The organism is Acetobacterium sp., assembly GCF_036508315.1.
In the GTDB taxonomy this organism is placed as follows: Bacteria; Bacillota; Clostridia; order Eubacteriales; family Eubacteriaceae; genus Acetobacterium.
Genome location: NZ_DATCHP010000027.1, coordinates 1 through 45,163, shown reverse-complemented (window position 1 = coordinate 45,163; position 45,163 = coordinate 1). Strand labels below are relative to the sequence as shown.

Here is a 45,163-nt window from a genome sequence, read left to right as displayed (position 1 = left end):
GCAATTTTAATATGTTATGCCATTGCTGGAATTTTTCTATTCTGCATTATGCGTGCACTTGGAGAAATGGCAGTTGAAAATCCGGTTGCAGGATCATTTAGTGCCTATGCCAGTGAATTTATTGGACCTCTTGCTGGATATTTAACAGGATGGACTTATTGGTTTATGTGGATTGTAACTTGTATGGCAGAGGTTACTGCGGTAGGTATTTATGTTAATTTTTGGTTTCCAAGTATTCCCCAATGGATCTCCGCTCTTGCTGCGGTTGCTCTTTTGTCATTAGTAAACTTAATTGCAGTAAAGGCTTTTGGTGAATTCGAATTTTGGTTTGCACTTATAAAAGTTGTGACCATTATTGCTATGATCATTTTAGGTATGGTTATGATTACAACTGGATGGGGTAATGGAGGAATCCCTATTGGAATTTCAAACTTATGGAATAATGGAGGCTTCTTTCCCAATGGAATAAAAGGCCCAATTATGGCTATGGTAATGGTTGCCTTTGCTTTTATCGGAGTTGAGCTTATCGGTGTTACCGCTGGTGAAGCTAAAAACCCGGATAAAGTAATACCATCAGCTATTAATAAAGTTTTAATCAGAATAATGATATTCTATGTTGGTGCAATGTTTGTAATCATGTCACTTTACCCATGGGCTACAATTGGAACGACTGGTAGTCCATTTGTTGCAACCTTTGCTAAACTTGGAATTGGTGCAGCAGCAGGTATTATAAATTTTGTTGTATTAACTGCGGCACTATCATCGTGTAACAGTGGTATTTTTACGACAGGTCGTATGCTTTATAACCTTTCCCTTCAAGGTTCAGCACCAAAAATGTTTGGAAAGATTAGTAAAACTCATGTTCCCAGCACTGCAATTTTAATTTCGGCAGGGTTCATGCTTATTGGTGTTTTTCTTAATTTTGTTGTTCCAGCTAAAGTATTTGCTTATGTTACAAGTGTTGCAACCTTTGCCGGTGTTTTTGCATGGTTTATGATTTTACTCGCACAAATGAAATATAGAAAATCGCTTACCCCTGAACAAATAAAAAAAATAAAATTTCCAATGAGAGGATTTCCTTTTACTAATTATATTAGTATGGCATTTTTAGTATTCCTGGTAGTCGTAATGTGCTTAAGCCCAGATACTCGAATAGCCGTTATTGTAGGACCAATTTGGCTATTACTATTAGTTGCCTATTATTTTGGCAGTGGTATTAATAAAAGAAATATTGCTAATAAAGCTTGCGCTGATGAAAAAATCGTATCGATTTCAGATGTGAATTCTTAAAAATATTATGAAATTATAACTGAGAAAGAGACTTTTTAGGAACATCAATAAAAGCCTTTGAAAATGCAAATTTGATATAAGAAATAAGCGCAAGCGTACGAAAAAATGATATTTCGTACGCTTAGCCCTTTTTTTGAGTAAAAATAGTAAATTTCACAATTATAGCTGATTTTCTGATCGCAAACCCCATGAATTGGTAAAGATAATCCGAAATCGCAAATGTAGTGACCGAATATAGTAATTAAAATATTTTTATATTGACTCCTTTTGAAAGCTATTGTATAATGGGATTATGTTTATACGAGAATTTAAAATGAAGAAAAAAGAGATAACCTACTATAACCACAAACTGGTGGAATCCTACCGTAATGCTGAGAACAAACCAAGGCAGCGGATCATCATGAGTCTGGGAAACTTAAGTGACTTACCAAAGGCGTGCTGGAAGGAGATTGCCGTGTCACAGGCTCTTATCATAGGAAGACTCATCCACCCATCCAGCGAACTGGTCACCCATCAGTGGTTTAATGAGCATTCAGCGTTTGCTGAAATGCTGGAGTCTGATATTCAGGGTCAGGGTAAGGGTAAGGACAGCTACTATGCCATGGGGTATCCAAAGAAAAACGCCGGGACTGTCCCCTGATCTTTATGGTGGATGGGCAAGGATTCCCTGTTTACAGCCGGATTCTCAAGGGATACCAGGGAATGGCAAACCATCCGTGAGACCCTGTCAACAGTCAACCATAATCATGACCGGACAGGATGGAACCATTTACAACATCCGTGTCACCGGAAATCCTGAAAAGAACCATGATGAGATTTACAAAATCTTTGTGATTGTTAACTTAATTAAACGCAGAAAAACAACGGTTAACGAGAGAAGGTAGTGACAGAAAAAAAGAAAGGAATGCAGGCGTTTCAACGCTTGCAGGCTTTACTACTCGAAATCCGGGTGGATAAAGCAAAGGGATATAAAGTCGAATCATGCATTCCACCTTGAAAAAGTGGATGGAAGGAGCCAGATGATACGAATAGGCACAGGTTATGATGTCCATCGTTTAGTTGAAAATCGGCCGCTTATTTTAGGCGGTGTAAAAATAGAACATCCTCTGGGTCTCCTGGGACATTCAGATGCTGATGTATTGATTCACGCCATTATGGATGCACTTTTAGGTGCTTTGGCACTGGGGGATATTGGAAAACATTTCCCGGATACCGAAAAAGCCTATAAAGACTGTGACAGTCTCCTGCTATTAAAAAAAGTAGGTGAACTGGTGAATGAAAAGAACTATGTAATCAATAACATAGATTCAACCATAATTGCCCAGGAACCGAAACTTGAACCACATATGAAAGTCATGGTAGAAAACATTGAAAGAACATTAAATTTGTCAGAGAACCGCGTAAGCGTTAAAGCGACCACCGAAGAAGGCCTGGGTTTTACAGGAAGTCAACAGGGAATTGCGGCCAATGCAGTGGTAAGTCTTGTGAAGGGAGAATTAATAAAATGATTGGTGTTATTGCAGCAATGGAAAACGAGGTTACAGACATTAAGTCTGCCATGGAGGAGTCCATTAAAATTACCCATGGGGGAATGGCCTTTATCAAAGGAAAACTCAATCAAAAGGAAGTTGTGGTCGTGAAGTCCGGGGTTGGAAAAGTCAATGCCGCCATTTGCACCCAGATTCTCATTGATCTTTTTAAAGCGAAAGCCATTATCAATGTAGGTGTGGCTGGTGCAGTTCATCCCGACCTTGAGATTGGGGATATTGTCATTTCTGAAGACAGCTGTCAGTATGATATGGATGCCAGAGCCTTTGGCCATCCCTGGGGTGAAATTCCAAACATGGATATCACCTTTTTTAAAGCGGATAAAACGTTAATAAAGCTGGCAGAAAAAGCTGCCACTGAGCTTAATGCGGCTTACCGGAGCGGTCGGGTCATGACAGCGGATTTAGGGGTAGACTCCATCGAACTCAAAGAAAAACTCAGAAATAAGTTTGGTGGTCTTTGCGTGGAAATGGAAGGTGCCGCGATTGGACAGGTTTCTTTTGTTAACCAGGTACCCTATGTTATTATTCGCTCCATATCCGATAAGGCTGATGGGAATCTCACGGAAGACTATAAAAACAATTTGGAAAACTCCATTAAAAATGGTGTGGCCATGGCGTTGAATATCATCCAGGGAGTTGAGTAATATGGATGATTTAGCAATAAGGTCTACCTGGGCAGAAATAAATTTAGATGCCCTTACTCATAATTACGAAGAAATTCGCAGAATTGTAGGCCCGAAGGTAAGGATTCTTGGTGTGATTAAAGCGGATGCCTACGGCCATGGCAGTCTGGAATGTGCCAAAACCCTTAGTAATGCCGGAGTGGATATGTTGGCGGTGGCCTTTATGGATGAAGCCATTGCTCTGCGCCAGGGTGGGATTACTGATCAAATATTACTGCTTGGTCATACCCCTGAAACAAATATTCCAGCCCTTATTCGTTGGGATGTGATTCCCGGGGTTTACCAAATGGACTTTGCCAGAGTATTGTCTGATTATTGCCAGAAAGCCGGTATTGTTCACCCCATTCATGTGAAGGTCGATACTGGCATGGGGCGCATCGGATTTGATTGGAAAGATGCATCGGAATTCATTACCGCCATCAATCTACTTGAAGGTGTCGAAATTCAAGGACTCTTCAGTCATTTCTCAACCGCTGATGCTGCGGATAAAACCTTCAGCATGGTCCAGGTTGAACGTTTTAAACAGGTGATTGCCGATTTGGAAACAAACGGTATTCATATCCCTATAAAACACATAGCAAACAGCGCCGGAATCTTTGATTTGGAAGGGGTTCATTTTGACATGGTACGTCCGGGAATCATTCTTTATGGATTGTACCCATCAAATAAAGTGGATCGATCAAAAATTAATCTTAAACCGGTAATGTCGCTAAAAGCAACCATTGTTCATTTAAAAACCATGCATAAAGGAGATACCGTGAGTTACGGGAATCATTTTGTGGCGGAAAAGGATACGCTTATCGGGACTTTAGCCATTGGTTACGGCGATGGATTTACCAGAATGCTCACCGGAAAGGCCGAAGTTTGGATCAATGGCCAGTTAGCACCCGTGATTGGAAATATTTGCATGGACCAGTGCATGGTAAATCTATCGGAAATCAAAGTGGTGGACCTTTATGATGTAGTCGAAATTTTTGGGGAAAACATATCAGCCGATGTTTTGGCTGATGCGCTGGGAACCATTAATTATGAAATTGTCTGTATGGTGAACAAGCGTGTGCCACGGGTTTATTTCGAAGAAGGCAAGGTCCAAAGTGTCCGCCGGCAAATTTTAGTGAATCAGTTAAACAGTTCCAGCGATAATGAAATTAATATAAAAGGAGAATGATATGGCATTTTTAGAAGAAATCGCTCGAGGTATTCGGATGGATATTATAAAAATGATTGGCAAGGCGAGTTCAGGGCATCCCGGGGGATCATTATCAGCAACAGAGATTCTGACATTACTTTATTTTGAACAAATGAATGTGGATGAAAAGAATCCCCGCAATGAGGATCGGGATCGTTTTGTACTATCAAAAGGGCATGCAGCACCATTATTGTACGCAACCCTTGCCGCTAAGGGATTCTTTCCAAAAGAAGAATTAGCAAATTTCCGTCAGCTTGGTTCGATTTTACAGGGACACCCTGATATGAATAAGGTTCCCGGTATTGATATGTCAACCGGTTCACTGGGCCAGGGATTTTCAGCTGCCACCGGAATGGCATTAGGCGGAAAAATAGATGATAAAGCCCATAACATTTATGTTTTACTGGGTGATGGGGAATTGCAGGAGGGTCTTGTATGGGAAGCTGCCATGGCAGCCGGTCATTACAAACTCAATAATCTCATCGCGTTTGTGGATAATAATAATCTCCAAATTGATGGTGCTGTGTGTGAAGTGATGAACCCCCACCCCATTGATGACAAATTTGCGGCGTTTAATTGGAATGTGATTACAGTTGAAGATGGTCATAACTTTAACGAGCTGAGAATAGCAGTGGAAGTTGCGAAAAGATCGGCAGATCGGCCAACCGTTATTATTTGTAAAACCGTTAAGGGCAAATGTGTCTCATTTATGGAAAACAATGCCGGATGGCATGGAAAAGGGCCAAATGCTGAAGAAGTCAAACAAGCATTAGCAGAATTGGAGGCGTAATCATGGTAGATAAAAAATCAACACGACAAGCATATGGTGAGTATTTAGTGACTTTGGGTGAAAAAAACAAAAATCTTGTCGTTTTGGATGCGGATTTATCCGGAGCAACCAAAACGAATATCTTTAAAAAAGCGTGTCCCGAAAGACATTTTAATGTGGGGATTGCAGAAACAAATCTTATGGGAATGGCAGCAGGCCTTGCAACGGTTGGTAAAATTCCTTTTGCAAGCACCTTTGCGATTTTTGGTGCCGGCCGGGCCTATGAAGTCATTCGAAACAGCATATGCTATCCAAAACTTAATGTTAAAATTGCACTGACCCATTCCGGGATTTCAGTTGGAGAAGATGGCGGTTCTCATCAGTCCATTGAAGATATTGCGCTCATGCGTGTTATTCCCAACATGACTGTTTTATGTCCCGCGGATGCCATTGAAACAGAAAAGATGATGGATGCAGCCATGGAAATTAACGGACCGGTTTATATCCGTTTAGGTCGAAGTGACGTGCCATTCCTTTTTGATGAAGACTATGAATTCAAAGTTGGAAAAGCCAGTTTGCTGAAAACGGGACGAGACGTCACCATTATTGCCACAGGCCTAATGGTAGGTGTCGCATTAGAAGCCGCCGAACTTTTAAAAGACGATGGTATTTCAGCACGGGTTCTAAATATGGGATCCATTAAACCCATTGATATTGATGCCATTGAAGATGCAGCCATTAAAACCGGCGCCATTGTTACCGCAGAAGAGCACAGCATTATTGGCGGTCTTGGCGGAGCCGTTGCCGAAGTTCTCTGTGAAGTTGCCCCGGTACCAATGGAACGTGTCGGCGTCAAAGATATTTTTGGCCAATCCGGCAAGGTTGGAGCACTTATGGAAAAATATGAATTAACCCCAAAAGATATCGTCATTGCAGCAAAAAAAGCCATCAAACGAAAATAAGTAGGGGCGATTATTAATCGCCTGCGAACATTATTATTACACTCAAACAGAGTCTTTATGACTCTGTTTTTTTTAGCTGATAAATTTCACCTAAAATATGAATTTCCCCTTGACATTGACGTAACGTTAAGGTGTATAGTTATTTTATCGGGAGGTGATCGCATGGAATACACCGTTCAAAAATTAGCTGTGATGGCTGGTGTCAGCACTCGAACACTGAGATATTATGATGAGTTGGATATGCTTAAGCCCGCAAGAATTAACTCATCGGGGTATCGGATATATGGCCAGGTAGAAATTGATCAGTTGCAGCAAATTCTTTTTTACCGGGAGCTTGGTGTGAGCTTAGAATCGATTAAAGAGATTATAACATCGCCGTCTTATAATGCCGTACAGGCACTGAAAGAACACCATGAGAAGCTGCTTGAAAAACGCGAGCAATTGGACAGTTTAATTTTAAATGTTCAAAAAACCATTGCCCGTACAGAAGGGAGAATTACAATGATGGATCAAGAAAAGTTCGAAGGCTTAAAGAAAAAAACAATCGATAAAAATGAAGCAAAATATGGTAAGGAAATTCGCAAAAAATATGGGTATGAGACGGTTAATCAATCGAATCAAAAAGTTATGGGAATGTCCCAGGAACAGCATGATGAAGTGACAAGGCTTGCCACAGAGGTTATGGAAACGCTGCAGGCTGCATTTGAAACAGGTGATCCTGCAGGGGAATTAGCTCAAAAAACAGCAGATCTTCATCGTCAGTGGTTATGCTATTATTGGGATAGCTACTCAAAAAAAGCCCACGCAGGCCTGGCTCAGATGTATGTTGATGATCCAAGATTTACGGCATATTATGATGAAAAAAAGCCGGGTACAGCAGTATTTTTAAGAGATGCCATTCAGATTTATACGGCATAAATGCGCCAAAAACTAAATTAATTTAAGAGTAATGATTTTGGTAAAGATATCAAACTGAGTTACACAATCAGATTAATTAACCTCGAAAAAGTTTATTAACTTCTTTTTCTGCAGCCAAAAAACCCTGAAGCTAACGCTTTGTTTTTTTTTGGGTATAAAAATTGTGTGATAAATTTATGCCATTTTAAATTATTTGTGTCATAATTAATATTATGGATGAAATAAAAGTAAAAATTAAAATATACAAAAGTTTTAAAGATTTCAATAGTGGAAGGCGGTGGAATCGTTGAAAGATGCTAAATGGATCCATGAAAATCATGAATTTGATAATCGCATTACCAATCTCATGTGGACCATTTCCGGAGACTATGATGAAGATATGGACAAAGGAGAAAAAAGCGGTATTTCTGAAAATGTTGCATTATACCATGCAGTCACAGCCGGTGGCCGAAGGAAGTATATTGAATGGCCCAGTGTTGAAAAGTATGTCATCAGCCGCCATCAGGCTGGTTTTGATAAAAATATCCTATTAGGACTCATTACCATGGCCAGTGATCTTATTATTGAGGAGAAAGTCATTGTCGAACGTCCCGGGGTTTATGATATTCGAAAAAAAGCCTATAAAGATATTCTCGAAAGATATCATAAACTGCATACAGATAACCTCTTAGAAACGGCAAGACATGCCATGATTCTTGAGAAAACAGGGAAAAACCCTTGTATAGATGTTAACACAAGGAATCTTTTAAATGACCTCTCAGCCCTTCAAGCAAGGGAAGACACCGTTGAGCTGCTCAAGGGAATTGAAGAGCTCTATTTGAAATATTTCTCTAATTCTGTCAAGGCCGTTATCGGTGAAAAGGAAGATTCCCCGGGAAGTGGCACAAAATCAGATGATAACAGTGACATTATGCCGGAAGAGATATTCGATGAGTCTGAGACCTTCGATACTGAAATTTCCACTGAGGATGTCATAAACTCCTGGAACTTCAGCAATGGGATACTGCAGGTCCGGGAAGAAGATTTGAAAAAAAATTCTGAAAAGGTTGCTTATTATTATGGAAAATCGTTTTTGCATACCAATGACCTTAAAAAATTGCAAAACCGAGTCTGTCAGGGCACCCATAGTAACTGTCTTATTCACATGACCGACGGGGTCATTCGAAGTGATTCTAAAAATAATTGTCAAATAAAATACGTCAGGCGCCAACAGGCAAATAACAGTGAAGACTTTCAAGCTAATGAAAAGGTGTTTAAGCGAAATATCAATAAATTAAGGGACAGCATGGCAAGAACCCTGGTGGAGGAAGAAATTGCCGATCGCATTCCGTCAGACACCGGGAAAATTGTTGCCAATAAGCTTTGGCGTATTAACCGAAGCAGGAATAATAAGATTTTTGTGAAAACCATTGATAACGATAAAGGAAACTTCGTGGTGGACATTCTCATCGATTCCAGCGGATCCCTGCGAACAAATCAATCCCAGGTAGCTATCCAGGCATATATTTTAGCCAGGGCATTAACTTTGTTGGGCATACCCAACCGGGTACTGGGTTTTTCAAGCTTTCTTGATTATACGGTTATTAAGCGCTTTCGGGACTATGAATCCCCGCTTTCCGCTAACGATAACATCTTTGAATATTTTTGTTCAGGGAATAATCGAGATGGCTTAGCCATTAAAGCCACCTGTGAGGATCTCCTTAAGCGCCGGGAAGACAACAAGATTCTCATTGTATTAAGTGATGGTCGCCCTAACGATTTTAAAATCGGAAAAGGTAAGTATGAAGATCTACATGAAGCCTATCGCGGTGGGGTCGCCATTGAAGATACCGCAAGGGAAGTGCGCCTGGCAAGACAACAGGAGATTTTAGTACTAGGGGTATTTACCGGAGATGAACACGATTTAATGGCTGAAAAGCTGATTTACGGCAAAGACTTTGCCTATATTAAGAACATTAACCGTTTTTCCGAAATCGTTATAAAATATTTAAAACAGATTATCATGAATTAGAGATGCCTAGGTAAGCGCAAAAAAACCATACATTCGAATTAAGTTTAAAGATTGGAAGAAAGGGTATCATACATAGAAATACAATACTTCAAGGAGGAAAAAATGTCAAAAGATTTTAAACAGGCTATGGAGGAACGACGATCCATTTATGGAATTTGTTCTGAAAACACCGTTTCAAATGAACGGGTTCTTGAAATTGTGAAAAATTCAACCAAGTACGTGCCAACTGCTTTCAACAGCCAAAGCACAAGGATTGGAGTACTTTTTGGAGAAAAAAATAAAAAAATGTGGAAAATTGTTATGGATGCTTTAAAAGAAATCGTCCCACCGGATAGATTTGCACCCACAGAAGAAAAGATAAATGGTTTTGCTGCGGGATGCGGTACTCTCTTATTCTTTGATGAAAAAACTGTAACCCAGGGTTTAGCCGATGAATTTGAAGCCTACAAAGATAATTTCCCCATTTGGGCCGAACAGGCTAATGGCATGCTTCAGTTCGCTATTTGGACACAATTGGAAGCCGAAGGTTTAGGCGTTAACCTTCAGCACTATAATCCCATCATTGATGCAGCAGTAAAAAAAGAATTTAATATTCCACATGCCTGGCGCTTAATTGCCCAAATGCCATTTGGGAAACCCACAGCATTACCGGGTGAAAAAGAATTTGTGCCCATTGAGGAAAGAGTGGTAGTCCTTTAGTTATTTATTTTAAATAGGCTTAATTATTGAGTTATCGGTGAATTTGAATAAAATTAAAATAATAATAAGGGAAAGTAAACTGATGAAATTTAGAGAATTTACAGTTAACAGTCACTCAACCAGGGATTTTGTAGATAGCAGCTTGGAAGAGTGTGACATCAATGACATTAAAACCTATTTGAACGAATTAAATGACACGGTTGGCAAGGAAAAAGGCTTTTCATTTATGCTGATGGAAAATGGCGGTGAAGTATATAAGAATTTGGAAGGGTCCGGTGGATATCCTGGTTTGATGATCAAAAGCCTTCATTATATCGGTCTTCGTATTGCCAAAATTGATCATGAAATCGAATTTATTGGCGCATTCCATATGCAGGCCATTATCAAAAAACTCTATGAAATGGACATTGGCAGCTGCTGGATAACCCTTCTGGGTGTAACTCCTGAAAAGAAACGGGAGTTGATTAATGATCAACTGGGAACTATCCAATATCTATTGGCTTTTGGAAAGGCTCAGCAAAAACCAAAGAAAAATAAAGCGGTAATCAATAGAACTTCTAACTATGATCAGGATCCTTATGGGATAACGACCATAGAGACTGATGAAGAAAGACTTTCAGTTTCTGACATTGTCTACCTGTATGAATGGGGAAATAGTGCACCAATATCAGAAATGAAAAGCAGAAGCGTTTTAGATCTATTGTATTATGTGAGAAATTCACCTTCATATCAAAACACCCAGCCATGCAGATTGATCCTGAAGGATGGATATGCGGAACTCGCTGTAATAAATCCTGAGCATGAAGGGAATTATACCGATGCAGGCATCATGATGTACATGCTTCAAGGATTAGCCAGCGAACTGGGCTTTCCAGCCAAATGGCATTTTGTCAATGATGAGTCCGGTAATATGGAATACCGACTGGTCGCACATTTTGATCTTTAAAGTACAGAAAGAGAGAACTCAAGAGCCCAAAATTCAAATGAAATAATTGTCGTTTGAGTTTGGCAATAAACAAAAGGGGCTTTTGCAAAATAGCGAAGGAGCTATTAAGCAAAAGCTCTATTTTTATGCCCGAAAACATAAAATGAGGATTTCGAAGAATCTGAAAAAGTGGTATAATTAAGTTATGCAGGAAACTAAATTAATCTCAAAAAATTATTATAAGAAGTATATTGGACAGATTTTTGTAATATTGAATTTTCAGTGTTATTTTTAAACAATTAATGATATATTAATTCATTCTTATTAAACTTTACAATAAAAATTGGCAGGACCGAAACAGAAAGGGATTAAACATGGAATTATACCAGGAATTATTAAAACAAGGAATCAATGAAAAACTCCTCGATGATGTGAAACAGTTCAGGAGTTTCTATAAGCTCGAAGATCGTCTTCAGAATCGTGTACCAGACACAGAAACTGTATTTTACGGAAAAGATATTTGGGCCATGTGTATCACCGCTATTCTAGAAGGCGAAAATATTTTGCTATCCGGACCAAAGGCTACCGGCAAAAATGTACTGGCCGATAATATCTGCGAATTGTTTAACCGTCCGCAGTGGAATACCTCTTTTCATGTGAACACCGATAGTTCGAGTCTCATCGGAACCGATACCTTTATCGACAATGAAGTCCGTTTGCGCCGGGGTTCAGTCTATGAATGTGCCATTAACGGAGGGTTTGGGGTTTTTGACGAAATCAATATGGCGAAAAATGATGCCCTTGTGGTTCTTCACTCGGCTTTGGATTATCGGAAAGTCATTGATGTGCCAGGCTATGAAAAAATAAAACTTCATGAAGCCACACGTTTTATTGGCACCATGAATTATGAGTATGCCGGAACAAAAGAACTTAATGAAGCCCTGGTTTCAAGGTTTATGACCATTGATATTCCACAAATTGAGGAAGAAACCCTAATGATTATCCTAAAAGAATACTTTCCGGATGTTAAAGAGGATATTCTGCCCCAGTTTGCAGGCATATTTTTAGATCTCCAGATGAAATCCAAAAACTCGGAAATTTCTACAAAATCTGTGGATCTGCGGGGACTGATTGGAAGTCTAAAAACCATTCGTCGAGGGTTAAAACCCATGCTGGCTGTGGATATGGGAGTTGTCGGAAAAACCTTTGATCAGTATGAAAAGGAAATCGTCATGGATGTTATCAAAACCCGTATACGAGAAAGCTGGGAAGCCTCAGATGTTTTTAAAGATCTTTAAGTCTTGAATAGGGGAAGGTGGTGAAATCGTTGAAAGATGATAAATGGATCTATGAAGATTATGAATTTGATAATCGCATTACCAACCTCATGTGGACCATTTCCGGAGACTATGATGAAAACATGGACAGAGGGGAAAAGAGCTTTATTTCTGAAAATGTTGCATTGTACCATGCCGTTACTGCCGGTGGCCGCAGGAAGTATATTGCATGGCCCAGTGTTAAAAAATACGTCATCAGCCGCCATCGGGCCGGTTTTAATAAAGATATCCTATTAGCGCTTATTGCCATGGGAAGTGATCTTATTGTTGAAGAGAAAGTCATTGCCGAACGTCCCGGAGTTTATGATATCCGGAAAAAAGCATATGAAGATATTCTAAGCAATTATTATAATCTGCATACAGACAACCTCTTAGAAAAGACTAAACATGCCATGATTCTGGAGAAAATAGGGAAAAACCCACAGTTAGACGTGAAAACACGAAATCTTTTAAATGGCCTCTTAGCTCTTCAGACAAAGGATGACACCATTGAGTTGCTTAAGGGGATTGAAGATATTTATATGAAATATTTTCCGCTTTTCGCTGAAGCAGATGAGGCTGAAGCAGATGAGTCAGGCAATAACAAGAACGGAATCCGAGGGGATTTTAGCGATTTTATGCTGGAAGAGTTGTTTGAAGACCAAGAGGAATCAGATATTGAAGCTTCCGTTGAGGATATTTCCAATGCACTTTTAGGAGAATCCCAGGGTGAAGGGTCAAACAATTCGGATAAAGCCAACAATCGTATTCTGCGGGTCCAGGAAGAGGATTTGGAAAAAATATATGAAAAGGTTGCCTATTATTACGGAAAATCGTTTTTGCCCATTAATGATGTTAGGCAACTGCAAAACCGCGTGTGTCAGGGAGCTCATGGTAACTGTCGTATTCATATGACAGATGGGGTCATCCGAAGTGATTCAAAAAACAATTTTCAGGAGAAATACGTCAAACGTCAGCAGTCAAAAAACATTGAAGTGTTTCACGCCAATTATAAGGTTTTCAAGCGAAATATAAATAAATTGAAGGATAGTATGGCACGAACCCTGGTTCAGGAAGAAATTGCTGATCGCATTCCGTCGGATGCCGGAAAGATTGTTGCCAATAAGCTCTGGCGTGTCAACCGAAGCAGCAATAACAAGGTTTTTGTTAAAACCATTGACAATGACAAAGGGAGCTTTGTGGTGGATATCCTTATGGATTCCAGTGGATCGCAACGAAGAAATCAGTCCCGTGTGGCCATCCAGGCCTATATATTAGCTCATGCACTGACACTGGTAGGAATTCCAAATCGGGTACTGGGTTTTTCCAGCTTTCTCGATTATACAGTTATTAAACGCTTTCGGGATTATGAATCGCCTCTTTCCGCCAATGACAATATTTTTGAGTACTTCTGTGCAGGGAATAATCGTGACGGCCTGGCCATTAAAGCGACCTGCCAGGATCTCCTGAAGCGCCGGGAAGACAATAAGATTTTGATTGTTTTAAGTGATGGCCGCCCCAATGACATCAAAGTCGGAAAAGGCCAGGTTGAAGATCTTCATGCAGCCTATCGTGGGCGGGTCGCCATTGACGACACCGCCAGAGAGGTTCGTCTGGCCAGACACCAGGGTATCTTAGTACTTGGGGTATTTACTGGAAAAGAGCAGGATTTAATGGCCGAAAAACTGATTTACGGCAAGGACTTTGCCTATATTAAAGACATTAACCGCTTTTCCGAAATGGTTATAATATATTTAAAACAGATTATCACGAATTAAAGATTCACATCACTTCTCGTATGTTTATTTATTTAAAATAAAGGTATGTATTCAGTGTGATAAAAATAAAGGAGATTTTCATTATGAGAAAAGCATTTATTAAACCGCCAAAGAAAATACCTTTTTTACTTAGAATAGGCTTGTATATTGCAAAAAAAGAAACCGGCAAAGATTTATTGCCCGCCCGTCTTTTATCATGGTATCCCAGAGCTGCCATTGGGTCAGGGGTTTTAGAAATGATGACTGCAAAGGGGAAAGATGCTCAAGAGAAGAGGCTGCTTAATCTTGTCAGACTACAGGCATCATTGATCTGTTCGTGCGCATTTTGCACTGATATGAATGCTGCTGGCATCGATAAGAATGGTGTTACAGAAGAAGAGCTTCTGGTATTACAAGGTAAACGTGAGGTTCAGTCTGTTAAAACCTTGACCATCCGTGAACTGGTGGCGCTTCAGTATGCTGTCATTCTGTCAAGTACCCCTCCAGACCTTACGGAAAAATTCATAAAAAATTTAACCAGGGAATTTTCTGAAAAAGAAATCGTCATGCTGGCAAGCACCATCGCAAGTGTTAATTATTGGGCAAGACTCAATCAAGGCCTGGGCATACCGCCTGCAGGATTCAGTGAACAGTGTTTAGTATTTAATAAAGATACATTATAAACTCGATTTCAGATGCAATGGGTAAGATGAAACATCCAAAATCAAAACAAGAGCAGCCTAATGCAGGCTGCTCTTGTTTTGATTTTTATGCTTCTCGTTTTTGACCTTTGCCCAATTCAAGATGTCTTAGAACCCGATATGTCGTCAGAAGTTAAGTTGAATTTTTCAACGAGTTGTTGCATAGGGTACGCCATTGTTTTCTTAAATGAGAAAATTCTCAGATTCAATTTCTCTGTTTCTCAGATTATATTGATAAAATTGATTCAGAGAGACCAAAGCGTGGTAGTGAAGTAAAGTAAAGTAAAGTAAAGTGTTAACAGCAATAAAGGCAGGAACTTTTATAATGATTAATTAATTTAAAACAATACTGGAATGTGTATAATGGAAACGAATAAAATGCATTTTACCATTAGAAATTCTTTGCAAAGGAGTTGAACTATTTGAATAAAAAAGACATTCTTATCATTGAAGATGAGAGAGCAATCGTAAGAATATTAGAATTAGAAATGACCTATGAAGGATATACTTTTGACAGTGCCTATGATGGAAAAGAAGGCCTGGAAAAATTTCATGGTTCTCAGTATGGATTGATTTTGCTTGATTTAATGCTTCCTGAGGTAAGTGGAATGGAAGTGTGCAGAAAAATTCGTAAAATTTCCATGGTACCAATCATCATGCTTACAGCAAGAAGGGATATCACGGATAAAGTGACTGGCCTGGATCTGGGAGCCGATGATTACATTACAAAGCCCTTTGAAATGGAAGAACTGCTGGCACGAATAAGAGCAGGCCTCAGGCATAGCCAAATCAGAATGACTGAATCAAAACAATTGGAACTATCAGATTTGACCATTAACCTTTTGACCAGAGAGGTTCTGAAACAAGAGGATTCCATTGATTTAACAAAAACGGAATATGACCTTCTTGAATATTTAATGCTCAATAAGGGTTTGGTTTTAACCCGAGACCAAATAATCGAACAGGTATGGGGCTACGATTTTCAGGGAGACACGAATATTTTAGATGTTTACATCAGATATCTCAGGAGTAAAATAGATTATCCCTATGGTTCAAAACTGATTCAAACCATCAGAGGTGTTGGTTATACCCTTAGGGATCAACCATGAAAATATTTCCCTTTCAGATAAGAAAGATATCCCATAAATTGACAATTATGTATGCGCTGCTTTTTTTTGTTGCGCTTGTTTTGGTAAATGCTGCTACTTTGTTAAGCATTGGTTACTATATGAATCAGACCTCGGTTCAGCAGCTGGATCTGATTAATAGCTCTCTGAAAAAAGAGATCACAGTCTTTGATGATACCCAGCGAATTGATTTAAAAAACATTGCTCAAATGACGGATAATGTGGACATCAATTTAATCTTTAAAGATAAGCTCATTTATAGTACCGGGGAAAGTTATTATGCACTATTGTCAACCGACTTTAATAAAAAAAATATAAAATTTGAAAAAGCGGGAGACAAGAGACTGTTATATTTGAATGATAAGCTCATTTTAGCAGATGGGAATGTTTTAGATGTTCAAATAATAAAAGATATGGACCGAGAATGGGATTATTTGTATGTTTTATCCGCTATCATGTTTGTGATAGATGCTTTAATATTGATCATTTCAATTATTGTTGGCTATATCATCAGTAAAAAGGCCTTAAACCCCATTGATAAGATTACCAGTCAGGCCAAAAAGATCAGTGCCAGTGATCTGACAAAGCGAATTATCATTGATGGTTCCGATGACGAACTGAACCGCTTGGCAGATACCTTTAATGACCTCATTGCCAGAATACAATATTCCTATGGAAAACAAAATCAATTTACCCTGGATGCATCCCATGAACTGGCAACACCCCTTGCAGTGATCAAAGGCTACACTGATTTAATTGATCGATGGGGTAAGAATGATCCTGAAATTCTCAATGAGGGTATTCAGTCCATAAAAAATGAATTGTCAAACATGACACGACTATTGGATACCCTTCTTTTTATCTCAAAAAGTGATAATGAAATGCTTAAGCTGGAAAAGACACGGTTTTGGCTAAATGAATTGATTGTTGAGGTGGTTAAAGAAAGCAATCTGGTGACACATAACCACAATATCGATTTCAATATTAATGATTCCCTAATGATTGAAGCGGACAGGAGGCTCATTAAGCAAATGCTTCGGGCACTCATCGACAATAGCATCAAGTATACCCCACCGAATGGAAAAATAGAAATAAATTCCCGGAGCTTAAATGATCACGTGGTCATTACGATATCCGATACCGGAGTTGGGATACCAAAGGAAGAACTGCCTCATATTTTCGACCGTTTTTATCGGGTGGATAAAGCAAGATCCAGAGAGTTTGGCGGCACCGGCCTGGGACTATCCATCGTAAAATGGATTGTTGACATCCACGGCGGTTTAATCGCCGGAGAGAGTGAAATAGGGACAGGCACAAAAATGATTGTGAACTTACCCATTAAAAGCTAAATTAATATCGTTATTTCTCATGTGATTTTCAGTTTCAATTTACCTCAATCTCATCTTAGACCTTTATAATAAAGATAGAGGAGGTGAAAAATAACTAAAATTATCATGAGAAAGTTTAAAAAGGAGATATTAATTTATGAAAAAGAAATTAATCACATTAGCATTATTGGTTGTGCTGGCACTTGGAGGCACAAGCGGCGTTTTTGCCGCAGCCCATGAAACGTTAGACCCTACTACACAAAATACTTTTATAACAGCAGCCACAGAACAACCAAAAGAAGTAACAGCGGCCAATACAAAAACGACAATTTCAGAAGATCAGGCAAAGCAGATTGCTATGGAATCAGTAAAAGAGGGCACCTTTGTTTCAATTGGACTTCAAGATGACGGTGGTGTTATTCTATACAGCGTTCAGATTCAATCCGGGACAAACATCAATGATGTAAAAGTTGACGCCAATACCGGTAAAATATTGAAAACAGACCAGGGTACCAGCAATGGCGAAAAGCATCATCTTGAAGAGAAATCAAAAGATAAAGACAACGCTGAGTATGAAAATAAAGATGATGATCCTACCGGATATTAAGACTGAAACTTACAATTTAGAAAAATAAATTTTCCTTTTCACAAAAAACAATACCCTCATTTTCATTAATGAGGGTATTGTTTTTTGTGAAACAGAATGAGTGATTAAGCCATTTTATGGGAATAACTTTAATAATTGAAAATAAATAAAAAAAGAGTTGACAGATTCAATAAATAGTATTATTGTATTAGTTAAGTAATACAATAATACAAAGGAGGACGACAATGGAATGGACCATCGATTCAGATCGACCCATCTACAAACAGTTGGTGGAACAAATTGAACTGAGAATAATTTCAGGGATTTATGCCCCTGGTGATAAAATTAACTCTGTGAGAGAAATGGCTATGGAAGCCGGTGTCAATCCTAATACTATGCAAAAGGCATTGGCGGAGCTTGAAAGAATGGGACTGGTATTTGCACAACGAACCAGTGGACGATTTATTACGGAGGATAATAAAATGATTGAAGAAGCAAAGAATACCCTGGCCATTAAAGAAATCGACAATTTTTTCGAAAAGATGAAACAGCTTGGTTTTGAAAAAGAAGAAATTATTTCATTGATTGAAAAAGCAGAGGAGGATAACAATGCCAATTCTAAGAGCTAAAGGACTGACAAAAAAATTCGGAAATCTCACGGCATTATCCAACCTGGATTTGGAAATTCCAAGGGGAAGAATTATCGGGCTGTTAGGTCCCAATGGCAGTGGAAAAAGTACATTTATCAAGCTGGCCACCGGACTGCTGGTTCCAACCTCTGGCGAAATCACCATAGGCGGGGCAGCACCGGGAATAGAAACCAAAGCCATGGTGTCCTACTTACCTGAGAGAACCTATCTCAATGATTGGATGCGAGCCGAAGATATGATTGCCTTCTTTGGTGATTTTTATGAAGATTTTAATCGGATTAAGGCAGACAATATGTTGAGAGACCTTAATATTAATCCCGGCGATCGATTAAAAACAATGTCCAAAGGCACCAAAGAAAAAGTACAACTTGTTTTAGTCATGAGTCGGGATGCAGAGCTTTATTTATTGGACGAACCCATTGCCGGGGTCGATCCTGCCGCCCGGGATTACATTCTTAATACCATTATTACAAATTACAAGGAAAATGCTTCAGTGGTAATTTCTACCCATTTGATCGCCGATATTGAGCAGGTATTGGATGATATTATTTTCATATCCCAAGGGGAAATTAAACTAACGTCCACCGTAGATGAAATTCGGGAAACACACAATAAGTCAGTGGATGGACTATTCAGGGAGGTATTCAAATGTTAGTAAAATTACTCAAATACGAAGTAAAAGCAACAGCACGAACGTTTTTGCCATTATATTTGGCTTTAGTCGTCCTGACTATTATTACTAAACTACTCCTATTCATAGCAATTCCTGATGCAGTTCTGGTTTCAACAGAAGGCTCTAAATTTGATATTCCATTAGGGATTAGCATGACCCTGTATTTTACAATTATTATTGCTCTGAGTGTGTTGACTCTGATTGTCATTATTCAACGATTTTATAAAAACCTTCTCACCGATGAAGGGTATCTCATGTTTACCTTACCGGTGCAAACCTGGAAGCTTATTTTATCTAAGCTTATTGTAGGGTTAATGTGGACCTTTGTTTGTGGTGTTGCGGTGGCGGTTTCTATATTTATTCTGGCCATTGGCAATATTTCAGTCATGGAAATCACCCAGGGAATTAATGTGTTTTACAGTGGATTTCAGAATCAATTTGGGGTGAGTCCAAATATTCTGATTGTTGAATTTATTATTTTAATGATTGTCGATATAGTGGCCTCTATTTTAATGATTTATGTTGCCATTGCCATCGGCCAACTCTTTAGTCAGCATCGGATTATGGCAGCCTTCGGAGCATATATCAGCATTAGTCTTGTGATACAGATTCTTGCGACTTTGTTAACGGTGATTATTCCGATTTTTGGGATAGAGAATCTGATTAATTCACAAACAAATCAATTAAAGGTTATTGAAATTATGATTAATGGTCTGACGCTATTAAATATTATCACTGTAGCGGCGTTCTATTTCATCACTAACTATATTCTAAAGAACCGGTTGAATTTAGAATAGGGTGGTACTAAACTTCTAGCAAATTAAAAAAAATGCGCCAAAACATCATGTTTTGGCGCATTTTGTGGTTCAATCAATGGTGAAAAATTATAGTTGACAACTCAACAAGAGGAGTTTATAATATAGTTGACTAGTCAATAATAAAAGGAGAATCCCATTGGAAATTGAAAATATGCATTTTATTATGCTCAACAATAAAATATTCAGAAATAACCAGATCCATCTGGACAAGGTACTGAAAAAATTTGATTTAAGCAGCGGTTCGATGCCATACCTCTTTATTCTGGAAAAATGCGAGGGGAGCAGTCTCCATGAGCTCAGCAGAAAAATCGGTAATGACAAGGCCATGACCACACGCACAATCAAAAGGCTCATCGAACTGGATTATGTCTATAAAGTTGGAAAAGAAGGGGATTGCCGCGCCTATCAATTATATTTGACAGAAAAAGTAAAAGATGTGCTGCCCCAGATTCATGGGGAAATTCAGGAAATGGTGAATTTAATCACAGAGGATTTATCCCAGGAAGAGAAGGAAGTGACGCTAGCGTCCATGAGAAAAATATTTATGCGAACCTTGCAGCTGAGAGGCGAGGAGGAATAAATGGAAAAAATAGTTGAGAAAAACAAATGGCCTATTCTGCTCATTGTTGTCATGTCCACGTTTATGGCAACTCTGGACAGCAGCATCGTCAATGTGGCACTGCCACAGATGGCCCGGTTACTGGATGTTGATACATCCCAAATTCAACTGGTGGTTACCAGCTATTTAATAGTAATTGTGGGGATTATCCTCATTTTTGGAAAACTGGGGGATATGCTGGGTAAGACCAAAATCTTTATCTTCGGAATTGCTCTGTTTACACTTGGGTCTCTGCTTTGCGGCATCACCAATGCTTTCCCGATACTTATCGGCGCACGGATTGTTCAGGGCATTGGTGCAGCAGCAACCATGGCCAACAACCAGGGCATTATTACCCAGGTTTTTCCTGCTTCTGAGCGTGGGAAGGCACTGGGTTTTACAGGCACAGCGGTGGCATTGGGTGCACTGGTTGGTCCCGGTCTCGGGGGAATCATTGTGGGTGCCTCCAGTTGGGAATATATCTTTCTAATTAATGTCCCGGTAGGGATCGTTGTCTTATTCTTTGCCATAAAGCTTTTACCGAAAAGCAATAAAAAAGCAACCGGTAGGCTGGATGTACTGGGGGCAGCGTTGTTTATGCTAAGCATTGTGCCACTGTTTGTAGCACTGGGTCAGATGCAAAGTCTGGGCTTTTCCCATCCGCTGATTCTGACCAGCTTTACTGTAGCGATTGTATCATTTATTGCGTTTATACTGGTTGAACGGAAACGTGAAAACCCGTTGCTCGCATTGGATATTTTTAAAAATAAATTATTTTCACTGAGCGTTTTTTGTGCCTTTATTACCTTTGTCGGGCTTTTTTGCAACAGCATTATTCAACCATTCTATCTCCAGGATGTCATGGCCTATTCACCGGAGCAGGCTGGTTTAATGATGATGATTTTCCCGTTGATTCTAATGGTGCTGGCACCGGTCAGCGGTCATGTGTCCGACAAAATCGGATGTGAAATGTTAACTTTCATTGGTTTGCTGCTCATCAGTCTGGGTTTGTTCCTGATGTCAACCCTCACTGAACAGTCGACAATGATGACCATGGTTGTCTTTATTGTCGTCATATCTGTTGGCATGGGCTTGTTTCAATCCCCCAATAATTCAATGATCATGTCAACCGTCGGAAGACACCAGCTGGGAATTGCCGGGAGCATCAATGCGCTGGTACGAAATATGGGAATGGTAGGCGGTATTGCATTGGCCACCACCCTGCTTTACGGCAGCATGAGTTCAGAACTGGGTTATCGTGTGACGGATTATGTCGCAGGCCAAAATGGAGCCTTCATCAACGGCATGAGAATCGTCTATATCATAGCAGCGGTGATCTGTCTTTTTGGAGCGGTATTAACCTTGCTGCGACTCATGGGAAAAAGATCAAGGATCATGGATAAGAAAATGGTTCTGGAAAATGAAATGGGCGGCGGTCAGGAATAAGCCAAGCGTGAATATTGGATTGAGGTATAACCTTTGTGTCTCTGTGTTACTTTGCATGAATAAAAACCCATCTTAAAGTTTAAAACTTCAAGGTGGGTTTTCCATTGCGTTAATAAATGGTGTATAATTATTATGGTAAACAAAAGGTGACATCGGCACATATTTTGATAAATCAGATTTAGAGTGGTGAAAACATGAAAGTATCGATTGAAGAAATCAGCAGGGAACGGGACGAAGAAATCATCATCCGTTGTTATGAGGTGAATGATGATATTCTGAGCTTGCTAAATAAATTAAAAACAGAAAAAACGGTGTTGCTTGGCTATGATTCGGACAACATTCATCGGCTTAGAATTCCGGACGTTTATTATTTCGAAGCAGTGGACAATAACCCGGATTTCGAGTAACAAGGCCTGCAGGCGTTGGAAATCCTGCATTCCCCGATTTTTTTCTGTCACTACCTTCTCTCGTTAACCGTGGTTTTTCTGCGTTTGATTAAATTAACAATCCCGAACCCTTTGTATTTCTCTTTGAGACAACCGACGCGCTCCATGACTTTCCCATCCACCATAAGAGCCAGTGAAATCAGGGGACAGTCCCGGCTTTTTTCAAACAGACGATCCCCGATAGCATAGAAGCGGTCTTTGCCCAGACCCCGGATATCCGTCTCAAGCATCTCACAAAGCGCCGACTGCTCATTGAACCACCGATGGATGGCCAGTTCGCTGGCGGGGTGGATGAGTCGTTCCAGGATGAAGGCAAGCTCCTTCCAGCATGCCTTTGGTAATTCCTTCAGATCTCCCAGACTCATGATGATCCGCTGTCGCGGTTTGTTCGCATCATTACGATAGGATTCCACCAGTTTGTGGTTATAATAGTCAACCTCTTTTCTAATAAAAAAAATATATTTGTCGATATGCTTATAATGAATCCTATGGAATCAGAAAAGAATCCCAATAAAATATGATCAAAACAGTCTGGGTACAATGAAAAGTACTTTAATTCTCCAAAAGAGCCTCTGGTTCATAAACAACAAGTTTTTTGGATGAATCAAATGGAATCCAATACCTATGCATCAACACCGTTTAATGGCAGTTATAATGTTCGTACGGTTTTAGAAAAATCCCTCATGACCATGGCAGAATCTGGACGTCAGAGTGCTGTTGCATTAAAGGAACAGGGAATGACAGAAACGGAAATTCTAGAAGCCTTGGACATGGATGCCCGATTTGAAGAATGGCTTTCCAGTGTTCATGGTCAGTTTGATACGTTAGGAATATCATATTCCGACGAATAATCTACTTTGTAAGGAAAAATCATAGTAGTTAACAAAGTGTGAATAAAAAAAAATATTTGAAGAAGGAGACTTAATGAAAATAAAAATCAAGCTTTTGGTATTGTCGGTGGTGTGTCTGTTTATGTTATCTGGGTGTACGGATACATTCAGTAAAGAGTTGCCAAGGGACACATTATACCAGGTATCCACCATCAGTTCGTTGCTAGCCGGAAATTATGATGGCTTCCAGAGTTTTGGTGAACTTAAGGAACATGGCGACGTCGGCATCGGCACCTTTAATGCACTTGACGGTGAAATGGTGATGATCGACAACACCGTCTACAAGGTCAAAGCCAGCGGCGGGGTTGAGGTAGTTTCGGACACGGATACCACACCCTTTGCGGCGGTTACCTATTTTGACAACAATGTTACACAGGAGCTGACTGCGACTGCAAGTTTGGATACTTTGGAGCAGGAACTGGACAAATTCATTTTAAACAAGGATTTGTTTTACCTTTTCAAGGTGGACGGAACCTTTAATACCATTAAAACCCGATCCGTCCCCATCCAGGAAAAACCCTATCCTGTCCTATCCGAAGCCGTGAAAAAACAATCCGTCTTTGACAATACGACTATTACAGGAACCTTAATCGGCCTTTGGTGTCCTGACTACATTGGCGGTGTTAATGTACCCGGGTATCATTTTCATTTTATTTCCGATGATCGAACCAAGGGTGGACATTTGCTGGATGTTAGTTTTGATCAGGCCCAGGTATCGGTGGATGCCACGGATGGTTTTGTGATGAACCTGTCTCCCACAACCCCAGAAGGCTCAGTCAATGATCTGGATAGTGAAATTAATAGGGTTGAAAAATAGGAAATATACTGTTACTGGCGATATAAAAAACCGTCCCCGCTGTGTTAAAATAGGGTTGACAAGCGGGTTTGATTCGTTTATAATAAATGAAATATAAAAAAGACGTTGATGAGGAATAGTAGTTATTAGATGATTTTCAGAGATCTGCTGGTTGGTGTGAAGCAGAAATCAGAAGATGATGAACTCACCGCTGAGTTGCTTGCTGAAATGGCGCTTATGAAAAATTAGGCAAAAAAAGTAGGTCAAGACGGAAGCCCACCGTTAAAAGGGATGGATATCGGTTTTATTAAACCTGTATTGAAAACTATAGTATAAAAGAGTGGTATAGCAGATTTTCGTCTGTCTCGTTTGAGACAGGCTTTTTTTTATACAAAATAGTTTTCATGGGAAGAATAAAGGGTATCGAGAAAGTGCATACAGTCGCCTGTATGAATAAGAGTGGTACCGCGGAAAGCTCCCTTTTCGTCTCTGATTGAGATGAAGAGGGAGCTTTTTTACACAAAATTCAGACAAGGAGAAAGATTATGTCACGAAAAATTTATGTATTTGATACAACCTTAAGAGATGGGGAACAGGTACCGGGAGCCAAACTGAATCTGGCAGAGAAGCTGGATGTCGCGGAGCAGATTGCAAAAATGAAGGTGGATATGATGGAGGTGGGGTTCCCTTCATCATCACAGGGAGATTTTGAGGCAGTTCAGGCCATCAGTCGCAAAATTGGAAAGGATGTTTGGATTGCTGCCCTGGGGCGGGCTGTACAATCGGATATTGACTGCATTTATGAGAGCATTCGGGAAGCAGAGAATCCACTGATTCATATAGTACTGGGGTCGTCGGATGTTCATGTCTCTAAAAAATTCAGAAAAACACCGGGGCAGGTGATTGAAATGGGAGTAGGTGCAGTTAAATATGCCAGTAGTCTGCTTCCCCAGGTTCAGTATTCTCTGGAAGATGCCAGCCGTTCCGAATTCGAGTATCTCTGGCAAACCATTGAGGCAGTGGTGAAGGCTGGCGCTACTATCATCAATGTGCCGGATACCGTGGGATTTGCCATTCCCGAAGAATTTGGGAAATTGATCTATCGGATTAATGACCGGCTGAAAAACCTGGATCCCAACGTGCTGCTCAGTGTGCATTGTCATAATGACACGGGTCTGGCCACTGCCAATACCCTGGCAGCGGTTAAAAACGGAGCGGATAAAGTGGAGTGTACCATCAACGGCATCGGCGAACGCGCCGGGAATACCGCGTTGGAGGAAGTGATCATGGGGATTCAGCTCCATGAAGCCTATTATGGTGGACATACCACGGTGGATACCCGGCAGATTTATGAAACCTCCCGCATGGTCAGTGCCACCATGGGACTGGATATTCAGGTAAACAAGGCCATCACCGGGGAAAATGCTTTCGCTCATTCTTCTGGTATCCATCAGGATGGGTTGCTCAAATCAAAGGATGTGTACGAAATTATGGATCCGGAAACCATTGGAGCTCCGGCGATGGAAATTGTTCTCACGGCCAGATCCGGGCGACATGCTTTTATCCACGTTACCCAACGTCTTGGCTTCGATATCCCTGAGGAATCAGTGGGGGAAATTTATCAGCAGTTTCTGACCATGGCAGATGAAAAAAAGGAAATCTACGATAATGATGTATTGACCCTGTTGAAAAACAGCCCTATTCCAAGTCGGGGAAACAATCCCGAATTATGGCAACTGGTTGATTATGAGATGACGGTGGTTAGAAGTTTGCCTTCGGCGACGGTAAAGCTGGCCCGCGGGAACAAGGAGGTGGTTCAGAGTCAGGGCGGGTCTGGTGTTATCGATGCCCTCTATGGGGCAATTATGGAAGCGATTGGTTCGCCCATTGAACTCATCGATTACCGGATCAACAGCTTAAGTCGGGGAAAAGGGAGCCTGGGGAAGGTCACTACCCAAATTCGATGTGATGACCAATTGTTTTCAGGGAAGGCCATCGAACAGGATGTGATGCGGGCCAGTGCCTTATCCCTTATTAACGCTGTGAATAAAATGGTGCTGGAACAAGCCTTCAGGTATTAGAAAAAGATTTTCGAGGAATTAATTGTCAGAAATTTCAAGGATCTCTGAAATGGTTTAACCGTCCCCACTGTGTTGTCCACACTGTGTTGTGTCGCCTTTTGTGTCCCCCTTGATGAGGGTAGAGCAGCGGTAAAAGATGGAAGAAAACGTCCCCACGTCTCGTTGGTCGGAATAGTTCAGTCCAACTGGTTTTCTGTAGAATTTAACAAGATTTTAACAAAAAAAATATATGAATGTAACATGGCTATGTTAATGTATTTATGTTAAGAGTTGCTTATGGATAAGCAACTCTTTTGTTTTTTTTGACGGTGAAACTATCTGCAACACCAAAAGTGCGGTGGTAATGTCAAAGATAATGGAAGCTGTCAATCGAGACTGATCTTTAAAGTGAACGGAGGACTAAATGAAGGAAAGTTTTATAGATATCATCAACATTCGGAGAATGGTTTTTGCTGAAATTGCCAAACGGGCCTACGAGGATATTCCTTTAAATACACTTGATGATGCAGTATATAAATTGATCCCAGGCGAAGAAGCTACCTACCGTGATAGTATTTTTAAGGAAAGAGCCGTTTTGGGTGAACGACTGCGGCTTGCTCTTGGTCTTGATGTCCGAAATGCTGCTAAAATGGGATCAGTGCATGACGGCATCGATAAGGTTGACCTTGATTACAGGGTGTACGAACCGCCTCTTGTAAATGTCATCCCTTTTGCTTGTGAGGCCTGCCCGACAAAGTCCATCCGGATTACAGGCTACTGCCGCAAATGTCTTGCACATCCATGTAAAAATGAATGTCCGGCAGGTGCCATCATAATGGAAGAAAAAGGCGCCATTATCGATCAGGACAAATGTATCAAGTGCGGCAGATGCATTATGGGCTGTCCTTATTCAGCCATCATCCAATATGAAAGGCCATGTGCTGCAAGCTGCGGAGTTAAAGCCATCAACAGCGACAGCCATAATCGTGCAACCATTGATTACGATAAATGTGTCTCTTGCGGCCACTGTATCCAGAAATGTCCTTTTGGCGCCATTTCCGATAAGTCGGAAATCTACCAGCTGATCAAGGCAATCACAAGTGATCAGGAAATATATGCCATCATCGCGCCGTCTTTTGTAGGACAGTTTGGTGCCCTCACTCAGCCAAGCCAGATCATCGAAGCCATTAAAATGCTCGGAATAAAAAAGGTGGTTGAAGTCAGTCTGGGTGCTGATATGACGACGATTAACGAAGCAAAGGAATTTACAGACGAAGTACCTGAGAAACAGCCGTTTTTGGGAACGAGCTGCTGCTATTCATGGAATTCCATGGTAAAAAAACTGTTTCCGGAACTGCATCATTATATCTCGGATTCTTCAACTCCCATGATTTACACAGCTCAATATGTCAAAAAGGATAATCCCAATGCCAAGGTGGTATTCATTGGACCATGTATCTCGAAAAAACTCGAGGCTCTACAGGATAAGGTTTCCAGCTATGTGGATTTTGTCATTACCTATGAAGAACTGATTGGAATGTTTGGCGCCAAACATATAGAACCCTCCGAAATGAAAGTTGACAGATCAATAGATGACGCTTCCATTACCGGGCGCGGCTATGCGATTGCCGGCGGCGTTGCCAATGCCGTAGAAAAAGCGATAAAGGAAATAGCCCCGGAGAAGGAAATCACCATCGAATCCGCTCAGGGACTTGCAGAATGTGTCAAACTTATGAAAATGGCAAAGGCTGGAAAGAAAGACGGATATCTATTGGAAGGCATGGCCTGTGATGGCGGATGCATCGGCGGCCCTGGAACACTGGCTGCTTTGAACCGCACAAGAAAAGAAGTGACCAAATTTTCAAGCACATCCAAATATAAGTCTCCGCTTCAAAACGACAAACTCAATATTAATGAAAAATAAATAGGTAGCGTTGACGTATGTATCGAACGAATGAAAAAATGGCCCTGCAATTAAGAATATTGCAGGGCCTTGTTTTGGATTTAATTATCTTCTAGCGAAATAATCCTATCCTTTCTTTTTCTGGCACATTTTACAATAATAGGTACCTCTGCCACGAACCATTTCCTTCGTTATTGCCCCATTACATACAGGACAAACTTTTTGCGTGTGTACCTGTAACTGTATTTGAAACAATCCGGTAATGCCATTGGCGTCAAAAGAGTGAATCGTCGTACCGCCCTGGGAAATGGCCTTTTCCAAGATGTCTTTTGATACGGCTATTAATTCTGCCAATCGCTTTTTACTGATACGTTTCCCTGGTGTCAGAGGATGCATTTTCATAGAAAAACAGATTTCATTAGCGTATATATTTCCGATTCCGCTCATAATAGTTTGATCGAGTAACAATGTTTTAATCGGCAGGCTGCTCTTATGTATTTTTAAGTAGAGTTCTTTAGGATCTGCGTCCCATGGTTCTGGTCCAAGTTTACAAAGCGGCAAATCCTGATGATAGGTTTCTTTATTCACGAGTTCTATACGACCAAATTTGCGGGTGTCCTGATAGCGCAATTCCGAGTCATCACTAAACACAAAGGTAATATGTTCATGTTTATTAAGCGGCTTTGAAGCTTCGGCAATATTATACTTCCCTTCCATACGCAAATGAGAGATAAACGCCTGGCTATCCAAAATAAAGACTAAATATTTCCCCACTCGAGCAATATCGCGAACGGTTTGTCCTTTTAACGACTCCACAAATATTTTCGTGTCCCCGACAACGATTTTATCGTAATGAACCCTGACTTCCTTAATTGTTTTTCCAATAATAAAGTTCTTTAACGTTCTGCGAACGGTTTCTACTTCTGGTAGTTCCGGCATAACTTTTCACCTGCTTTAATGCATACTAATTTTTCATATTTCATTAAAGACCTTTTATTTTATGTGGTGTTATCTTAAAATTTCACGTCTGACATTCAGATAATCAAGAAGGGCTACTTCTAAGAGCTTTGAATAGTTGACGTGCTGAGACTCGGCAGCTTCTTTAAGCCAGGCAGGGATAGTGACGTTTGTTTTTACTCGTCTGTTTTCCATCTCATTTTTCACCAGATCCGGTAAAACAGTGATTGCTGTAATGATGCCACATTCAACATCTTCTTTTGAAAGCGATTTTGAGGGGGCAGGGATTAGATCCTCGTCTTTTTCCATGCTGTAGATATGAAGCTCCAATGCTTCACGTCCCATTTGATGGGCCTCTTCGATATCTTTCCCAAAGCTGATACAGCCAGGTAAATCAGGAAAGAAGACTCCGTAGCCCTCCGATGCAGGTTCCAGCACTGCTAAATAAGTAAGTTTACGCATTTTAACCACTCCTTTATACTTATATTATGCGCCCATTTTATACGCACGTCAATAATTATTGATGATTTCTGCAATGATAAAAGCTTCAGAAGAGGCTTTTGATTGACATTTAAAACGAAATTACCACGCTCAAATATATCTCTTTCTGTTTTTTTCATTTCTTTCAAAATAAAATAGTGTTATAAATTAATTGATATAAAATATAAAAATGGATACTTGAATTAATATTTTGAGGATAATTCACAAAAATATTGACATAACATACATAATTGATATAATAAAATATAATAGGAGGTGATTATCAATGCTAGTACAGTTTAGTTTTAAAAATTTCGGACCTTTTCGAGAAGAAGCTATTTTTGATATGCGAGGAATTAAAGCATATAAAGAGCATGACTATAACCTAATTAATATTAAAGATTATGGAAATATTTTAAAAGTCGCAGCAATTTATGGTGCTAACGCTAGCGGTAAGTCTAATTTTGTGGATGCATATCGTTGTTTCCGACGGCTTGTAGGATATTCATTTAATAATAAAGATGATAATAAGGAATCTATCTTGGAAAAATATTATCACCCATTTTTATTTTCGGGAGATGATTGTGATTTAACCAGTGAGTTTGAGGGCGTCTATTTGATGGATGGTTCTGAATATAAATATGGTTTTATTTATAATCATAAGGAAATCTTATACGAATGGCTTTATAAGAAAAAAATATCAACTGGAAGAAAAACAACGATTATAGAACGTACTAACTTGAAAATAAATCTCGGTGCTTCCGTAAAAAAAAGTTGCGAGAAATATGTTGAACAGGTAGAAAATGACGTATTGGCACTGTCTTTTTACAATCGCTTGCAGTTAAGGACAACTGTATTTAAAGAAACATTTAATTGTATTACCGATATTTTAGCATTGTCTCTAAATTGCAATTCTTCAATCGAGAAATTTTCAAATGACTATTTTAAAAATGATTTTGATGAAAAAAAGAAAGACCGCCTTTTGAATTTTTTAAGTTCAATTGATATTGGCATTAAAGATATTACTGTTGAAAAGATGAAAGATAAGATCCAGGTATTTACCCATCATATTGGTGAAAATGGTGAAGACTATGAAGTACCCATCGATATTGAATCTGATGGAACACGAAAAGTCATTGCAGTCTATTCATTTGTGGAAATTGCAATTCGGCAAAATAAAGGATTAATAATTGATGAACTTAATATGCAGTTACATCCGTTACTGCTAAAATATATAGTAGATTTGTTTTATGAAGAAAATACGAGGGGACAACTGATCTATACGACACACGACACTACTTTGTTAGATAAACGTTATTTTAGACGTGATCAGGTTTGGTTTATCAATAAAGATAAAAAAAGTCAAGCATCAATATCTTCCCTTGCAGAATTTAAGGTGCGAAATGATGCGTCATTTGAGCAGGAATATTTGGGAGGTGTTTTTGGCGGGATACCTATTTTGACGGATTATTCATTTGAGGATAAAAAAAATGGGAAGTGATGATTTTTTTAAAAGAAAAAAAGAAGACAAAAAAGAGAGAAAACGAGGTTCAAAGGAACCCAAAGCAAATTCATATCTCATTGTTACGGAAGGTACTAAAACCGAACCATATTATTTTGATGGTCTTTCCAACTATATAAAAAATAAATTTGGTGGTAATGTTGATGTAAAGACCCCGAAAATTATAGTTGATGGCCAAGGTAAATGTACAGTCAGTCTTATTGAAGCAACAGCTAAACTTGTTAACCGCTCCCATAATATATATGAACATATTTGGGTTGTGTTCGATAAAGATGACTTTGAAGATTTTGACGAGGCTATTATTTTGGCAGAAAAACAAGGTTTTGAAACAGCATGGAGCAATCAGTCCTTTGAGTATTGGATTTATTTGCATTTTGACTATTCGGATGCAGCACTTCATCGAGATGATTGGTACAAAAAATTAAATACAATCTTTAAACGCAGTGGTATCAATGAAAAAGGATATGAAAAAAATCTAGAAGATATTTTTTCTATTCTTATAACTAATGGTAGTCTTAAAGCGGCTGTTTCACATGCGAAAAGGATTGAAACGATTCATCAAAAGGACAAAACTCCATGCCAGTGTGATCCTTGCACAAAGGTTCATCACCTTATCCTGCAGCTAACCCCTTTTCTAAAAGAAATACTGTAGCGATGAAAGCCCAAAGGGGAAGTTCTTTTGTGTCGTTTAAAGAACCCTCCCCGATGTGTCCGCTTAATCAAATCTCAAAACATTATTTCCCATTTGATAATGCTTTTTTTTAGGTTTATTGCACGAGGAAAACAGCAAAAAAGAACCGTAATACCACTGTGTTTAATCGAACTGAACAACGACAAAGGTGAATAAAAAAAAGCGGTCTGTTAAAAGATCGCTGTTTTTTTGGTAAAGTTGATGTTACAATGAAACTGTTTATTAAAAAGCATTAAAAATGAATGGAATATTAATTTAATGATTAGTTTGAAAGAGGAGGATGAATATGATAAAGAAAAAAGAATTAATTGGCTGGGTTTACTTGGAGTTGCAAGTTTTCTATCATACCTGATTGCTGTTTTGTTTGCGCCCCTGGCTTACCCTAGGCTATAATTGGCTCAGTCAGGCGGTGAGTGATCTGAGTGCCTACGATGCGCCATCCAGAGAATTGTGGGGGCAGCTTAGCAGTGTATACGGAACCTGTGGTATTGTTTCAGTCACCCTTGCCTGTGTTTTTGTCCAGAACCGTTTAAACAGAACACTGCGTGTCGGGATTTATCTTTTTGCAATCATGAATTGGGTATCTAGCATTGGCTATTCGATGTTTCCACTGACCACCAGCGGATATGCGGGTACATTTCAAGATATTATGCACATCGTTGTGACAGCGGCAGTTGTTCTTTTGAGTATCGCCTCGCTTGTTACAATCATGGTGGGGGATATCGAGAGAAAAAATATCGGTCCATGGCAATATTTGCATCCATCAGTCTGCTAAGTATGTTTATAGGTGCAATTGGAACGGGATTAATGCCCCCTGAATATTTTGGCGTCGCGGAAAGGTTTAGCGTATTTGCGGCAACGGCTTTTACTGCCATTTTGGGGTTATATGTTTTTTACGGCATCGATTATATAGAAAATAAAAGTTGAGTCATCTCATCTGTGTCTACATCAGCAAAGCTTAATTCCTTTCGTTTCTTAGTTGGAGTGTCATTTTTTTGGGGAGGCTGTTTAGGGGGGATATGACAAACGAAACGTCCCCGCGCCTTCCCCGCGCCTTCTTAGCTCATCCGGCATATTTATGCTTTCTTTTTATCATCGTCGATAATTTCGAATTCTAAATAATCAAACCAGATGGAATCGATAAACTGGTCTTCACGAAAAGATGTTTTGGAAATCCGATTAAGTTCTTCGGTTTTTCCAAATCAAAGTCATGGCAGAAGGTCTCTAAAGCAGCTTGGATTTTATCATATATAGTCAAGGATTTGTTATCAATTTCGAAAACTTTTTCTTCCAGAAATTTATTGTGTTTTACGAGTTTTCCCCAAATTCGAATCATGTTTTTTACCTCTCGATCATCAATGTGCTATTACATCCGGATAACATTTTTTAAATACCTGTAAAATGGACATATGTTGAGTATAAGGGGTAGAGAGGGAAATGTAAAGAAAATTGGAGTTTTCGATTTGGTAATGACATAGTGACGGTTCGACTGTCATGTTATGAACAGCGAATACCAGAATCTGGGAGAACTGTCAGTTGAAAAGAAAATCATGTAATTCGAAAGTTTCAGTATGAAACCGGTGGCAGTATCCGCCAATTGAGTCGGGTGCTGGGTTTGGGCAAAATGATGGTGGAGTAGGCATTGCTCCAGCTGCTAAATATTATGGGTTTTATTATTCGCCAGATGACGTTCCGGTAGCATATCAAAATGCGAATGAGAACCTTACTCATGTATCTGATGATGAATGGAAATGGTCAGACGGTACAGATAATGGTGGTCGAACAATAAGAATTATGGAGAACTGGTTTTATTATGAAGCATGGTTTTAGAATGGCAAAATCCAATTTGGTAAAACATGCCAATTCGATAATAATGAGCATAATCGGTAGATAAACCAACTTCAAAAATATAAAGTTGCGGTGGAAAAAGTGATGAATATTGAATTTAAAATATTCAGTGAATTTCAAAGAGGAATTATATACGAATTACTAAAAGATGGATATTCATTTGAAAGCAGATATGCAAGCGAATCGTCCCCGTTGTCAACATTATCTCTCAGAAAGGCTTAACGAGATAATAAAAATCTGCAAGGACAAAGGTTTGTCGATCAGACATGGAACGGTTAACTGGCATCAGCTTTGGCGTGTTACGGCGAATTCAGGACTAGAGAAACAGCACAAAAGAACCGTCCCCTCTGTGTCCTGTGTCATAAGAGGAAAAATTTGATAGCAAAGAAAGTAAGGTCCTAAATTGAAAAAAGAATTTTTAAACAATCAGAATATTCACTGGGAGGATACCTTTAGCAGCAAACCTCAGATGTTTGGCTCTAAACCCAGTGTGGCGGCTATAAAAGCAGTTGAGATCTTCAAGCAAAATGGTGTAAAGAAAATCATCGAGTTGGGAGGAGGGCAAGGCCGGGATACCATGTACTTTGCGGAAAATGGATTTGAGGTCACGGTTGTAGACTATACGTCTTCCGGTATCCAGGCAATAAAGGAAACCGCCTTGTCAATGAATCTGTCCTATTTAATTATACCCATTCAGCATGATTTGAGGAATCCTTTACCCTTTGAAAACGAGAGCTTTGATGCATGCTACTCTCATATGCTATACTGTATGGCCTTTACCACCAAAGAATTGGAATATATCAGTTTAGAAACTGCACGTATCTTAAAACCTGAGGGGATTAACATCTATACGGTTAGAAACACCGATGATGCGGACTATAAAACTGGTCTTCATCATGGAGAAGACCTTTACGAATGTGGGAAGTTTATCGTTCATTTTTTCAGCCGTGAAAAAGTAGGGGAATTAGCCGGACCATTCGATATCCTCAGCATTGATGAATTTGAGGAGGGTGGTCTCCCAAGACGATTGTTTTTTGTGGCATTAAGAAAGAAGCACGCTTAATACAAGGGCCCCTTTTATGTTGCTTCGTATCCTGGTATATAGGTAATAAAGATCTTTTCAATACCATATTTTGACTTAAAGTATTTTTAATAATTGCAGGCAAAGATTTGTTGAAGTACAGAGATTTGAGAAAGAAAAGCGTAATGAGATAATAAAAATCTGTAAGGTTAAAGGGTTGTTGGTTAGCTAATTGGAAATGATAACCGGAATCAGCTTTGGCGGATTGCGGCAAATTTAGCAAGAGAAAAACAGCACAAAAGAACCGTCCCCACTGTGTTATTAACGCAGTGAATAAAATGGTGCTGGAACAAGCCTTCGGGTATTAGAAAAAGATTTTTGAGAAGTCAATTGTCAGATTATCTCTGAAAAATAAAGACGATCAAATTATTACTGGATCCATAGAAAGATTACCAGGGAACAGTGAGTAATCTTTTATGGATACTGTTCCTTCTTTGTGTCGTAAAAGAACCATCCCCGATGTGTCATGCCCGGATGATCTATATTTCAAAGAGCAAAAGAGCGCTGCCTGATAATCAAAACAAGAAAGGCGATTAACTTAGTTTTTCAAAATCGCGTCTTGACCTTGGGGGGCATATACTTTACATGGATTTCCAACTGCAATTACGCCAGCCGGAATATCCTTATTCACTAAGCTTCCAGCTCCAATAACTGTATTGTTACCGACAGTTACGCCTGCCAAAACAGTCACACCGGCGCCGATCCATACGTTGTTACCAATTGAGATAGGATGTGCGTACTCAAGCCCTTCATTACGTTGCTCCACATCCAGCGGATGACCTGCCGTAGCAAAGCAGCAATTCGGCCCTATAAAAACATAGGAACCAAATTTTACTCTAGCACCATCCAAAATGACGCAGTTATGATTGGCATAGAAATTATCCCCGATTTCAATATTGTATCCGTAATCGCACCAAAATGGAGAAGCTATGAAAAACGTCGTTCCCGTTTTCCCCAGTATACTTCTCATCAGCTTCTCTTTGTTCTGATACTGGGATGGTAACAGCTGGTTGTACTGATGGCACAAGTCTTTGCATTTAATTATTTCCCGGCTTATTTCTTTATCAATATTAGGATTATAAAGCAGACCTGCTTTGGCTTTTTCTTTTTCTGTCATTGATTTCTCCCCTAAATTCTATTTTCTGTTCCCCATACACACATCATGTTGAGAACGGGGATTAATGATTTTACACGATGAGTCCGCAACATCAATTCTTCAATATATGCAATTATTTTTTTGCTACAAAAAAAATCCGTTTAAATTCAAATAAAACGCGACCATTTTCCTGGGTGACATACTGTTTCTTAATTTCATCAAGTATTCTTTGATAAAATTCTTCCCTTTCTGATGCTTCAAATCTTTCTGCATAAGGTCTTAAGCCAGTACTTTTACAAAATTCTAGAATTTCTTTACGGCTATTCATAACGTGGAAATAATTTGTCTGCCATAAATCAATCTTTGAAAAATGCTTGGCCAATTCATTATAATAAAATTCCGGTGGGTAACATTTAAATAATTCTGATTCTATACCATTAAAAATATCGGCATCATATGTTTCCACCACATCGTTTATGCAATTTGCTAATGTCATTGCTGAAAAATAAGGAACCTGCACGGCCAGCAAGCCATCCGGTAAAAGAATATCGCTTAAATTCTTAATGACGTTTCGCTGATTTCCCAGCCACTGCAGCGCTGCATTTGAAAAAACTAAATCAAATTTTCCTAAATCTGTTAGTGGTTTGCTACAATCTCTTTGCAGCCAGATAACATCGCTGATCATTTCTTTTGCTTTGTTCAACATTGAAGTTGAAAAATCCACACCTGTTATTTCGGCTTTTTTAAACCGATTTCTTAATGGCAGGGTACTCATCCCAGATCCACACCCAATATCAATGATTTTTTGTAATGAATCCGCTTCAATTCTGTTTATCAAATCAATTGAAGGCTGTGCCCTTTCTTTTTCAAATTGACCATATAGTTTCACATTCCAATCTTCCACAAGTCTTATCCTCCTGACATTTTTTGAACTCATATTGTTTGATTATTATATAAGATATTATATAATTTGTGAAATATATTATATTGATATCAGAAAACAGCACAAAAGAACCGTCCCCCTATGTGTTCAGGATGGCTTTAATTTTAAAAAGTGGTAGAATAAAAGAAAAACAAGGAGGCCCAAGATGATTTCTTATCGCAAAGAGTTGCATTTTAATTTGCCCACACGAAGAGGACTGGTCAATATTACGAGAGATGTTGAAAAAGCACTTACCGAAAGTAGGATTAAAGAAGGATTGATTTTGATCAATGCTATGAATATCACGGCCAGTGTTTTTATCAATGATGATGAGGGTGGTTTACATCAGGATTATGAGGTCTGGTTGGAAAAATTAGCACCGGAAAAGCCGTATAGCCAGTATGGTCATAATGGTTTTGAAGACAATGCTGACGCCCATTTGAAACGAACGATTATGGGCAGAGAAGCGGTGGTTGCCGTAACCGATGGAAAGCTGGATTTTGGACAATGGGAACAGATATTTTACTATGAATTTGACGGAAAAAGGGACAAGCGGGTACTGGTTAAAATAATTGGCGAGTAAAGTAATTGGAGAGTGAATATGACAAACAAAACGTCCCCGATTCATGTTCGATACTTTTATTTTTAGCTCATCCGGCATATTTATGCTTTCTTTTTATCATCGTCTATAATTTCGAATTCTAAATAATCAAACCAGATGGAATCGATAAACTGGTCTTCACGAAAATATGTTTTGGAAATCCGATTAAGTTCTTTTGTATTTCTGTCAAACCACATCGGTTTTTCCAAATCAAAGTCATGGCAGAAGGTCTCTAAAGCAGCTTGGATATTATCATATATAGGCAAGGATTTGTTATCAATTTCAAAAACTTTTTGTTCCAGAAATTTATTGTGTTTTACGAGTTTTCCCCAAATTCGAATCATGTATTTTACCTCTCGATCATCAATGTGCTATCACATCCGGATAATATTTTTTAAATGCCTGCAAAATGGACATATGTTGAGTATAAGGGGTGGAGAGGGAAATGTAAAGAAAATTGAAGAAGTTTTAGCTGCCAATGGTATTGAAGAGATAAGTATGACGAACGGAAACATCCCCTCGTCATAAGGCTATTATTAAGACAAGCCAAGCATATATAAAGCAAAGATTTGATTTACACGAAAAAAGGAGGAACTGTGCTGTTATGAAGAAATACATTAGTATTATAATTGCAGCCGTACTTATTATCTTAGCTATTTACACTGTAAATTATGTTTCAAATCCGGAACACCAAATAAAAAACATTATAAATGAAAATAGTAAAGAATTGGTGACTATTGCAAAGTCATATCTAAATTCTGATACGTCAATAAAAACATATAAGGGCGTAAAAGTAGAGCGAGTTTTTAGAAGGAACAATGATATTGTACAGTTCTTTTACGGTGGAAAAGGAATTGCTCCAGCTTCTAAATATTATGGTTTTTATTATTCGCCAGATGACGTCCCGGTAGCATATCAAAATGCGAATGAGAACCTTACTGATATATCTGATGATGAGTGGAAATGGTCAGACGGTACAGATAATGGTGGTCGAACAATAAGAATTATGGAGAACTGGTTTTATTATGAAGCATGGTTTTAGAATGGCAAAATCCAATTTGGTAAAACATGCCAATTTGATAATAATGAGCATAATCGGTAGATAAACCAACTTCAAAAATATAAAGTTGTGGTGGAAAAAGTGATGAATATTGAATTTAAAAAATTCAGTGAATTTCAAAGAGGAATTATATACGAATTACTAAAAAATGGATATTCATTTGAAAGCAGATATGAAAGGGATTGGACTATAAACTGGAAGGAAACCAGTGGCAGTGTCGGTCAATTGAGTCGTATGATGGAACCGAGCAAAATGTTCGTAGAACAGGCATTAAGAAACTGTCGAAAGTGTGACCAAGGTTTATAATGCAATTTCGAAGTTTTGATAGTTTTATGTGCACAAAAGAACCGTCCCCGATGTGTCCATAGCAGATTTTGGATTGAAGTATTTTCAATAATTTCAAGAATCTCTGAAATGGTTTGGGTTATTCAGGGCAGATTCGGGTAGCAAACAAGCCATGGAAAGCAATGTACAAAGAACTGGACACTAAGGAGAGAATCAAAATAATTGTTGGTAAAGATTTGTTGAAACACAGAGATTTGATAAATAAAAGCGTAATGAGATAATAAAAATCTGTAAAGATAAAGAGTTGTTGATTAGTCAATTGGAAAGGATAATCGGAATCAGCTTTGGCGTATTGCGGCGAATTTAGTAAGAGAGAAACAGCACAAAAGAACCGTCCCCTTGTGTTAATGTGTTAATAGCCAATTGGTAAGGATAACCGGAATCAGCTTTGGTGTATTCCAGCGAATTTAACACGAGAAAAACAGCACAGAAGAGCCGTCCCCGATGTGTTCTGAGGTGAAACTGGTGGGGCAGCGGTTTCCAATCATTTTCGCGAAGTCACGAAAATGGTTCAGTTTGACTGTATGTGGAAAAGAAATATAATAAATGAAGTGTCCTCACGTCTTCCCTACATTATGTCAGAGTAGTCTTTGTTTTATACCGCAATATTTTACTCTGGTTTTTATTGCAAATAGTTGAAATGCTGTTATAATTAAATAAAGCAACATTGAGGATATGCTGGAAACTGGGTCCTGATAGCACCTTTGCGTTATCCCTTGCTACTTTTTTTAGTTTCTTTGGACACTTTCAGGTGGACTTTGTGGTATGAACAAATAGCAGTCAGAGGATGGAAGTAAAACATTCCAATGTGTATCATGAAACATTCCCATGTCTTCGGCTAGAAGGGCTTCGCAGAAACGAGAAGGATGATAGAACCTTGTGCGAATTATTCTTCAGGCTCTGTGATGACATCCAGGATATGGACTTGACAACAGCTCATCAACTTTGAAGAGCTTATTTGTTGAACAATTTACCGTAGACTCTAAAAAGTCTATGCTGTTAAAAAATCAACTCCAGCAATGGATTAACTCTCAGGCTTCTTTTATAAAGGCTTTGTTTGATCAATTAGGCTGGGAAAGTTGAGTTAATAATAAAAAAGCAAAATTTAAATAGGAGTTTTTATGTCAAAGAATAAAGAGGCAATTCTGGATCAATATAAAAAACTAGAAAATGAATATAAAAAATTGTGTGATGAGTTAGATGGGTTATTAAAAAAACTTTTATCTTCTAATAAAATATCTGTTAATGCAATTAACTCAAGAGTAAAGGCGCATAATAGTTTAGAAGAAAAAATTCGTAAAAAGGGAGAAAAATATAATTGCATCAATGATATAACAGATATTGTAGGAAGTAGAATAATCACATATTATTCTGATGATGTAGATAGAATAGCAGAAATCATTGAACAAGAATTTGAGGTTGACAAGAAAAATTCTATTGATAAAAGAGAATCAATAGAACCGGATAAATTTGGTTATGTGTCGTTACATTATGTATGCCAGTTTTCATCAAAAAGAACAGAGTTACGCGAATATTCTGGGTTTGAAGGGAAAAAATTTGAAATTCAAATCCGTTCGATATTGCAACATACTTGGGCTGAGATTGAACATGATTCAGGTTACAAGAGTCAAGTAGGGATTCCGGCGGAAATAAAAAGATATTTTTCGCGATTAGCAGGTCTGCTGGAACTTGCAGATGATGAATTTATAAGAATTCGAGACAAATTAAGTGATTATGAAAAAGATATTGATAAAAAGTTACAAGAAAATAGTGATAAGAAAATTTTAATTGATAATATTTCGCTTAAAAAGTATTTTGAATTAAGTAATGAAATGAAAGAATTAGATGAAAAAATTGCAAATGATTCTAATAGAAAATTAATAGATCCATTTTCTGCAGAAAACCATATTGAGGTATTGCAAAGTTTGAATATAAAAACCATACAAGAAGTGGATGTCATGTTGGAAAAAAACAGTGATCTAGCATATAATATAGCAATGAAATTTTTAGATGAAGATGAATATTTAGATGAAGATGAATATTTAAATAAAGATAAAGATCTTGGGATTGGAATAGGTTTATTCTATTTATGCTATGCCGAACTTTTGATAAAAAAAGTTCCAGATGATGAAATAACAAAATATTTTGAGAAAAATAATATTGGACTTATAGAAGACGCAGAAAATAATATGTTAGAATTGAAAAATACATATGAATTTATAAAGAAAAAAATGGTTAATGCTAACTTTAAATGAGTGGGGGAAGGAGTGGGGTTGGTCGCTTAGTCGGTCCCCCCATCAATACGTCCGCACCCCCAGTGGTAAACTTTTTCATTGACATTCACATTGTTGGCACACTCGTCATGTTTGGGACAGCATTTACAGGTTTTGAGATCGAAGTAATAATTATATCCTTCCTGAAAACCATTTTTTGTGTTTTACGCATTTTCGTTTGTAATATTTCCGGCTGACCGTCTCATTTTCCATGCTGCAGAACCATTGATCTGAATCTTTGTTATATGAAAATTCGCTTTCATCGATGCGATAGCCTGGACCACTGACCGGAATGTAGGCCAGTGCTTCTAGTGCTTTATTTTATCAAGAATGGATTTTCTGAAATAGACTTTATCACCGTAAAACTCATTGATTGTCAATCCGCTTGCAAGGGTACCTTTCAGTAATTATTCAATCATTGTTCCATCCACATAGGCACCTACTCCCGTTTCACACTGATGTGATGATCCGCTGGTCGGTGGTCATGATGAATTCGACTTTGTAACCAAAGAAGTTTGTGGTTTTGCTTTTTCGATCATCTGTTTTGTTTCCGGGGTATGCGCAGTTGTATTTGTTTCCACGGTTTCGATGACGGTTTCCAGGTAGTCTTTCATGACCTGTTTTGCCTGTTTATGATCGCTGATCTCTTTGTGGGTCGGTACTTCAGGTAGACTTTCCAGTTCTTCTTTAGTTTCTTCCTTGTAGGTTTGGATGATATTTCTGGCCAGGTGTTTCATCAGCCGTTTCGGTGTTTTTTTGATGGTGTTGGCTTCCACATGGGTTGAATCAATGCTCACACTGATATCGGTGAGAATCCCTTTTTTTTACGTATTGAGTGACAATTTCGATAATGATCTCAACCAGCGTCTGTTCACCCAGTTTCAGTTTTCTGAATTTCGATAACAGACTTCTTTCAGGCAATTGAACTTCCGGATTAATGTCCAGGAAATAGAGATGCGTCAGGTTGAAGCTGGCCTCTTAAATCACTTTTTCGTCAGAGAGATTGTAGATATGCTGCAAAAACAGTAGTTTACATATCAGTTCCGATTCTTTGGCCGGACGACCAAAATTTTTGCAGTATGTATCTTTCAGCAGATCATTGATAAAGCCGAAATCATCTGCCTTTTTTATCTGTTTTAGGATATGATTTTCCAGGATTTTGTTGTATAATGAATAATGAAATGATGTTTGTTTTGATTCATATCGAAGCATGATTTCCCCCCTGCCTGGTTGATTTTGTTTGCACTTATATTATACTAGACAGGGATATTTTTTTGCTCGATTTTAGCAAAAATATCATTGCTTTTTCATTATTGATCTTTAATCTGATCAAATTTCCTCTTATCCATTGGATATCTTCTCAATGAGATATTTTAGCAGATTTTTTGACTTTTTCACAGGTCCCGAACCATAACTGCTGTGTTATAGGTTTTTTGGAGATGTTTTTAAAGGGATATGACAAACAAAACGGCCTCGTGTCATATGAAAAAATCGGAAAAATGAAAAAGAGGAATATATTAAAACATATGTGTTTTATATTCTTGTTAATTGACTTGTATTAGTAGTATAATTTAAAAAAGCGATTCGGAAGGGACTAGAAATGGAAGATGTGACAAATGAAGCCTTAAAGTATGGTCAGTCAATAGCAGATGCTGGGGTAAAAATGATATGTGCTTTAGCAATAAAAGATTTATATAAAAATAATATAAGTCCAATCATAGATAGCTGGAATTTGAAAAAGGTGGATTCTGATATACTAGAATATAATTTGCAGGAATATTTTCAAGCAAGTTATGATCATAATTCTTATGTGAATACAATTGTTTTTAAGGGACAACCTAAAAAGTTGGACGAATTATACATTCCATTAACGATAGAGAAAAATAGCATGGATTATAAGGATAACGAGGCATATATAATAAATGAAGATAAAAACCTATTATTAAAATTGTTTACTAACTACCCACGACTTATGATTGTTGATTCAGCCGGAATGGGCAAATCAACTATTGTAAAATATCTTATATTAAAAGCAACGCAAGAGGGCGGACCAATACCTATAAATATTGAAATGAGAAAACTAAAACCAGAAACCGAAAAACCAGTAATCGATATTATTGATTTTATCGGTGGTGAGCTTAACCTATTGTCTGGTGGTATTACAAAGAAACAAATAATAGAATTATTAAAGGATGGAAATTTCCTTATTCTATTTGACGGATACGATGAAATAACTGAAGAGCTTAAAGCTGAAATAACTGAGAAAGTTCAAAAATTCATTAAAAATACTCCAAACACTAAATACTTACTAACTTCAAGAGATGAGTCAGCACTAGATTCATTTGTGGGATTTCAAAGATTTAAAATAAAGCCAATGAAAATAGAAGAAGCTTATGATTTAATAAAGAAGTATGATATGAATAGTGATTATTCCCGAATACTAATAGAAAAAATAAAGGAAGATAAAAACATTGAAATACTAAAAGAATTTCTGATAAACCCTTTATTAATATCGCTTCTTTATAAAACGTTTGTATATGAAGGAGAAATTCCATATAAAAAGACTGAATTTTATAATACCGTAGTGCATGCTTTGTTTAACGATCATGATCAGACAAAAGGCGGTGCTTATAAACATCCTAAAAAATCAGGATTAGAGATTTGTGGCTTTAAAAAGATTTTAAGAGCATTGGGATGGAAAACACTAGTTGATGGTAAAATTGAATTTTCTTTTGATGAATTAACAAAAATAGTTGAAACTGTAGCAGTAATGACTTTTAGCGAAAATATAAAGGCATCTTTTATAATAGATGATTTACTGCATAATGTGCCTCTTTTTTGCAAAGACGGAAATAGTTATAAATGGATACATAAATCATTTATGGAGTATTTTGCAGCTTGCTATATATATTGTGATTGCGAAACAGAAGTGAAATTAAATATCTTAAAAAAAATGTCCTCAAATAATATAAGGATAAATAGATATGAAAATTTTTTCGATTTTTATTATGACCTTGATGATAGCACATTTCGAAGTGTTTTAATATTACCAATTTTAGATGAATTTATAAAAAAATATCCAGAAGTTTATAAAGATGAATATTTCAAAGAAAAGAATGATGTATATTTAAAATGTCGAAAAAGTATGGATGTTTTTGCATCAGTAGAAATCATAAAACAGGAGAAAGATGGTAATCTTACATATAAGCATCATAACTCGTTTGAAATGTCAGAATTATTAAAATTAGTAATAAACAAAAAGGTTGACATCTTTATAGATGATTTTCCGAATGATATATACAGTACTTATGGTCATTTAGTTAATTTAGAAGATTGGATGAACCTGAAGGTAAATGACGATATAACAAATATAGCAAATAGTGGAGAATACTTTGAAAGTATTGCGGCTAATCTGATTATAATATATAGAAGATATGGTTTTTTACTTGACTTTGAAAAATGCAAAAGATTTCGGGGTAAAATATATGATGAAATAGATATGAAGAAAGTTGATTGTTTGGAATTCTGATTTAGATAAAGGGAGCTTCTGCATTATAGCTTATTTGCTATTTTGCAAAAGCTTCTTTGCATATCACAAGTGTGTCGTATGACTAAGTTTTATTTCAATTGAACTTACCAAAAAACCAAAACGGCTAACCGGCATTAGCTTTGGCGAGCTGTGACGAATTTAGAACATGAGAAACAGCATAAAAGAACCGTCGCATTGGGTTTTGGCCTTTCTTTTTTTGCACGCTTTACAACAATAGGTACCTCTGCCACGAACCTTTTCCTTAGTTATTGGGCCATTACATACAGGACGAAATTTTTGCATATGTACGTGTAACTGTACTTGAAACAACCCGGTAATGCCATTGGCGTCAAAAGAGTGAATAGTTGTTCCCCACTGGGCAATGGCTTTTTCCAATATTTCTTTCGATACGGCTATTAATTCTGTGACTCGCTTTTTACTGACACGTTTTCCTGGTGTTAGAGGATGCATTTTCATAGAAAAACAGATTTCATTGGCGTAGATATTTCCGATTCCGCTCATAATATGGATAATATTTTGATTTAGATCCACTGAAGTCATCAGTGAGAGCCAGCCTATTCATGAAATAGAGCAACTGTGTTCATGATGGGAGCCACCCGAAGGTGACTCCTTTAAAGAATTATTTAATACCGTGCCGTTCTCTCAT

General features: G+C 38.3%; 45 protein-coding genes, 1 pseudogene and 1 other annotated feature. Of the genes and pseudogenes, 37 read left to right on the top strand and 9 right to left on the bottom strand.

The features are described 5' to 3' along the window. The 24 genes from VIK44_RS03980 to VIK44_RS03865 form a co-directional block, all read left to right on the top strand. Positions 1 to 1,290: amino acid permease (locus VIK44_RS03980; protein WP_331552549.1), on the top strand; the 1,290-nt coding region annotated here is incomplete at its 5' end. A gap of 313 nt (positions 1,291 to 1,603) precedes the next feature. Beyond that, entirely contained in the window at positions 1,604 to 1,930 is a 327-nt protein-coding gene (locus VIK44_RS03975; protein ID WP_331552548.1) for a hypothetical protein, read from the top strand. Further along, complete coding sequence (locus VIK44_RS03970) at positions 1,887 to 2,174, top strand: hypothetical protein (RefSeq protein WP_331552547.1); 288 nt, start codon at positions 1,887 to 1,889, stop codon at positions 2,172 to 2,174. Before VIK44_RS03975 ends, VIK44_RS03970 begins: the two co-directional genes overlap by 44 nt. A gap of 138 nt (positions 2,175 to 2,312) precedes the next feature. Continuing rightward, entirely contained in the window at positions 2,313 to 2,798 is a 486-nt protein-coding gene (gene ispF / locus VIK44_RS03965) for a 2-C-methyl-D-erythritol 2,4-cyclodiphosphate synthase (RefSeq protein WP_331552551.1), read from the top strand. Then, positions 2,795 to 3,484, top strand: a complete 690-nt coding sequence (locus VIK44_RS03960; protein ID WP_331552546.1) for a 5'-methylthioadenosine/adenosylhomocysteine nucleosidase — start codon at positions 2,795 to 2,797, stop codon at positions 3,482 to 3,484. The genes ispF and VIK44_RS03960 overlap by 4 nt, the downstream gene beginning before the upstream one ends. A gap of 1 nt (position 3,485) precedes the next feature. After that, positions 3,486 to 4,691, top strand: a complete 1,206-nt coding sequence (gene alr, locus VIK44_RS03955; RefSeq protein ID WP_331552545.1) for an alanine racemase — start codon at positions 3,486 to 3,488, stop codon at positions 4,689 to 4,691. 1 nt (position 4,692) lies between these two features. Further along, positions 4,693 to 5,502 carry a transketolase gene (locus VIK44_RS03950; protein ID WP_331552544.1) on the top strand — a complete coding sequence of 270 codons (810 nt, stop codon included), beginning with the start codon at positions 4,693 to 4,695 and terminating at the stop codon, positions 5,500 to 5,502. A 2-nt stretch (positions 5,503 to 5,504) separates the two neighbouring features. Then, positions 5,505 to 6,443 (top strand): transketolase family protein, encoded by a 939-nt coding sequence (locus tag VIK44_RS03945; RefSeq protein WP_331552543.1) that lies wholly within the window; start codon positions 5,505 to 5,507, stop codon positions 6,441 to 6,443. A gap of 162 nt (positions 6,444 to 6,605) precedes the next feature. Then, positions 6,606 to 7,361 carry a MerR family transcriptional regulator gene (locus VIK44_RS03940; RefSeq protein ID WP_331552542.1) on the top strand — a complete coding sequence of 252 codons (756 nt, stop codon included), beginning with the start codon at positions 6,606 to 6,608 and terminating at the stop codon, positions 7,359 to 7,361. A gap of 277 nt (positions 7,362 to 7,638) precedes the next feature. Further along, positions 7,639 to 9,372 (top strand): cobaltochelatase CobT-related protein, encoded by a 1,734-nt coding sequence (locus tag VIK44_RS03935; RefSeq protein WP_414637058.1) that lies wholly within the window; start codon positions 7,639 to 7,641, stop codon positions 9,370 to 9,372. A gap of 102 nt (positions 9,373 to 9,474) precedes the next feature. Continuing rightward, positions 9,475 to 10,071, top strand: a complete 597-nt coding sequence (locus tag VIK44_RS03930) for a nitroreductase family protein (RefSeq protein ID WP_331552540.1) — start codon at positions 9,475 to 9,477, stop codon at positions 10,069 to 10,071. Positions 10,072 to 10,153: 82 nt separating this feature from the next. Continuing rightward, positions 10,154 to 11,017 (top strand): nitroreductase family protein, encoded by an 864-nt coding sequence (locus tag VIK44_RS03925; RefSeq protein WP_331552539.1) that lies wholly within the window; start codon positions 10,154 to 10,156, stop codon positions 11,015 to 11,017. 353 nt (positions 11,018 to 11,370) lie between these two features. Then, positions 11,371 to 12,294, top strand: a complete 924-nt coding sequence (locus tag VIK44_RS03920) for a MoxR family ATPase (RefSeq protein WP_331552538.1) — start codon at positions 11,371 to 11,373, stop codon at positions 12,292 to 12,294. A gap of 29 nt (positions 12,295 to 12,323) precedes the next feature. Continuing rightward, the gene (locus VIK44_RS03915) at positions 12,324 to 14,090 is read left to right on the top strand and encodes a cobaltochelatase CobT-related protein (protein ID WP_331552537.1); all 1,767 of its coding nucleotides are present in this window, start codon (positions 12,324 to 12,326) and stop codon (positions 14,088 to 14,090) included. A gap of 83 nt (positions 14,091 to 14,173) precedes the next feature. Next, on the top strand, positions 14,174 to 14,752 hold the full coding sequence (locus tag VIK44_RS03910) for a carboxymuconolactone decarboxylase family protein (protein WP_331552536.1): 579 nt from the start codon (positions 14,174 to 14,176) through the stop codon (positions 14,750 to 14,752). A gap of 440 nt (positions 14,753 to 15,192) precedes the next feature. After that, positions 15,193 to 15,879 (top strand): response regulator transcription factor, encoded by a 687-nt coding sequence (locus tag VIK44_RS03905; RefSeq protein ID WP_331552535.1) that lies wholly within the window; start codon positions 15,193 to 15,195, stop codon positions 15,877 to 15,879. A 47-nt stretch (positions 15,880 to 15,926) separates the two neighbouring features. Then, positions 15,927 to 17,246, top strand: a complete 1,320-nt coding sequence (locus VIK44_RS03900; protein WP_331552550.1) for a HAMP domain-containing sensor histidine kinase — start codon at positions 15,927 to 15,929, stop codon at positions 17,244 to 17,246. Positions 17,247 to 17,382: 136 nt separating this feature from the next. Further along, complete coding sequence (locus VIK44_RS03895) at positions 17,383 to 17,832, top strand: PepSY domain-containing protein (protein WP_331552534.1); 450 nt, start codon at positions 17,383 to 17,385, stop codon at positions 17,830 to 17,832. 224 nt (positions 17,833 to 18,056) lie between these two features. Beyond that, positions 18,057 to 18,440 carry a GntR family transcriptional regulator gene (locus VIK44_RS03890; RefSeq protein WP_331552533.1) on the top strand — a complete coding sequence of 128 codons (384 nt, stop codon included), beginning with the start codon at positions 18,057 to 18,059 and terminating at the stop codon, positions 18,438 to 18,440. After that, positions 18,421 to 19,116 (top strand): ABC transporter ATP-binding protein, encoded by a 696-nt coding sequence (locus tag VIK44_RS03885; RefSeq protein WP_331552532.1) that lies wholly within the window; start codon positions 18,421 to 18,423, stop codon positions 19,114 to 19,116. The genes VIK44_RS03890 and VIK44_RS03885 overlap by 20 nt, the downstream gene beginning before the upstream one ends. After that, positions 19,110 to 19,931 (top strand): ABC transporter permease, encoded by an 822-nt coding sequence (locus VIK44_RS03880; RefSeq protein ID WP_331552531.1) that lies wholly within the window; start codon positions 19,110 to 19,112, stop codon positions 19,929 to 19,931. Before VIK44_RS03885 ends, VIK44_RS03880 begins: the two co-directional genes overlap by 7 nt. 157 nt (positions 19,932 to 20,088) lie before the next feature. Continuing rightward, a complete protein-coding gene (locus VIK44_RS03875; protein WP_331552530.1) occupies positions 20,089 to 20,532 on the top strand; it encodes a MarR family winged helix-turn-helix transcriptional regulator in 444 nt (147 codons plus the stop codon). After that, positions 20,533 to 21,996, top strand: coding sequence for an MFS transporter (locus tag VIK44_RS03870; protein ID WP_331552529.1), 1,464 nt, complete (start codon positions 20,533 to 20,535; stop codon positions 21,994 to 21,996). It abuts the gene before it with no gap. Between the two features lie 194 nt (positions 21,997 to 22,190). Beyond that, positions 22,191 to 22,403 (top strand): hypothetical protein, encoded by a 213-nt coding sequence (locus VIK44_RS03865; protein ID WP_331552528.1) that lies wholly within the window; start codon positions 22,191 to 22,193, stop codon positions 22,401 to 22,403. A 50-nt stretch (positions 22,404 to 22,453) separates the two neighbouring features. Here VIK44_RS03865 and VIK44_RS03860 read toward each other — a convergent pair whose 3' ends face one another. Continuing rightward, entirely contained in the window at positions 22,454 to 22,807 is a 354-nt protein-coding gene (locus tag VIK44_RS03860) for a hypothetical protein (protein WP_331552527.1), read from the bottom strand. Between the two features lie 243 nt (positions 22,808 to 23,050). Between VIK44_RS03860 and VIK44_RS03855 the strand changes: the two genes are divergently transcribed. From VIK44_RS03855 to VIK44_RS03840, 4 genes are all read left to right on the top strand, one after another. Beyond that, entirely contained in the window at positions 23,051 to 23,293 is a 243-nt protein-coding gene (locus VIK44_RS03855; protein WP_331552526.1) for a hypothetical protein, read from the top strand. A 73-nt stretch (positions 23,294 to 23,366) separates the two neighbouring features. After that, complete coding sequence (gene budA, locus VIK44_RS03850; RefSeq protein WP_331552525.1) at positions 23,367 to 24,149, top strand: acetolactate decarboxylase; 783 nt, start codon at positions 23,367 to 23,369, stop codon at positions 24,147 to 24,149. Between the two features lie 96 nt (positions 24,150 to 24,245). After that, positions 24,246 to 24,622 (top strand) — a binding site (T-box leader). A gap of 51 nt (positions 24,623 to 24,673) precedes the next feature. Beyond that, a complete protein-coding gene (locus VIK44_RS03845) occupies positions 24,674 to 26,209 on the top strand; it encodes a 2-isopropylmalate synthase (protein WP_331552524.1) in 1,536 nt (511 codons plus the stop codon). Between the two features lie 403 nt (positions 26,210 to 26,612). Further along, positions 26,613 to 28,112, top strand: coding sequence for a 4Fe-4S dicluster domain-containing protein (locus VIK44_RS03840; RefSeq protein WP_331552523.1), 1,500 nt, complete (start codon positions 26,613 to 26,615; stop codon positions 28,110 to 28,112). Positions 28,113 to 28,217: 105 nt separating this feature from the next. On the opposite strand, the gene mutM is transcribed toward VIK44_RS03840, so the two are convergent. Together mutM and VIK44_RS03830 are read right to left on the bottom strand one after the other, a co-directional pair. After that, positions 28,218 to 29,030: a DNA-formamidopyrimidine glycosylase gene (mutM, locus tag VIK44_RS03835; protein ID WP_331552522.1), complete on the bottom strand. Its 813-nt coding sequence runs from the start codon at positions 29,028 to 29,030 to the stop codon at positions 28,218 to 28,220. 69 nt (positions 29,031 to 29,099) lie between these two features. Continuing rightward, positions 29,100 to 29,510 carry a type II toxin-antitoxin system HicB family antitoxin gene (locus VIK44_RS03830; RefSeq protein ID WP_331552521.1) on the bottom strand — a complete coding sequence of 137 codons (411 nt, stop codon included), beginning with the start codon at positions 29,508 to 29,510 and terminating at the stop codon, positions 29,100 to 29,102. Between the two features lie 304 nt (positions 29,511 to 29,814). Here VIK44_RS03830 and VIK44_RS03825 point away from each other — a divergent pair, with 304 nt between their 5' ends. From VIK44_RS03825 to VIK44_RS03815, 3 genes are all read left to right on the top strand, one after another. Continuing rightward, entirely contained in the window at positions 29,815 to 31,029 is a 1,215-nt protein-coding gene (locus VIK44_RS03825) for an ATP-binding protein (RefSeq protein WP_331552520.1), read from the top strand. Further along, complete coding sequence (locus tag VIK44_RS03820; RefSeq protein ID WP_331552519.1) at positions 31,019 to 31,702, top strand: RloB family protein; 684 nt, start codon at positions 31,019 to 31,021, stop codon at positions 31,700 to 31,702. The genes VIK44_RS03825 and VIK44_RS03820 overlap by 11 nt, the downstream gene beginning before the upstream one ends. A 448-nt stretch (positions 31,703 to 32,150) precedes the next feature. Continuing rightward, positions 32,151 to 32,516, top strand: a complete 366-nt coding sequence (locus tag VIK44_RS03815) for a DUF998 domain-containing protein (RefSeq protein WP_331552518.1) — start codon at positions 32,151 to 32,153, stop codon at positions 32,514 to 32,516. Between the two features lie 339 nt (positions 32,517 to 32,855). Here the strand turns inward: VIK44_RS03815 and VIK44_RS03810 are convergent, their stop codons facing one another. Further along, positions 32,856 to 33,077: a hypothetical protein gene (locus tag VIK44_RS03810; protein ID WP_331552517.1), complete on the bottom strand. Its 222-nt coding sequence runs from the start codon at positions 33,075 to 33,077 to the stop codon at positions 32,856 to 32,858. Positions 33,078 to 33,992: 915 nt separating this feature from the next. On the opposite strand from VIK44_RS03810, the gene VIK44_RS03805 reads away from it, so the two are divergent. Next, positions 33,993 to 34,652, top strand: coding sequence for a class I SAM-dependent methyltransferase (locus VIK44_RS03805; protein WP_331552516.1), 660 nt, complete (start codon positions 33,993 to 33,995; stop codon positions 34,650 to 34,652). A gap of 556 nt (positions 34,653 to 35,208) precedes the next feature. Here the strand turns inward: VIK44_RS03805 and VIK44_RS03800 are convergent. Both VIK44_RS03800 and VIK44_RS03795 read right to left on the bottom strand, forming a co-directional pair. Further along, complete coding sequence (locus VIK44_RS03800; RefSeq protein WP_331552515.1) at positions 35,209 to 35,787, bottom strand: sugar O-acetyltransferase; 579 nt, start codon at positions 35,785 to 35,787, stop codon at positions 35,209 to 35,211. A 112-nt stretch (positions 35,788 to 35,899) separates the two neighbouring features. After that, a complete protein-coding gene (locus tag VIK44_RS03795) occupies positions 35,900 to 36,670 on the bottom strand; it encodes a methyltransferase domain-containing protein (RefSeq protein ID WP_331552514.1) in 771 nt (256 codons plus the stop codon). A 184-nt stretch (positions 36,671 to 36,854) separates the two neighbouring features. On the opposite strand from VIK44_RS03795, the gene VIK44_RS03790 reads away from it, so the two are divergent. After that, complete coding sequence (locus VIK44_RS03790) at positions 36,855 to 37,271, top strand: secondary thiamine-phosphate synthase enzyme YjbQ (RefSeq protein WP_331552513.1); 417 nt, start codon at positions 36,855 to 36,857, stop codon at positions 37,269 to 37,271. 80 nt (positions 37,272 to 37,351) lie between these two features. Here VIK44_RS03790 and VIK44_RS03785 read toward each other — a convergent pair whose 3' ends face one another. After that, entirely contained in the window at positions 37,352 to 37,633 is a 282-nt protein-coding gene (locus tag VIK44_RS03785) for a hypothetical protein (RefSeq protein WP_331552512.1), read from the bottom strand. 260 nt (positions 37,634 to 37,893) lie between these two features. On the opposite strand from VIK44_RS03785, the gene VIK44_RS03780 reads away from it, so the two are divergent. From VIK44_RS03780 to VIK44_RS03770, 3 genes are all read left to right on the top strand, one after another. Beyond that, entirely contained in the window at positions 37,894 to 38,331 is a 438-nt protein-coding gene (locus tag VIK44_RS03780) for a hypothetical protein (RefSeq protein ID WP_331552511.1), read from the top strand. A gap of 102 nt (positions 38,332 to 38,433) precedes the next feature. Beyond that, positions 38,434 to 38,655 (top strand): hypothetical protein, encoded by a 222-nt coding sequence (locus tag VIK44_RS03775; RefSeq protein WP_331552510.1) that lies wholly within the window; start codon positions 38,434 to 38,436, stop codon positions 38,653 to 38,655. A gap of 1,160 nt (positions 38,656 to 39,815) precedes the next feature. Further along, the gene (locus VIK44_RS03770; protein WP_331552509.1) at positions 39,816 to 40,949 is read left to right on the top strand and encodes a hypothetical protein; all 1,134 of its coding nucleotides are present in this window, start codon (positions 39,816 to 39,818) and stop codon (positions 40,947 to 40,949) included. A 95-nt stretch (positions 40,950 to 41,044) separates the two neighbouring features. On the opposite strand, the pseudogene VIK44_RS03765 reads toward VIK44_RS03770, so the two are convergent. After that, positions 41,045 to 42,179, bottom strand: a pseudogene (locus VIK44_RS03765) (transposase); the annotation flags it as partial. Between the two features lie 388 nt (positions 42,180 to 42,567). Between VIK44_RS03765 and VIK44_RS03760 the strand changes: the two are divergent. Next, entirely contained in the window at positions 42,568 to 44,496 is a 1,929-nt protein-coding gene (locus tag VIK44_RS03760; protein ID WP_331552508.1) for an NACHT domain-containing protein, read from the top strand. 159 nt (positions 44,497 to 44,655) lie between these two features. Here VIK44_RS03760 and VIK44_RS03755 read toward each other — a convergent pair whose 3' ends face one another. Continuing rightward, the gene (locus VIK44_RS03755; RefSeq protein WP_331552507.1) at positions 44,656 to 45,057 is read right to left on the bottom strand and encodes a hypothetical protein; all 402 of its coding nucleotides are present in this window, start codon (positions 45,055 to 45,057) and stop codon (positions 44,656 to 44,658) included. Positions 45,058 to 45,163 lie beyond the last annotated feature (106 nt).

What these genes read in the sequence shown, in the direction of transcription:
- VIK44_RS03975 (WP_331552548.1), top strand. Translation starts at nt 1,604, where the DNA reads ATGAAGAAAAAAGAGATAACCTACTATAACCACAAACTGGTGGAATCC.
- VIK44_RS03970 (WP_331552547.1), top strand. Translation starts at nt 1,887, where the DNA reads ATGCCATGGGGTATCCAAAGAAAAACGCCGGGACTGTCCCCTGATCTT.
- VIK44_RS03960 (WP_331552546.1), top strand. Translation starts at nt 2,795, where the DNA reads ATGATTGGTGTTATTGCAGCAATGGAAAACGAGGTTACAGACATTAAG.
- alr (WP_331552545.1), top strand. Translation starts at nt 3,486, where the DNA reads ATGGATGATTTAGCAATAAGGTCTACCTGGGCAGAAATAAATTTAGAT.
- VIK44_RS03950 (WP_331552544.1), top strand. Translation starts at nt 4,693, where the DNA reads ATGGCATTTTTAGAAGAAATCGCTCGAGGTATTCGGATGGATATTATA.
- VIK44_RS03945 (WP_331552543.1), top strand. Translation starts at nt 5,505, where the DNA reads ATGGTAGATAAAAAATCAACACGACAAGCATATGGTGAGTATTTAGTG.
- VIK44_RS03940 (WP_331552542.1), top strand. Translation starts at nt 6,606, where the DNA reads ATGGAATACACCGTTCAAAAATTAGCTGTGATGGCTGGTGTCAGCACT.
- VIK44_RS03930 (WP_331552540.1), top strand. Translation starts at nt 9,475, where the DNA reads ATGTCAAAAGATTTTAAACAGGCTATGGAGGAACGACGATCCATTTAT.
- VIK44_RS03925 (WP_331552539.1), top strand. Translation starts at nt 10,154, where the DNA reads ATGAAATTTAGAGAATTTACAGTTAACAGTCACTCAACCAGGGATTTT.
- VIK44_RS03920 (WP_331552538.1), top strand. Translation starts at nt 11,371, where the DNA reads ATGGAATTATACCAGGAATTATTAAAACAAGGAATCAATGAAAAACTC.
- VIK44_RS03910 (WP_331552536.1), top strand. Translation starts at nt 14,174, where the DNA reads ATGAGAAAAGCATTTATTAAACCGCCAAAGAAAATACCTTTTTTACTT.
- VIK44_RS03900 (WP_331552550.1), top strand. Translation starts at nt 15,927, where the DNA reads ATGTATGCGCTGCTTTTTTTTGTTGCGCTTGTTTTGGTAAATGCTGCT.
- VIK44_RS03895 (WP_331552534.1), top strand. Translation starts at nt 17,383, where the DNA reads ATGAAAAAGAAATTAATCACATTAGCATTATTGGTTGTGCTGGCACTT.
- VIK44_RS03890 (WP_331552533.1), top strand. Translation starts at nt 18,057, where the DNA reads ATGGAATGGACCATCGATTCAGATCGACCCATCTACAAACAGTTGGTG.
- VIK44_RS03885 (WP_331552532.1), top strand. Translation starts at nt 18,421, where the DNA reads ATGCCAATTCTAAGAGCTAAAGGACTGACAAAAAAATTCGGAAATCTC.
- VIK44_RS03880 (WP_331552531.1), top strand. Translation starts at nt 19,110, where the DNA reads ATGTTAGTAAAATTACTCAAATACGAAGTAAAAGCAACAGCACGAACG.
- VIK44_RS03870 (WP_331552529.1), top strand. Translation starts at nt 20,533, where the DNA reads ATGGAAAAAATAGTTGAGAAAAACAAATGGCCTATTCTGCTCATTGTT.
- VIK44_RS03865 (WP_331552528.1), top strand. Translation starts at nt 22,191, where the DNA reads ATGAAAGTATCGATTGAAGAAATCAGCAGGGAACGGGACGAAGAAATC.
- VIK44_RS03860 (WP_331552527.1), bottom strand. Translation starts at nt 22,807, where the DNA reads ATGAGTCTGGGAGATCTGAAGGAATTACCAAAGGCATGCTGGAAGGAG.
- VIK44_RS03855 (WP_331552526.1), top strand. Translation starts at nt 23,051, where the DNA reads ATGGAATCCAATACCTATGCATCAACACCGTTTAATGGCAGTTATAAT.
- budA (WP_331552525.1), top strand. Translation starts at nt 23,367, where the DNA reads ATGAAAATAAAAATCAAGCTTTTGGTATTGTCGGTGGTGTGTCTGTTT.
- VIK44_RS03845 (WP_331552524.1), top strand. Translation starts at nt 24,674, where the DNA reads ATGTCACGAAAAATTTATGTATTTGATACAACCTTAAGAGATGGGGAA.
- VIK44_RS03840 (WP_331552523.1), top strand. Translation starts at nt 26,613, where the DNA reads ATGAAGGAAAGTTTTATAGATATCATCAACATTCGGAGAATGGTTTTT.
- mutM (WP_331552522.1), bottom strand. Translation starts at nt 29,030, where the DNA reads ATGCCGGAACTACCAGAAGTAGAAACCGTTCGCAGAACGTTAAAGAAC.
- VIK44_RS03830 (WP_331552521.1), bottom strand. Translation starts at nt 29,510, where the DNA reads ATGCGTAAACTTACTTATTTAGCAGTGCTGGAACCTGCATCGGAGGGC.
- VIK44_RS03825 (WP_331552520.1), top strand. Translation starts at nt 29,815, where the DNA reads ATGCTAGTACAGTTTAGTTTTAAAAATTTCGGACCTTTTCGAGAAGAA.
- VIK44_RS03820 (WP_331552519.1), top strand. Translation starts at nt 31,019, where the DNA reads ATGGGAAGTGATGATTTTTTTAAAAGAAAAAAAGAAGACAAAAAAGAG.
- VIK44_RS03810 (WP_331552517.1), bottom strand. Translation starts at nt 33,077, where the DNA reads ATGATTCGAATTTGGGGAAAACTCGTAAAACACAATAAATTTCTGGAA.
- VIK44_RS03800 (WP_331552515.1), bottom strand. Translation starts at nt 35,787, where the DNA reads ATGACAGAAAAAGAAAAAGCCAAAGCAGGTCTGCTTTATAATCCTAAT.
- VIK44_RS03790 (WP_331552513.1), top strand. Translation starts at nt 36,855, where the DNA reads ATGATTTCTTATCGCAAAGAGTTGCATTTTAATTTGCCCACACGAAGA.
- VIK44_RS03785 (WP_331552512.1), bottom strand. Translation starts at nt 37,633, where the DNA reads ATGATTCGAATTTGGGGAAAACTCGTAAAACACAATAAATTTCTGGAA.
- VIK44_RS03780 (WP_331552511.1), top strand. Translation starts at nt 37,894, where the DNA reads ATGAAGAAATACATTAGTATTATAATTGCAGCCGTACTTATTATCTTA.
- VIK44_RS03775 (WP_331552510.1), top strand. Translation starts at nt 38,434, where the DNA reads ATGAATATTGAATTTAAAAAATTCAGTGAATTTCAAAGAGGAATTATA.
- VIK44_RS03770 (WP_331552509.1), top strand. Translation starts at nt 39,816, where the DNA reads ATGTCAAAGAATAAAGAGGCAATTCTGGATCAATATAAAAAACTAGAA.
- VIK44_RS03760 (WP_331552508.1), top strand. Translation starts at nt 42,568, where the DNA reads ATGGAAGATGTGACAAATGAAGCCTTAAAGTATGGTCAGTCAATAGCA.
- VIK44_RS03755 (WP_331552507.1), bottom strand. Translation starts at nt 45,057, where the DNA reads ATGACTTCAGTGGATCTAAATCAAAATATTATCCATATTATGAGCGGA.